Annotated in this window: 58 protein-coding genes and 1 pseudogene (2 of these 59 cut by a window edge); 34 read left to right on the top strand and 25 right to left on the bottom strand. The window is 65.2% G+C overall.

The window, feature by feature from the left end:
• On the top strand, positions 1-743 hold the 3' portion of the coding sequence (locus U1738_RS10760; RefSeq protein ID WP_332789055.1) for a flagellin N-terminal helical domain-containing protein. 82 nt of this gene lie to the left of the window's left edge; the window shows 743 of its 825 coding nt (coding positions 83-825); the start codon falls outside the window, past its left edge; the stop codon is at positions 741-743.
• Between the two features lie 217 nt (positions 744-960).
• On the top strand, positions 961-3,465 hold the full coding sequence (locus U1738_RS10755; protein ID WP_332789054.1) for a TonB-dependent receptor: 2,505 nt from the start codon (positions 961-963) through the stop codon (positions 3,463-3,465).
• Between the two features lie 46 nt (positions 3,466-3,511).
• Here U1738_RS10755 and U1738_RS10750 read toward each other — a convergent pair whose 3' ends face one another.
• From U1738_RS10750 to U1738_RS10710, 9 genes are all read right to left on the bottom strand, one after another.
• Positions 3,512-4,816: a GGDEF domain-containing protein gene (locus tag U1738_RS10750; RefSeq protein WP_332789053.1), complete on the bottom strand. Its 1,305-nt coding sequence runs from the start codon at positions 4,814-4,816 to the stop codon at positions 3,512-3,514.
• A 107-nt stretch (positions 4,817-4,923) separates the two neighbouring features.
• Entirely contained in the window at positions 4,924-5,673 is a 750-nt protein-coding gene (locus U1738_RS10745; RefSeq protein ID WP_332789052.1) for a sigma-70 family RNA polymerase sigma factor, read from the bottom strand.
• Positions 5,670-7,766 carry a flagellar biosynthesis protein FlhA gene (gene flhA / locus U1738_RS10740; protein ID WP_332789051.1) on the bottom strand — a complete coding sequence of 699 codons (2,097 nt, stop codon included), beginning with the start codon at positions 7,764-7,766 and terminating at the stop codon, positions 5,670-5,672. The genes U1738_RS10745 and flhA overlap by 4 nt, the downstream gene beginning before the upstream one ends.
• A gap of 3 nt (positions 7,767-7,769) precedes the next feature.
• Complete coding sequence (locus tag U1738_RS10735; protein ID WP_332789050.1) at positions 7,770-8,681, bottom strand: lytic transglycosylase domain-containing protein; 912 nt, start codon at positions 8,679-8,681, stop codon at positions 7,770-7,772.
• A gap of 209 nt (positions 8,682-8,890) precedes the next feature.
• Positions 8,891-9,220 (bottom strand): flagellar protein FlgN, encoded by a 330-nt coding sequence (locus U1738_RS10730; RefSeq protein ID WP_332789049.1) that lies wholly within the window; start codon positions 9,218-9,220, stop codon positions 8,891-8,893.
• Positions 9,207-9,509, bottom strand: coding sequence for a flagellar biosynthesis anti-sigma factor FlgM (flgM, locus tag U1738_RS10725; RefSeq protein WP_332789048.1), 303 nt, complete (start codon positions 9,507-9,509; stop codon positions 9,207-9,209). Before flgM ends, U1738_RS10730 begins: the two co-directional genes overlap by 14 nt.
• 66 nt (positions 9,510-9,575) lie before the next feature.
• A complete protein-coding gene (locus U1738_RS10720) occupies positions 9,576-10,106 on the bottom strand; it encodes a flagella basal body P-ring formation protein FlgA (protein WP_332789047.1) in 531 nt (176 codons plus the stop codon).
• A 44-nt stretch (positions 10,107-10,150) separates the two neighbouring features.
• Positions 10,151-10,669: a flagellar motor protein MotB gene (locus U1738_RS10715; protein WP_332789046.1), complete on the bottom strand. Its 519-nt coding sequence runs from the start codon at positions 10,667-10,669 to the stop codon at positions 10,151-10,153.
• A complete protein-coding gene (locus U1738_RS10710) occupies positions 10,666-11,334 on the bottom strand; it encodes a motility protein A (protein WP_332789045.1) in 669 nt (222 codons plus the stop codon). The genes U1738_RS10715 and U1738_RS10710 overlap by 4 nt, the downstream gene beginning before the upstream one ends.
• Positions 11,335-11,750: 416 nt before the next feature.
• Here U1738_RS10710 and flgB point away from each other — a divergent pair, with 416 nt between their 5' ends.
• The 14 genes from flgB to U1738_RS10640 all read left to right on the top strand — a co-directional run bounded on the left by flgB (position 11,751) and on the right by U1738_RS10640 (position 22,881).
• On the top strand, positions 11,751-12,044 hold the full coding sequence (gene flgB, locus U1738_RS10705) for a flagellar basal body rod protein FlgB (RefSeq protein ID WP_443027006.1): 294 nt from the start codon (positions 11,751-11,753) through the stop codon (positions 12,042-12,044).
• Positions 12,045-12,047: 3 nt separating this feature from the next.
• The gene (gene flgC / locus U1738_RS10700) at positions 12,048-12,455 is read left to right on the top strand and encodes a flagellar basal body rod protein FlgC (protein WP_055775010.1); all 408 of its coding nucleotides are present in this window, start codon (positions 12,048-12,050) and stop codon (positions 12,453-12,455) included.
• 2 nt (positions 12,456-12,457) lie between these two features.
• Positions 12,458-13,138 (top strand): flagellar hook assembly protein FlgD, encoded by a 681-nt coding sequence (locus tag U1738_RS10695; RefSeq protein ID WP_332789043.1) that lies wholly within the window; start codon positions 12,458-12,460, stop codon positions 13,136-13,138.
• 27 nt (positions 13,139-13,165) lie between these two features.
• Positions 13,166-14,413 (top strand): flagellar hook protein FlgE, encoded by a 1,248-nt coding sequence (locus U1738_RS10690; RefSeq protein ID WP_332789042.1) that lies wholly within the window; start codon positions 13,166-13,168, stop codon positions 14,411-14,413.
• Between the two features lie 25 nt (positions 14,414-14,438).
• Entirely contained in the window at positions 14,439-15,182 is a 744-nt protein-coding gene (gene flgF / locus U1738_RS10685) for a flagellar basal-body rod protein FlgF (protein WP_332789041.1), read from the top strand.
• Positions 15,183-15,201: 19 nt separating this feature from the next.
• A complete protein-coding gene (gene flgG / locus U1738_RS10680) occupies positions 15,202-15,990 on the top strand; it encodes a flagellar basal-body rod protein FlgG (RefSeq protein WP_332789040.1) in 789 nt (262 codons plus the stop codon).
• A 14-nt stretch (positions 15,991-16,004) separates the two neighbouring features.
• Positions 16,005-16,694, top strand: coding sequence for a flagellar basal body L-ring protein FlgH (locus U1738_RS10675; RefSeq protein WP_332789039.1), 690 nt, complete (start codon positions 16,005-16,007; stop codon positions 16,692-16,694).
• Complete coding sequence (locus tag U1738_RS10670) at positions 16,694-17,902, top strand: flagellar basal body P-ring protein FlgI (RefSeq protein ID WP_332789038.1); 1,209 nt, start codon at positions 16,694-16,696, stop codon at positions 17,900-17,902. Before U1738_RS10675 ends, U1738_RS10670 begins: the two co-directional genes overlap by 1 nt.
• Complete coding sequence (locus U1738_RS10665) at positions 17,899-18,243, top strand: rod-binding protein (protein WP_332789037.1); 345 nt, start codon at positions 17,899-17,901, stop codon at positions 18,241-18,243. Before U1738_RS10670 ends, U1738_RS10665 begins: the two co-directional genes overlap by 4 nt.
• Entirely contained in the window at positions 18,240-19,586 is a 1,347-nt protein-coding gene (gene flgK / locus U1738_RS10660) for a flagellar hook-associated protein FlgK (RefSeq protein WP_332789036.1), read from the top strand. Before U1738_RS10665 ends, flgK begins: the two co-directional genes overlap by 4 nt.
• A gap of 11 nt (positions 19,587-19,597) precedes the next feature.
• Entirely contained in the window at positions 19,598-20,509 is a 912-nt protein-coding gene (flgL, locus tag U1738_RS10655; protein ID WP_332789035.1) for a flagellar hook-associated protein FlgL, read from the top strand.
• A gap of 97 nt (positions 20,510-20,606) precedes the next feature.
• Entirely contained in the window at positions 20,607-21,470 is an 864-nt protein-coding gene (motA, locus tag U1738_RS10650) for a flagellar motor stator protein MotA (protein ID WP_055774986.1), read from the top strand.
• Positions 21,471-21,473: 3 nt separating this feature from the next.
• Complete coding sequence (locus tag U1738_RS10645) at positions 21,474-22,379, top strand: flagellar motor protein MotB (RefSeq protein ID WP_332789034.1); 906 nt, start codon at positions 21,474-21,476, stop codon at positions 22,377-22,379.
• Between the two features lie 58 nt (positions 22,380-22,437).
• Positions 22,438-22,881 (top strand): DUF3429 domain-containing protein, encoded by a 444-nt coding sequence (locus U1738_RS10640; RefSeq protein ID WP_332789033.1) that lies wholly within the window; start codon positions 22,438-22,440, stop codon positions 22,879-22,881.
• Here the strand turns inward: U1738_RS10640 and U1738_RS10635 are convergent, their stop codons facing one another.
• From U1738_RS10635 to murI, 3 genes are all read right to left on the bottom strand, one after another.
• A complete protein-coding gene (locus tag U1738_RS10635; RefSeq protein ID WP_332789032.1) occupies positions 22,882-23,325 on the bottom strand; it encodes a DUF695 domain-containing protein in 444 nt (147 codons plus the stop codon). It lies immediately after the preceding gene.
• On the bottom strand, positions 23,325-24,569 hold the full coding sequence (gene hemA, locus U1738_RS10630) for a 5-aminolevulinate synthase (RefSeq protein ID WP_332789031.1): 1,245 nt from the start codon (positions 24,567-24,569) through the stop codon (positions 23,325-23,327). The genes U1738_RS10635 and hemA overlap by 1 nt, the downstream gene beginning before the upstream one ends.
• Positions 24,570-24,655: 86 nt before the next feature.
• Positions 24,656-25,453, bottom strand: a complete 798-nt coding sequence (gene murI, locus U1738_RS10625) for a glutamate racemase (protein ID WP_332789030.1) — start codon at positions 25,451-25,453, stop codon at positions 24,656-24,658.
• Positions 25,454-25,724: 271 nt separating this feature from the next.
• Here murI and plsY point away from each other — a divergent pair, with 271 nt between their 5' ends.
• Together plsY and dprA are read left to right on the top strand one after the other, a co-directional pair.
• Positions 25,725-26,330, top strand: coding sequence for a glycerol-3-phosphate 1-O-acyltransferase PlsY (gene plsY, locus U1738_RS10620; RefSeq protein WP_332789029.1), 606 nt, complete (start codon positions 25,725-25,727; stop codon positions 26,328-26,330).
• Complete coding sequence (dprA, locus tag U1738_RS10615; protein WP_332789028.1) at positions 26,323-27,420, top strand: DNA-processing protein DprA; 1,098 nt, start codon at positions 26,323-26,325, stop codon at positions 27,418-27,420. The genes plsY and dprA overlap by 8 nt, the downstream gene beginning before the upstream one ends.
• A 35-nt stretch (positions 27,421-27,455) precedes the next feature.
• On the opposite strand, the gene U1738_RS10610 is transcribed toward dprA, so the two are convergent.
• Together U1738_RS10610 and U1738_RS10605 are read right to left on the bottom strand one after the other, a co-directional pair.
• The gene (locus U1738_RS10610) at positions 27,456-27,860 is read right to left on the bottom strand and encodes a lysozyme inhibitor LprI family protein (protein WP_332789027.1); all 405 of its coding nucleotides are present in this window, start codon (positions 27,858-27,860) and stop codon (positions 27,456-27,458) included.
• A gap of 346 nt (positions 27,861-28,206) precedes the next feature.
• On the bottom strand, positions 28,207-28,794 hold the full coding sequence (locus U1738_RS10605; protein WP_332789026.1) for a TMEM175 family protein: 588 nt from the start codon (positions 28,792-28,794) through the stop codon (positions 28,207-28,209).
• Between the two features lie 133 nt (positions 28,795-28,927).
• Here U1738_RS10605 and topA point away from each other — a divergent pair, with 133 nt between their 5' ends.
• The gene (topA, locus tag U1738_RS10600) at positions 28,928-31,534 is read left to right on the top strand and encodes a type I DNA topoisomerase (RefSeq protein ID WP_332789025.1); all 2,607 of its coding nucleotides are present in this window, start codon (positions 28,928-28,930) and stop codon (positions 31,532-31,534) included.
• A gap of 133 nt (positions 31,535-31,667) precedes the next feature.
• Here topA and U1738_RS10595 read toward each other — a convergent pair whose 3' ends face one another.
• Positions 31,668-31,964, bottom strand: coding sequence for an SEL1-like repeat protein (locus U1738_RS10595; protein ID WP_332789024.1), 297 nt, complete (start codon positions 31,962-31,964; stop codon positions 31,668-31,670).
• A 161-nt stretch (positions 31,965-32,125) separates the two neighbouring features.
• Positions 32,126-32,980, bottom strand: coding sequence for a pantoate--beta-alanine ligase (gene panC, locus U1738_RS10590; protein WP_332789023.1), 855 nt, complete (start codon positions 32,978-32,980; stop codon positions 32,126-32,128).
• 105 nt (positions 32,981-33,085) lie between these two features.
• Here panC and U1738_RS10585 point away from each other — a divergent pair, with 105 nt between their 5' ends.
• The 3 genes from U1738_RS10585 to pgmG all read left to right on the top strand — a co-directional run bounded on the left by U1738_RS10585 (position 33,086) and on the right by pgmG (position 35,624).
• Positions 33,086-33,892 (top strand): division plane positioning ATPase MipZ, encoded by an 807-nt coding sequence (locus tag U1738_RS10585; protein ID WP_332789022.1) that lies wholly within the window; start codon positions 33,086-33,088, stop codon positions 33,890-33,892.
• Entirely contained in the window at positions 33,892-34,161 is a 270-nt protein-coding gene (locus tag U1738_RS10580) for a J domain-containing protein (protein WP_332789021.1), read from the top strand. The genes U1738_RS10585 and U1738_RS10580 overlap by 1 nt, the downstream gene beginning before the upstream one ends.
• Positions 34,162-34,241: 80 nt before the next feature.
• Positions 34,242-35,624, top strand: a complete 1,383-nt coding sequence (pgmG, locus tag U1738_RS10575) for a phosphoglucomutase/phosphomannomutase PgmG (RefSeq protein WP_332789020.1) — start codon at positions 34,242-34,244, stop codon at positions 35,622-35,624.
• A 144-nt stretch (positions 35,625-35,768) separates the two neighbouring features.
• Here pgmG and U1738_RS10570 read toward each other — a convergent pair whose 3' ends face one another.
• Genes U1738_RS10570 through U1738_RS10560 form a run of 3 tightly spaced genes read right to left on the bottom strand, consistent with a single transcriptional unit; the run spans position 35,769 to position 38,540 of the window.
• Positions 35,769-36,995: a class I SAM-dependent methyltransferase gene (locus U1738_RS10570; RefSeq protein WP_332789019.1), complete on the bottom strand. Its 1,227-nt coding sequence runs from the start codon at positions 36,993-36,995 to the stop codon at positions 35,769-35,771.
• Positions 36,996-37,035: 40 nt separating this feature from the next.
• The gene (locus tag U1738_RS10565) at positions 37,036-37,794 is read right to left on the bottom strand and encodes a molybdopterin-dependent oxidoreductase (RefSeq protein ID WP_332789018.1); all 759 of its coding nucleotides are present in this window, start codon (positions 37,792-37,794) and stop codon (positions 37,036-37,038) included.
• Entirely contained in the window at positions 37,791-38,540 is a 750-nt protein-coding gene (locus U1738_RS10560; protein WP_332789017.1) for a cytochrome b/b6 domain-containing protein, read from the bottom strand. Before U1738_RS10560 ends, U1738_RS10565 begins: the two co-directional genes overlap by 4 nt.
• A gap of 88 nt (positions 38,541-38,628) precedes the next feature.
• Between U1738_RS10560 and U1738_RS10555 the strand changes: the two genes are divergently transcribed.
• Positions 38,629-39,240, top strand: a complete 612-nt coding sequence (locus tag U1738_RS10555) for a flavin reductase family protein (RefSeq protein WP_332789016.1) — start codon at positions 38,629-38,631, stop codon at positions 39,238-39,240.
• 3 nt (positions 39,241-39,243) lie between these two features.
• Here U1738_RS10555 and U1738_RS10550 read toward each other — a convergent pair whose 3' ends face one another.
• The gene (locus U1738_RS10550; protein ID WP_332789205.1) at positions 39,244-39,960 is read right to left on the bottom strand and encodes a sulfite exporter TauE/SafE family protein; all 717 of its coding nucleotides are present in this window, start codon (positions 39,958-39,960) and stop codon (positions 39,244-39,246) included.
• Between the two features lie 243 nt (positions 39,961-40,203).
• Between U1738_RS10550 and U1738_RS10545 the strand changes: the two genes are divergently transcribed.
• Complete coding sequence (locus U1738_RS10545; RefSeq protein ID WP_332789015.1) at positions 40,204-41,388, top strand: pyridoxal phosphate-dependent aminotransferase; 1,185 nt, start codon at positions 40,204-40,206, stop codon at positions 41,386-41,388.
• 324 nt (positions 41,389-41,712) lie between these two features.
• On the opposite strand, the pseudogene U1738_RS20295 reads toward U1738_RS10545, so the two are convergent.
• The 4 genes and pseudogenes from U1738_RS20295 to U1738_RS10525 form a co-directional block, all read right to left on the bottom strand.
• Positions 41,713-41,826 (bottom strand): annotated as a pseudogene (locus U1738_RS20295) (PEPxxWA-CTERM sorting domain-containing protein); the annotation flags it as partial.
• Positions 41,827-42,610: 784 nt separating this feature from the next.
• Entirely contained in the window at positions 42,611-43,819 is a 1,209-nt protein-coding gene (gene rlmN, locus U1738_RS10535) for a dual-specificity RNA methyltransferase RlmN (RefSeq protein WP_332789013.1), read from the bottom strand.
• 36 nt (positions 43,820-43,855) lie between these two features.
• Complete coding sequence (locus U1738_RS10530) at positions 43,856-44,359, bottom strand: hypothetical protein (protein WP_332789012.1); 504 nt, start codon at positions 44,357-44,359, stop codon at positions 43,856-43,858.
• Positions 44,356-45,021, bottom strand: coding sequence for a histidine phosphatase family protein (locus U1738_RS10525; RefSeq protein WP_332789011.1), 666 nt, complete (start codon positions 45,019-45,021; stop codon positions 44,356-44,358). The genes U1738_RS10530 and U1738_RS10525 overlap by 4 nt, the downstream gene beginning before the upstream one ends.
• Before the next feature lie 139 nt (positions 45,022-45,160).
• Here U1738_RS10525 and U1738_RS10520 point away from each other — a divergent pair, with 139 nt between their 5' ends.
• The 10 genes from U1738_RS10520 (at position 45,161) to U1738_RS10475 (ending at position 56,283) form a co-directional block, all read left to right on the top strand.
• Positions 45,161-45,778 carry an outer membrane protein gene (locus U1738_RS10520; protein ID WP_332789010.1) on the top strand — a complete coding sequence of 206 codons (618 nt, stop codon included), beginning with the start codon at positions 45,161-45,163 and terminating at the stop codon, positions 45,776-45,778.
• Between the two features lie 154 nt (positions 45,779-45,932).
• On the top strand, positions 45,933-47,045 hold the full coding sequence (gene dnaN, locus U1738_RS10515; RefSeq protein WP_332789009.1) for a DNA polymerase III subunit beta: 1,113 nt from the start codon (positions 45,933-45,935) through the stop codon (positions 47,043-47,045).
• A 48-nt stretch (positions 47,046-47,093) separates the two neighbouring features.
• Positions 47,094-48,656, top strand: coding sequence for an ArnT family glycosyltransferase (locus U1738_RS10510; protein ID WP_332789008.1), 1,563 nt, complete (start codon positions 47,094-47,096; stop codon positions 48,654-48,656).
• A 52-nt stretch (positions 48,657-48,708) separates the two neighbouring features.
• Complete coding sequence (locus U1738_RS10505) at positions 48,709-49,500, top strand: Coq4 family protein (RefSeq protein WP_332789007.1); 792 nt, start codon at positions 48,709-48,711, stop codon at positions 49,498-49,500.
• A 41-nt stretch (positions 49,501-49,541) separates the two neighbouring features.
• Positions 49,542-50,771: a DNA replication/repair protein RecF gene (locus tag U1738_RS10500; RefSeq protein ID WP_332789006.1), complete on the top strand. Its 1,230-nt coding sequence runs from the start codon at positions 49,542-49,544 to the stop codon at positions 50,769-50,771.
• Between the two features lie 83 nt (positions 50,772-50,854).
• The gene (locus U1738_RS10495) at positions 50,855-51,616 is read left to right on the top strand and encodes an OmpA family protein (protein ID WP_332789005.1); all 762 of its coding nucleotides are present in this window, start codon (positions 50,855-50,857) and stop codon (positions 51,614-51,616) included.
• A 101-nt stretch (positions 51,617-51,717) separates the two neighbouring features.
• Positions 51,718-52,389, top strand: coding sequence for a hypothetical protein (locus U1738_RS10490; RefSeq protein WP_332789004.1), 672 nt, complete (start codon positions 51,718-51,720; stop codon positions 52,387-52,389).
• A gap of 88 nt (positions 52,390-52,477) precedes the next feature.
• Positions 52,478-54,976: a DNA topoisomerase (ATP-hydrolyzing) subunit B gene (gene gyrB, locus U1738_RS10485; protein ID WP_332789003.1), complete on the top strand. Its 2,499-nt coding sequence runs from the start codon at positions 52,478-52,480 to the stop codon at positions 54,974-54,976.
• Between the two features lie 34 nt (positions 54,977-55,010).
• A complete protein-coding gene (locus U1738_RS10480; protein ID WP_332789002.1) occupies positions 55,011-55,760 on the top strand; it encodes a class I SAM-dependent methyltransferase in 750 nt (249 codons plus the stop codon).
• 52 nt (positions 55,761-55,812) lie between these two features.
• On the top strand, positions 55,813-56,283 hold the full coding sequence (locus tag U1738_RS10475) for a DUF1440 domain-containing protein (RefSeq protein ID WP_332789001.1): 471 nt from the start codon (positions 55,813-55,815) through the stop codon (positions 56,281-56,283).
• A 144-nt stretch (positions 56,284-56,427) separates the two neighbouring features.
• On the opposite strand, the gene U1738_RS10470 is transcribed toward U1738_RS10475, so the two are convergent.
• Positions 56,428-56,512, bottom strand: partial view of a sensor histidine kinase gene (locus U1738_RS10470; RefSeq protein ID WP_332789000.1) — the 3' end only. Its footprint extends 944 nt past the window's final position; 85 of the gene's 1,029 nt are visible here — the last part of the coding sequence; its start codon lies off the right edge, out of view; it ends in the stop codon at positions 56,428-56,430.

Here is a 56,512-nt window from a genome sequence, read left to right as displayed (position 1 = left end):
TCGAACGCCTGTCGACCGGCAAGCGCATCAATTCGGCCAAGGACGACGCAGCCGGCCTCGCCATCGCATCGTCGATGACCTCGCAGATCAAGGGCATGAACCAGGCGGTCCGCAACGCCAACGACGGCATGTCGATGGCGCAGACGGCTGAAGGCGGCCTGGGCGAAGTGACCAACATGCTGCAGCGTATCCGCGAACTGGCCGTGCAGTCGGCATCGGGCACCTATTCGAACGACGACCGCACCAACCTGCAGGCCGAAGTCACCGAATTGACGGGTCAGATCACCGACATCGTCGCCAATTCGAAGTTCAACAACGTCAACCTGTTCGACGGTTCGGCCGGCGCCGCTGCCGACGGCAACGTCAAGATCCAGGTCGGCGCGAATGCGGCGGACACGGTTACCCTGAAGCTGACCGCGCTCGATCTCACGGCCGCGACCGGTGTCAGCATTGCCGATGCCGGCGACGCTTCGACCGCTCTCGCCACGCTCGACACGGCACTGACCACGGTCAACACCGCTCGTGCTTCGCTCGGTGCGTCGCAGAACCGCCTGCAGTCGGTGGTCAACAACCTGACCTCGAACGTCACGAACCTGACCGACGCGCGCAGCCGGATCGAGGACGCCGATTTCTCGGCCGAAACGACCAACCTCGCCAAGTCGCAGATCCTGAGCCAGGCATCGACCGCGATGCTCGCTCAGGCGAACCAGTCGCAGCAGAGCGTGCTCTCGCTCCTGCGTTAAGGATCGGAAGCGGCCCCGGCACCGCCCCCCTATGGGTGCTGGTGGCCGACCGGGCCCTTCCTTCCCACCCGATGCGAAGGGCAAGCGAGAACCCCGGTGGCCGACAGGCTGCCGGGGTTTTTGCTTTTCGCCGGTTCGAAAAGATATTGCGCGGCTTCGGCACATTCTTGCGACAATTGCCCGCTACCGGCTGCGCGACGGATGTTCGGAGACTGTGATGCGCGTATCGAATCTGGGTTTGCTGGCTGTGCTCGGCGGCGTGCCGATGGCGGCACAGGCACAACAGGCCCCCGCACCCACGGCTCCCACCGCTCCCGTGGCGGCCCCCGTTCAGGAGCAGGGCGAAGGCGACGATACCGAGATCGTCGTGACCGGGCAGCGTCAGCAGGGCGCGGTGATCGGCGATATTCCGCCCGAACAGCAATTGAGCCCGGCCGACATCCGCTCCTACGGCGTCGGATCGGTCGCCGAACTGCTCACCGAACTCGCGCCCCAGACGACCAGCGGTCGCGGCGGGCAGCCGGTGGTGCTGCTCAACGGCCGCCGCATCTCCAGCTTCGCCGAAATCCGCGATCTGCCGACCGAGGCGATCCAGCGCGTCGACATCCTGCCCGAGGAGGTCGCGCTGAAATACGGCTATCGTGCCGACCAGAAAGTGGTGAACTTCGTGCTGCGCCGCCGCTTTCGCGCCGCGACGGTCGAACTGAGCGATCGCCAGGCGACCGAGGGCGGGCGCAACACGCCCAATGGCGAACTCGATCTGCTCAAGATCGCGCAGGACAAGCGCACCAACGCGCATCTCGAATATACGCGCAGCAGCGCGCTGACCGAGGCGGAACGCGATATCCTGCCGGTCGCCACCGACGTCGTCGACCAGCGCCCCTATCGCACCCTGCTCGGATCCTCGCGCAGCTTCAGCGCCAATGCCAGCCACGCCCGCAACATCTTCGGCAATGTCGGTGCGACGGTGAACGCCCGGGTCGAAACCAGCGACGGCACCGGCCTGAATGGCCTGACCGACCCGACGGGTACGCTCGGTCGCGATCCGCTGGCGCAGCGCAATACGTCGCTCACCACGCATCTCGGCACGACGTTCAACGGCGATATCAGCACGTGGCGCTGGTCGCTGACCGGCAATTACGATCGCGTGCGTTCCAAGACCTATACCGATGTCGCGGTCGATCCGGCGACCTTGCAGACGCGGGCCGGCAACCGCGCGACGTCCACGTCGAACGTGGCGGGCGCGGATGCCTTGTTCACCGGCAATCTGTTCTCGTTGCCCGCCGGCAAGGTGACGAGCAGCATCCGCGTGGGAGCCTCGACCAGCGATTTCACCAGCGAATCGACCCGGCTGGGCGTGGCGCAGCAGCCCGGCGACGTGCCGCGCGATATCGTCAACGGCCAGATCAACGTCGATCTGCCGATCTCCAGCCGGGGCAAGGACGTGCTGCCGTTCCTCGGCCAGCTCTCGGCCAATTTCAATCTCGCAGCCGATCACCTGTCGGATTTCGGCACGCTGACCACGATCGGCTATGGCGCGAACTGGGCACCGGTCGATGCGGTGCGCTTCATCGCCTCGTTCACCGATCAGGACGAGGCCCCGAGCGCCAACCAGCTCGGCGATCCGCAGATCAGCACCGCAAACGTCCGCGTGTTCGATTATGTGAAGGGCACCACCGCAACGATCACGCGGCTGAGCGGCGGCAATCGCAACCTGATCGCCGACAACAAGCATGTGATGCGTCTGGGCCTGACGGTGAAGCCGTGGAGCAAGAAGGATTTCAGCCTCAACGCGAGCTATGTGACGACGCGCACCGAAAACCCGATCGCTTCCTTTCCCACGCCGACCGCCGCGATCGAGGCGGCCTTCCCGCAACGCTTCGTGCGCGATGCCGGCGGCAATCTGTTGTCGATCGACGCGCGGCCGATCAATTATGCCGAAAGCAACAGTTCCGAATTGCGCTGGGGCTTCAATTTCTCCGCGCCGCTGAAATCGAAGATCCAGAAGGAACTGGAGGCGTTCCGCGCCGGCACCGGGCCGAATCCGTTCGCGGGCATGACCTTTCCCGGTCGCCGTCCGGGTGGCGAAGGCGGTGCACCTGGCGGGCCTGGTGGTCCGGGCGGCGGCCCGGGCGGCGCACCGGGTGGGCCGGGTGCCGGTGGTGCAGGGCGCGGCGGCGGGTTCGGCGGACCGGGCGGTGGCGGTTTCGGTGGCGGGCGCGGCGGTCAGGGCGGCGGCCGGCTGAACTTCGCGGTCTATCACACCTGGCACTTCACCGATCGGGTAACGGTGGCCAATGGCGGCCCGCGTCTCGATCTGCTCAACGGCGACGCGATCGGCGGCAGCGGCGGGCAGCCGCGGCATGAGGTCGAGGTGCAGGCGGGCTATTCGAACAACGGATTGGGCGCGCGTCTGTCGGGCAATTGGGCCAGCGGCACCAGCGTCAACGGCGGCACCGTCGCCGCGCCCGAACTGCTCAATTTCAGCGGTCTCGCCACGGCGAACCTCCGCCTGTTCGCCGATCTCGGCCAGCGGCTCGATCTGGTCAAGAAGCACCCGTGGCTGCGCGGCGCGCGGATCAGCATCGGCGTGGACAACGTCTTCAACAGTCGACAGCGTGTGACCGACGCGACCGGCGCGACGCCGGTGGGCTTCCAGCCGGATTACCTCGATCCGTTGGGGCGGACGGTGAAGCTGACGGTGCGGAAACTGTTCTTTTAACGCGACCTGAGCCCCTCCCTTCAGGGGAGGGGCTTCGAAGGATAAGTCAGGCCGCCACCGCATCCTGCTCCTGCGGCGTTTCCGCCGGTGCCAGTCCGGAGGCCCATTCGATCCGGTTCCTGCCATTGGCCTTGGCGCGGTACAGGGCCTGATCCGCCGCCTTGATGAACGCCGCCGGCTGGACATCGGCGGCGGATGTCGCGCTGGCCAGGCCGATGCTGACCGTCACCTTGGTCGGCAATTGATGCAGCGACACCCCGTCGGCGATCCGGGCGATGGCGATCCGCAACACTTCGGCGCAGGACCGGGCGTGGGCGATGCCGCTGGCCGGCAGCAGCACGATGAATTCCTCGCCGCCATAGCGTGCGACGGTCGCGTCGGACGGCGCATGGCGCACCAGGCAGTCGGCGACCAGTTTCAGCGCCCGATCGCCCGCATCGTGGCCGAACGTATCGTTGAGCGCCTTGAACCGGTCGATATCGATCATCAGCACGCTGAGCGCGTCCACATCCGGCTCCGTCGTACAGCGCTGCATGAACGCGGCATCGAAATGACGACGATTGGCCAGCCCGGTCAGAACATCGGTGTTGGACAGGGTTTCGAGCAGCCGGTTGCTTTCGGCCAGCGTTTCCGCGCGCAGCCCCTCGCGCTGGTTGAACAGAAAGGCCCGGCGCTCGCTCGCCTCCATGCGATAGGTGCCGATCAGCATATACGCCGCACAATTGGCGTTCACGATCAGGGCGAACGGGCTGAGCAACGCATCCCAATCGGGGCGCGAGATCATCACGAGCGAGGTGGAGGCGATGCAGAACACGGTGAACGCCAGCGACATGCGAAACGGCAGCGGCAGGACGACATTGCCGAACGCGAGGCATACCGGGACGGTATAGATCAACAGATACGAATAGGGCGCATGGGACATGTAGAGAAACAATGCGACACTGGCGATGATCGCCAGCAGTGCGGCCGTCACGCAGATTTCCGGCGCCAGGATGCGTTTCGTCATCGCCCATAACATCGCGCTGATGAACGGCGAAACGATGAACAGCTGGATCTCGAAGATCGCGCGCATGATGTCCGGCATCAGGACGGCATCAGGGATCAGGAACGAGTTGTAGGCGAGAATGCCGAGGAGACCGACAGTCAGGAAACGCCTGATCCGCGCCGAGGCCAGCTCGGCCTGAAATACCATTTCCAGCGCCGGCAGGAAACGCCGCACACCCGTCGCCTTATCGAGCAGGGCATCGATATCGGCGAGGGCAACTGCCCGGTCGAAGGGGGCGGCATCCGGCGTCTGGGCGGGACGGTGAGTGAAGGATTCGTCCATATCGGTCATCGGTCCGGCAGCCATGGCGGCCGCCAAACAGCCGCCTCGACCCTGACTTAGGACGTCAGCGGTAAAGGAATATGCATAGGATATGATATTCGATAGGTTAACGCGGCGCTAGTTGTCTTCGATCAGACCCCGTTGCCCAAGGCCTTCTTCAACCGCTGATGCGCGCTGGCCTTGATCTGGCACACGCGCGCCGCGCCGACGCCCAGAACGAGGCCGATCTCCTCCAGATTCAGCTCCTCGACGTAATAAAGCTGCACCACCTGCGCCTCGCGTTCGGGCAGGGCGCCGATCGCTGCGATCAATGCGCCCCGCAACTCGCTCTCCGAAAGCTGTTCGAACGCATCGGCATCGTCGCTGGCGAACCACGGTTGATCGTCGGCATAGACTTCGTCGATCGATTCGAAGCGCAGGGGTTCGGCCGCCGAATAATCCAGCCGCAATTTCTCGAGGGTCACGCCGAGCCTTTCCGCAATGATGTGGTCGTTCGGCTTGATGCCGGTTTCCGTGGTCAGCGCCTTGACGGCGTCGTTATAGGCGCGTCGCCGCTGCATCGCGCCGCGCGTCAGCGTCGCCTGCCGGCGCAGCGCGTCGATCATCGATCCGCGCACCCGCGTCAGCAGATATTGTTCGAACGTCACCTGTCCGCGATCCTCGAAGCCGGACGCGGCCTCGACCAGGGCGACCAGCCCGATCTGGATCAGATCCTCGACCTCGACCGCGCTGCTCATGCTGCCATGCACGTGCCAGGCGACGCGCCGGATCAGCGGCAGATGCTTGCGGGCGAGCGCGTTCAGATCCGCCGCCGGACCGCTTCGCCCGTAGGTCAGCGGGGCCGCGCCGGCAAAGGCGCCCGGAGTGGGAAGCGCGGTCATGCGGCCAGCGCCTGCGGAGCGCCGATCACGGCGACGACCTCGACGGCCTTTTCCTCCGGCACCTCGAAGAAACTCATCACCGGCGTATCGGGTAGGATCGTCTTGACCAATTTGCGGATCGCGACGCGGATCGCCGGTTGCACGACCAAGACGAACGGCTTGGCCTCGGCGATCAGCGGGTTGGCCGCCTGTTGCAACGCATCGACGATGCGACGGCCGAGATCGGGTTCGATCGTGTGGCGGCGCGACGGATCGCTCCTGACCGCCTGTCCCAGCAGACCTTCCAATTGTCCCTCCAGCGTCATCACGCGCAACGGCTCGCGCACGCCGCACACCTTGCCGATGATCAGCCCGCCGAGTTCGGGGCGGATCAGTTCGATGATCTCGTCGGCATCCAGCGTCTTCTGCGCCGCGACCGCGATCGCCTGCGCGATGCGGCGGAATTCCTTCAGCGGCACGTTCTCGGCGAGCAGCCCCTTCAGCACCTGCGTTAGCGTCGTCAGCGGCAGCGGGTTGGGCGACAGGGCCGCGACCAGACTGGCGGCGCGATCCTTCAGACCATCGAGCAGGCTCTGCACCTCGTCCTGCCCGAGCAGGTCGGACGCATGGCTGCCGAGCATGTGGTTCAGATGCGTGGCGACCACCGTGCCGGGATCGACCACGAGATAGCCTGCGCCCGTCGCGGCATCGGCGTCGCCCGGCGCGATCCATACCGCGTCCAGCCCGAAGGTCGGATCCTTGGCCGTCTTGCCGATCAGTGTGCCGATCGCTTGGCCGGTATCGAGTGCGAGCATCTCCTCGGGCGAAACACTGTCTTCGCCCAGCACCACGCCACCGACGACGATGCGATAGGCGAACGGCGCCATGTTGATGTCGTCGCGCACGCGCACCTGCGGCACGACGAAGCCGAGTTCCTTCGACAGCTGGCGGCGGACGCCGGTGATCCGGCCCATCAGCGGCGCACCCCGTCGTTCGTCGACCAGCGGCACCAGGCCGTAACCGATATCGAGATTGACCTGCATCGTATCGGTCACTTCCTCCCAGCCGATCTTCGACTGGTCGACCGGCTCGGCGGTGACGATCTCCACGGGGGCGGGGCGCTTGGCCTTCTGGTTCAGCTTGTACGCGGCGAACCCGGCAATGGCGGCGGCGGGCAGGATGATCAGATGCGGCATGCCCGGCATCAAACCGAGCAGGCCGAGGATGATCGCGACCGGGGTCCAGGTCCGTGCCGAGGCGAACTGGCCGCCGATCTGACCGGCGAGATCCTGCGACGAGGTGACCCGGGTGACGATCGCAGCGGCGGCGATCGACAGCAACAGCGACGGGATCTGCGCGACGAGCGCGTCGCCGATCGCCAGCAGCACATAGGTGTGTGCCGCAGCGCCGATCGACATGCCGTGGCTCACCGGCCCCAGGATCAGGCCACCGGCGATATTGGCGAACAGGATCAGCAGACCGGCGACCGCATCGCCCTTCACGAACTTGGACGAACCGTCCATCGAACCGTAGAAATCCGCCTCGGTCGAGACTTCGACGCGGCGCGCCTTGGCTTCGTCTGGCGTGATCAGGCCGGCGTTTAGATCGGCGTCGATCGCCATCTGCTTGCCGGGCAAAGCATCGAGCGTGAAGCGCGCGCTGACTTCCGACACGCGGCCCGCGCCCTTGGTGACGACGATCATGTTGATGATGACGAGGATCGCGAACACGAACAGGCCGACGATGTAATCGCCACCGATCACGAACGTGCCGAACGCCTCGATCACATGGCCCGCCGCCGCTTCGCCCTCATGCCCGTGCCCCAGCACGACGCGCGTCGATGCGACGTTCAGGCCGAGGCGGAACAGGGTGGCGAACAGCAGCACCGTTGGGAAGGCGGAGAAATCGAGCGGCTTTTGCGCATTCAACGCGACCATCAGCACCGCGAGGCTGATCGCGATGTTCATGATGAAGAATATGTCGAGGATCGCGGTCGGGATCGGGACGACCATCAGGACGACGAGCAGCAACGTCGCCAGCGGCAGCGCCGACGAGCGCAGCAGCGGCAATATGCGGCCCCCGCGAGAATTGGGTTTGAGTGCGGCAGCGGCCATCGGTTACGCGCCCATCGTCGAGAGCATCATATACGCCAGCCGCGCACTGGCCGGCGTCGGGCGGATCAGACTGGCCATCTGGCTTTTGTCGCTGCCCGCGCCTTGGCCCCCGGCCCGGCCTGCGAACTGGTCGAGCGTTGCTTTGGCCCAGGCGCTGGCGCTCTGCGTGCCGCTATCCTCGCCATTGCCGGGGATGACGGTGGAGCCGTCGATCTCCAGCGCGGCCGACGCCATCACCGTCGGGTTGTTGTCGAACAGTCCGCTGGCGGTACCGGCGGCGACGCCCGCGCCCTTGTCGAGTTTGGCGGCGAAGCGATCATAGACGTCGCTCAGCGACCGCGCCTGACCGTTGGAATTATAGAAGACGTTGTGATTGGCCCGTGCGGCAGCTGGAAACAGGCTCGCGGCGGAACGATCCGGACTGCTCGCCATGTTTCTCAGAAACGATTTCGCGCCGCCCAGGCCGAGGAAGTGCGCCATGTACAGATCGGTGCCCGTCGCATCGCGGCCGAGCGTGCTTTCGAGCGCGTCCTTGTTGTCGGAGGCGTGTTCGGCGGCCATCAGCGATGCGGTCTGCGGATCGTTGCGCAGGTTCAGGATCGCGCGGCGCGTTTCGGGATCGCTGACCGTCATCTTGCCGCTGCTGGTCGTGGAGATCGCGTCGGACGCCCAGGACATGCCGTGTTCGGCGCCATGCTGCTTCATCACGCGCAGCCAGCTCTGGTCGATGAACTGGTACAGGCCGGAGGCGCTGGAGGTGCCGGCCCTGGCATCGGTGCGCATGCCGCTTTCCAGCTGCGCCTGGCCCATCAGATAGGAGAAATCGACGCCGGTCTTCTGGCTCGCCAGCGCGATCGCCGATTGGGCGGAAACGCTTTTCGTGGCGGCAGTGACGGCGAAAGGGTTGAAGCTCATCGATCCTCGGCTGGTTGACCTTGTTCAAGGGTCGCATCAGCAAGGAGCGTGCCAGTTGCAGAGGGTGCGTTGCGTCGATCCAACGGTAGAACCGCGTCATCCTGAACTTGTTTCAGGATCTAGGCGCGATCAGCGGCCTATTAGACAGTATCAGTGAGGGTAAGGACCGCGCCTGGATGCTGAAACGAGTTCAGCATGACGGTTGAAAATCAGGCGTAGGCGCGCATCACCGGGCTCGGCCGGTAGGCGGCACCGGCATCGCCGGTCAGGGTTTGCAGGCGGCGGCGAACATTTGCCGCCATCAGATTGACGTAGATGCGGCAGGTTTCGTTCAGCCGATTGGCCTCATCCGCCAGCACGCGCAGGTCTGGGCCGGCCGGGCCGGTACCCAAGGCGGCAACCGCTTCGATGCCCTGCAGTTTCTCGTGCGTCGCGCGTTCCAGCGCGACGATATCGTTGCTCTTGAGCGCCGCGATCTCTTGATGGAGCGACTCGATCACGCCGATCAGCGCGTCGCGCCGCAAATCATTGTGCGTCATTGCGCAGCCAATCGTATTTCGATGCGATCAACCGATCCGCGATCGTGGAGGGGTAGATCGGGAAGTTGCCGTCCGCGATCGCCTTGCGGATTCGCGCGACGCGATCCAGATCGACCGGCGCGCTGGCGGCGGATTCCTTCGCATTGCTCACCACGGCCGACTGGCTGACAGCCCCGGCCTGCGTCTCGTTCGTTGCTGTCGGCGCGACCGCTGCCGTCGGCACGACACGTGCGACGGGCGCGATACGCTCGCTCGTTTGTACCGGCCTTACGCCGAGAGGATCCACCATGTTCGCCCCTTTCCGGGTCATGCCACACAGGGATAAACGACGGGGCGCGGAAAAGCTTTAACACGATTATTCGTTCCAGCCGGGAAGGGTGGCGCGGCCGCTCTGCACGGCGACGGCCTGGACCGGGTTCTTGGCATTCTCGACCTTGACCAGGAAGCGCGCGCCGGGTGCGGCATCGGCCAGCGCAATGCCCTCGCGCGTGATCGAAAAACCGCTCGATCCGGCGGCGATCGTGACCGGGTCGCCACGCTTGATGACGGGCTCGACCTTGACCGGCGGGGCGAAGGCGGCGGCCTGTCCGATCGGCCGTTTCGTCTCGGTCGGCGCGAACAGCACGGGCACGAAGATGCGCCATTCCGGCCCGGTGCAGCTGACCACCACCGCATCATGCGCATCGGATCGCCAGGACATGGCGAGGGTGGGGCATTGCGCCAGCTTCAGCCGCGCATCGACCACGCTGCGCGCGCCGCCCTGGCTGCCGATGCCGTGGCCGGTGAACGCGGCGACCGCGCGATCGAGCGAAACGGTGTCCTGAAATGCCGGTGCGGCCAAAGCGGGCGTCGCGCAGAGCAAGGCTGGAAGCAGCAGGCGGTACATCGTGGTTCCTTCGAAACGGCAGGTTGGGGTTGCCGGGCGGCCGATCATTGCCGTTCGCCTGCAAAGCCTAAGGTGACGGTGACCGAGCGGCTCTTGCCGCCGGTGGCGTTGACGATCGTCATGCGGCCCGGCGGCACGGCATGCGCGCGGGCCAGTTCGGCGGCGATCGCGCGGGCACGATCGGCGGCGAGCACGGCGCTGTTGCCGGTCGCCGCATCCACGTCGGACGGCGATCCGTCGCTCGCGCCGCTGATCTTCAGCACGACGCGCGGATCGCGCGTCGCCTCGCGTGCCCAGGCGATCAGCCCGGCGGGGGAGGATGGCAGCGCGGCCGAACCGGGGGCGAAGTTGAGCATCGCGGCGGCGGCGACCGGCATCGGCTCCGGCACGACGGTATCGGTCCCGAACCCCTCGCGAATGCCCTTGGCCAGGGCCTTCTGATCGAGATGCTGCGACGCCTGGATGAAAACGAAGAAGCCGACCAGCAGCAGGGCGAGATCGGCCAGCGTCATCAGCCAGGCCGGGCGGCCCGGCGCTTCGTCGGGGAAGTCCTCCAGCGTCATGCCGCGTGGACCAGTTCGGCGGAGCGCGGCCGCTCGCGCGAGGCCAGGGCGACCAGCGGGGCTTCGAGCCGGGCGCGCTCGACCGCCTCGACGCGCGCGTGGCGTTTCAGCCGCGCGGCGATCGGCGCGGCGAACAGATTGGCGATGATCGCGCCGTACAAGGTGGCGAGCAGGGCGACGGCCATCGCCGCGCCGATCGCGCTGGGATCGGTCATCCGCGTGAACATTGCGACCAGGCCGATCAGCGTACCGATCATCCCCATCGCCGGCGCGACGTCGGCGGCCCCGGTCCACATCTCGACGGCGGACAACTGGCGTTCGATCCGCTGGCGGCGGTGATGCTGAAGCAAAGCGGCGACGTCGTCCGGTCCCTGACCGTCGACGATGGCGGCAACAGCGGCGGCGACGTCCTTGTCGGCGATCACCGACCGGTCGAGCGCCATCACGCCATGCCGGCGCGCGATCCGGCCGAGCGCGGCGATCTGATCGAGCAACGGCGCGGCATCGAAGCGGCGGCGCGGCAGGCCGCCAAGCGCCGCCAGCCCGCCGATCAGGTCGCCGAGCGGCGTGCGCAGGATCACCGCGATCATCGTGCCGCCGGCGACGATGATCGCGGCAACGGGATCGAGGAACGGGGCGAGGGTCGAGGCGAGATCGGGTGTCATCGCGAGCGACGTAGCAAGAGGCGGGCCAGTTTTCTGATGGCTGGCGTCCAAATATCCGTCATCCCAGCCCGCCCGACCGTCATCCCAGCGAAGGCTGGGATCTCCATGAGGCGCGCGGGTCGCCAGCCCCACAGAGATCCCAGCCTTCGCTGGGATGACGATACTCGCAAGGTAATGACGGTGGAGGCGGAGGATGGGGACCAACCCAAACCCACCAACCCTTGCCGCCGCCCGGCAACCCTTTGCCGCCGCCCTTGCCGTACTCCGGCAAAAACTCCCGCTCCCGCCCCGTCACCGCCAACTGGCACGCCCATTGCTTATCCCTTCCCGCACACTGACGTGCGGAGACCGACACGGTGGACGAGAACAGTCTTTTCGGAGTTCATGGAGCAGCCCTCGAAGTGCGTTCGCAGCGCATGGGCCTGCTCGCCTCGAACATCGCGAACGCCTCCACGCCGGGTTTCAAGGCGAAGGATCTGGATTTCCAGGTCGCGCTTCAGGCGGCGGAGGGTCCGGGGGGGCTCTCCGCCGCCGGCATGAACAATGCTGTGAAGTATCGCAATCCGATGTCGCCCTCGATGGACGGCAACACGGTGGAGCTCTCCACCGAACAGACCGCCTTCGCCGAGAACGCCGTGCAATATCAGACGACCCTGTCGTTCCTGAACGGCCGCATCAACACGCTCACCCGCGCGCTGAGAGGGGAATAAGACATGGCCGATCCGCTGACGATCTTCCAGGTGGCCGGCAAGGCGATGTCCGCGCAGCTGCTGCGCATGAACACGACCGCCTCCAACCTCGCCAATGCCGGCGGCGTCGCCTCCAGCGAGGCCGCCGCCTACCGCACGATGAAGCCGGTGTTCCGCACCGAATACGACAAGGCGACCGGCCTCGCGACGGTCAATGTCGAAAGCGTCGTCACGGCCGGCAACAGCCCGACCAAGCGCTACGATCCGTCGCATCCGATGGCCGACAAGGACGGCAACGTCTGGGAAAGCGCGGTCGATGAAACCCGCGAGCTGGTCGACATGATGGAGACCGCGCGCAGCTACCAGAACAATGTCGAAGTGATGCAGACCGCCAAGTCGCTGATCCTCGATACCCTCAAGATGGGCCGATAATCATGAGCAGTTTCGATACCACGCTGAGCAGCCTCGGCATCAGCACCACCGCCTCGACCACCGCGAATGCCGCGACGGCGAAGTCCTCGACATTGGGCCAGGCCGATTTCCTGAAGCTGATGACCGCGCAGCTGAAGAACCAGGATCCGTTCGCGCCCGTCGACAATACGCAGATGGTCGCGCAGATGGCGCAATTCTCCTCGGTCGCCGGCATCGGCGAGATGAATACGACGCTGAAAGCGATTTCGGACAAGCTCGCCGGCACCAGCCAGAGCGATGCGATGGCCTATGTCGGTCGCAACGTGCTGACCGCGGGCACTACCGCGTACGGCCGCACCTCGGGCGGCATCGCCGGCGCGGTAGAGCTGGATAGCGACGCGAGCCAGGTCAACGTCTCGATCCAGTCGGCCGACGGGCAGATCCTCAAGACGTTGCAGCTCGGGGCCCAATCCAAGGGCACGGCGACCTACGACTGGGACGGCAAGACCGAAGCGGGCGAGGCTGCCGGCAACGGCCCGTTCAAGGTCGTCGTCACCGCTGCCAAGGACGGGGCCGAGATCGCCAGCCGCTCGCTCGTCTGGGCGCCGGTCGCGTCCGTCTCGATGCCGGCCTCCGGCTCGCCCGTCCTCACGCTGCCCGGCATCGGGCAGATCCCCATCACCGACGTCCGCCAGATCGGCTGAACCGCCTAAACCAGGAGCACCACCCCCATGTCCTTCTACACATCGCTCAGCGGCCTGCAGGCAGCCCAGACCGAGATGTCGACCATCTCGCACAACCTCGCCAATGTCGGCACGGACGGCTTCAAGAAGAGCCGCACCGATTTCGCCGACGTCATCGCCTCCAACCTCCAGACCGATCCGCGCAAGCTGGTCGGCTCGGGCACGGTGGTGAAGGGCAATACGCAGCAATTCTCGGAAGGCAGCCTGAAGACCACCGGCTCCTCGCTCGATCTCGCGATCAGCGGCGACGGCTTCTTCGCGGTCAAGACCAACGGGCTCAGCTCGGCGATCAACTATACCCGCAACGGCAGCTTCCATGTCGATCCGACCAGCCACAACGTGGTCGACGATCAGGGCAGCGCGCTGCAGGTCTATCCGGTCGATGGCGACGGCAACGTCACCGCGACCGGTGCCGACGGGCTGACCAATCTGCGCCTGCCGGAAACCAGCGGCGTGCCCAAGGCGACGACCGCGATCTCGCTGGGCGTCAATCTGCAATCGACGGCATCGGTGCCGACCGGCACGTTCGATCCGCTCAACGCCTCGACCTACAACAACGCCACCACCACGACGATCTACGATTCGTCGGGCAAGGCGATGACGATGACGAACTATTACACGCACGTCTCGGACAACACTTGGTCGGTGCGCTCCTATGTCGGCAATCAGGCGCTGACCGTCGGCGGATCGGCCAATCCGACCAATGTCACGTTCGACACCAACGGCAATCTCACCGCCCCGGCGGCACCGATCGCCTATGACAGCTTCCTGCCGACCACCGGCGGCGCGGCGCAGAGCGTCAAGCTCGATCTCGCCGGATCGACGCAGAAGGCCAGCGCCTTCGCGGTCGCCGGACGCAGCCAGGACGGCAAGGCGGTGGGCGAGCTTTCGGGCGTCACGGTCGACAAATCCGGCATCGTCACGGCCAGCTTCTCGAACGGCGACACGATCCCGCTCGGCAAGGTCGCGCTGGCCAATTTCACAAATCCCGCCGGTCTGCGCCAGAACGGCAACAGCTATTGGTCGGCCAGCGGCATCTCCGGCCAGGCCTTGCTCGGCGGCGCCAATGACAATGGCTATGGCTCGCTGAACTCCGGCACGATCGAGGGATCGAACGTCGATGTCACCGAGGAACTGGTCAATTTGATCGCGGCGCAGCGCAACTTCCAGGCGAATGCCAAGGCGCTCGATACCGCGAACCAGATTTCGCAGACCATCTTCAACATCCGCAGCTGATCGAACGGACGGACGGGGCGCCTGAATGGACAAGCTGATCTACACCGCGGCATCGGGCCTGAAGGCGCATATGGCGTCCCAGGCGGCGATCGCGAACAATATGGCCAACGCCTCGACGATCGGCTTTCGTGCCGACCGCGTCGTGTTCGACCGGATCGAGATCAAGGGCGCGGGCTTCGAGGCCCGCACCCCGTCGTCCGAAGAGGTGATCGACGCCGATCGCAAGCAGGGCGCGATCCAGCAGACCGGCCGTCCGCTCGACGTGGCGATGACCGGCGATAGCTGGCTCACCGTACAGGCGACCGACGGCACCGAAGCCTATACCCGGCGCGGCGACCTGTCGGTGACCGAAACCGGCGTATTGCAGACGGGCGACGGCTTTCCGGTGATGGGATCGGGCGGTCCGATCACCATCCCGCCCTATCAGTCGATGACGATCTCCGGCGACGGCACGATCAGCATCATTCCGATCGGCGGCGATGCCAAGAACCCGCAGGTGATCGACAAGCTGAAGCTGGTCAGCACGCAAGGGTCGCAGACCGTGAAGGGCCTCGACAACCTCCTCCATGTGAAGGGCGGCGGTGTGCTGCCCGACGATCTGGAGGCCAAGGTCACCGGCGGCGCGCTGGAGGGATCGAACGTCAACATGACTCAGGCGCTGGTCGACATGATCGAGAATCAGCGCGCGTACGAGGTTCAGGCCAACCTCATGAAAGAGGCCAAGACCATGGACGAGAGCGGCGCATCCCTGATGCGCATGCCGTCCTAAGCGAACAGGGGAAGAGACCATGAGCAGCGCAGCAATGCACATCGCCCGCACCGGCCTGGACGCCCAGGATATGCGGATGCGCGTGATTTCGAACAACCTCGCGAACGTCAATACGACGGGCTACAAGCGCGATCGCGCCGCGTTCGAGACCTTGGCCTATCAGACGGTGACGGCGCCCGGCGCGCCGAGCACCGCGGAAACCAAATACGCCACCGGCCTCAACCTCGGCACCGGCGTGCGTATCCAGGGCACGGCGCGGATCGACACGCAGGGCTCGATGCAGACGACGGGCAATTCGCTCGATCTCGCGCTCGATGGCGACGGCTATTTTCAGGTGCAGATGCCCGGCGGCACTTTGGGCTATACCCGCGCAGGCAATTTCTCGCGCTCGCCCGAAGGGCTGCTGGTCACGTCCGAAGGGTATCAGGTGATGCCCGGCATCACCGTGCCGCAGGGCGCCACCGCGATCACGATCGGCACCGACGGCACCGTGTCGGCGACCATCCCGGGCCAGTCCACGCCGAGCGAACTCGGCCAGATCCAGGTCGCCAGCTTTCCCAATTCCGAAGGGTTGCTGCAGGGTGGCGACAATTACCTGACCGAAACCGCCGGCAGCGGTGCGGCGAATCTCGGTATCGCCGGGGTCGATGGCCGCGGCGGCATCCGCCAGGGCATGCTCGAGGCATCGAACGTCAACGTGGTCGAAGAGCTGGTCGACATGATCGAAACCCAGCGCGCGTACGAGGTGAATTCGAAAATGATCTCCGCGACCGACGACATGTTGAAATATGTTAACCAAAATATCTGATGATGGTTAACGCCATGAAAGCCATCATTCTCTCCTCAGCCGCGATTCTCGTCGCCACCGCGCTCCTGCCCGCAACCGCAGACGCGCGCCTGTTCGGCAAGAAGGCCGCGCCGGTCGATTTCTCCGCCTCGCTGCCGGGGCCGGTCGCGCCGCCGCCGGTCGTGGCGACGGGGTCGATCTTCCAGGTCAATGACGGATATGCGGCGCTGTACGAAGGATCGCGCGCCCGGCGCGTCGGCGATCCGCTGACGATCGTGCTCGTCGAACGCACCGCCGCATCGAAATCCGCCGGTAGCAAGCTGGATTCGAGCGGCGGGTTCGGCATCACCCCGCCGACCACCGGTCTCGCCTCGAAACTGTTCAAGCCGAGCGACGTCGCGGCTACCGGCAAGCGCAACTTCACCGGTGCCGGTTCGGCCGATCAGTCGAACACGCTGTCGGGTGAAGTCAGCGTCACGGTGGCGAAGGTGTTCCCCAACGGCACGATGCTGGTCCAGGGCCAGAAACGCGTCACGCTCAATCGCGGCGACGAATTCGTCCAGATCAAGGGCCTGATCCGCACCGCCGACATCGACGCCGAGAACCGCGTGCTCTCCACCCGCGTCGCCGATGCGCAGATTGCTTACACCGGCAAGGGCGACGTCGCCCGCGCCAGCCGCCAGGGCTGGCTCAGCCGGTTCTTCGCCGTGGTGAGTCCGTTCTGATGGGTGCGCTGATGTCTCCAAAAACCCCGTCCGTCCTGAGCCTGTCGAAGGACTGCCTTTCTTTCTTCCGCCGGATGAAGAAGGGCAGTGCTTCGGCGGGCTCAGCACGGACGGTGTGGGGGGCGATCGCGTTCGCCATCGCCACCCTGCTCATCGCCACCCCCGCATCCGCCGACCGGATCAAGGATCTCGGCGGCTTTCAGGGCATCCGTTCCAACCAGCTCACCGGCTACGGCGTGGTCGTGGGCCTGCCCGGCACCGGTGACGACAATCTCGAATATACCGTCCAGTCGCTGAAGGCCGTCGCCTCGCGCTTCGGCCTGCAGCTGCCCGCCTCCGCCAATCCGGGGATGAAGAACGCCGCGGTGGTGCTCGTCACCGCCGATCTGCCGGCCTTCGCCAAGCCCGGCCAGCGGCTCGACATCACCGTCGCCTCGATGGGCAAGGCCAAGTCGCTGCGCGGCGGCAGCCTGATCCTGATGCCTTTGCTCGGTGCCGATGGTCAGATCTATGCCATGGCGCAGGGCAATCTCGCGGTCGGCGGTCTGGGCGCAGAGGGCAAGGATGGCTCCAGCATCGTCGTCAACGTGCCGTCCACCGGGCGCATCCCGGAAGGGGCCACGGTCGAACGCGCGGTGCAGACCGGGTTCGAGAGCAGCCCGACGTTGACCTTCAACCTCGCCCGCGCCGATTTCACCACCGCGCAGAATGTCGCCGCGTCGATCAACGCGCGCTTCGGGGCCGGCATCGCCGAGGCGACCGACGCCGTTTCGGTGTCGGTGCGCGCGCCGCAGGGCGGCGACGTCCGCGCGACGTTGATGAGCCAGATCGAGAATCTCGACGCCACCTCCGCCGAACCCTCGGCCAAGGTGATCGTCAACGCGCGCACCGGCACCGTCGTGATCAACAGCGCAGTGCGCGTCAGCGCCGCCGCCGTCACGCACGGCAAGCTCACCGTGCGCATCGACGAGAAGGAAACCGTCGTTCAACCCGCGCCGTTCAGCCAGGGCCAGACCGCCCGGGAACAGAAAAGCGGCGTCGCCGTGGATGAGGAAAAGCATCCGATGTTCCTGATCGAAGGCGGCCCGAAATTGGCGGATGTGGTCAAGGCGGTCAACGCAATCGGGGCCTCACCGGCCGATCTTGTCGCTATATTAGAAGCACTTAAGGAAGCCGGTGCCCTCAAGGCGGAGTTGATCGTGCTATGACCGATATGACCCTTTCCGCGCCACCTTCGCCAACTTCCGGAATCGGCACCGACACCAGCCGCCTCGGCAGCCGCGCCAATCTCGAAAAGGCGGGCAAGCAGTTTGAGGCGGTGTTCGTCGGCATGATGATGAAATCGATGCGATCGGCCCACCTCTCGAGCGAATTGTTCGAGAGCAAGGGCCTCGACACGTTCCGCGAGATGCAGGATCAGAAGGTCGCGCAGTCGATGGCCGACAGCGCACCTCTCGGCATCGGCAAGGCGATGGTCGATTTCCTCGCCAAGGCCCAAGCCGCTCAAGCGCCCGCTCAAGCCCCGGCTGCTGAAAGCACCACGCCATGAGCGATCTGCTCGGCATCGGCGCCAGCGGGATCCGCGCGTATCAAAGCGCGCTGACCACCGTCTCCGAAAATATCGCCAACGCCTCGACCGCCGGCTACACGCGCCGCACGTCGACGATCAACGAAGTCTCGTCCACCGGCGGCTCGATCACGTCGCGGTCGGTGAACGATGTCAACGGCTCGGTGATCACCGGCATCAAGCGGATCGGCGATATGTTCCGCAGCGCCGACGTAAGGTCGGCCGGTTCCGATCTTGCGCGCTCCGATACCTCGATCGGCTGGATGGACAAGATCGAGACGACGCTGAGCGGTAACCAACTGGGCGATCGCCTCACCAGCTTCTTCAACGCTGCCAAAGCGATCGCCGCCGATCCGACGGCCACCACGCCACGTCAGGCGATGCTCGAATCCGCGACGTCGGTGGCGAGTTCATTCGCCGCGACCGGCAAGGGGCTGAATGCGATCGATCAGGATATCGACGCCACGGCGGACGATTCGGTCGCGACGCTGAACGGCTTGGGTGCCTCGCTCGCCAGGGTCAACGATGCGATCGCGCGCGTCCAGCCGGGCACGGCGGGCGCGGCGCAATTGGGCGACCAGCGCGATCAGTTGCTTGAACAGATGAGCGCGATCAGCGACGTCGGCGTCACCACCGACGATCTCGGCCGCGCGACGGTGCGGCTCGGCGGCGCGGGCGGGCCGGTGTTCGTCGCCGGGAACGATGCGGGTTACGTCACCTATGCGCGCGGCGATGCGGGCGCAGTCTCTTTCGCCCTGCACCGCGATGGCGCATCCTCCACGCTGACGCCTGGCGGCGGCGTGCTTGCCGGCGTCGCCGAAAGCGCGCAGCGCGTGGAGGCCGCGCGCGATTCGCTCAACACGATCGCCACCGGCTTCGTTGATGCGGTCAACACCGCGCAAGGCATGGGCCGCGATCTCGACGGCAATCCGGGTTCGGCGATGTTCGCGGTGCGCGGCTCGCCGACCGATATCGGACTGGTCCTGACCGATCCACGCGGCATCGCCGCCGCAGCGGTGGGCGGCGGCACGCGCGACAACGGTAATCTCGCCAATTTCGAAGTGATGCGCTCATCGGGCAAGTTCGAGGCGAGCACGACGGCTTTGGTCTCCGGCAATGCCTCGGCGCTCGCCGCGCGCAAATCGGTCGCCGAGGCGCAGGGCGCGATCCGCGACAATGCCGTGGCCGCGCGCGATTCGGTGACCGGCGTCAATCTCGACAATGAAGCGGTCGATCTGATGCGCTTCCAGCAGGCGTATCAGGCGTCGGCGCGCGTCGTTCAGGTAGCGCGCGAAACCTTCCAGTCGATCCTCACGATCCAATAGGCGCAGTTTCCATGCAGATCAGCACCAGCCAGCTCTACGATCGCTCGACGAGTCTGATGCAGCAACTGACGGCCAGGGCCGACAAGCTGCAGACGCAGATTTCGACCGACAAGAAGATCGCGACCGCGTCGGACGATCCCGTCGCCTATCAAAAGCTCGCGCTGATCAAGCGTTCCAACGCCAACGACACCGCGTATGGCGCGAACATCAAGGTCGCGCAGTCGCTGCTCGCGCAATCGGATTCGACGCTGGCCTCGGTCGAGAGCCAGTTGCAGAAGGCGGCCGAACTGGCGACTCAGGCAAACAACGACACGCTGAACGCGGCGGATCGCAAGGTGATCGGCGATCAGTTGACCGCGATCGTGCAGGATCTGGTCGGCCTGGCCAACACCAAGGATGTGCGCGGCCAGCCTTTGTTCGGTGCATCGTCGGGCGATACCGCAGTGGCGCAGGCGAACGACGGCAGCGTCACCTTCACCGGCACCGGTGAGCCCTCGGCGATCCCGGTCGGCGACGGCGTGGACGTGCACGCGACCGACAGCGCGCAGCGCGTGTTCGGCGGCATCTCCACCTCCACGGGCACCAGCGACGTGTTCGCGATCATCTCGAAACTCGCTGCCGCATTGACCAGCAACACCAATGCTTCCGCCGCGGCAGCGGATGCGGGCAACAGCCTGAAGACGGCGCTGACGCAGATCGGTGCGACGCGCGGTTCGGTCGGTGCGCGGGGCGCGCGGCTCGATCTGGAGACCACGCGACTGACCGACGTCGCCACCACGCGCGAAGCGGATCGCTCCAGCCTGGAGGATACCGACACGGCGGCGGCGATCACCGAATTGCAGAAGACGATGACGATCCTGTCCGCGACGCAGGCGAGCTTCACGAAGCTCAGCTCGTTGTCGCTATTCAATTACCTCAATTAACCATTTTTCCGGCGATGGTTAACCGCTTGGCTACGAAGTCCGGTTAACCATCGCTGTCGAGGGCCGCATCGGTCCAACGGGGGAATACGCACTTACCATGTTCGTCGTCATCGGCCTCGTCGTTCTTCTCGTCATGATCTTCGGCGGGTTCGCGATCACCGGCGGCGCGCTCGGCCCGGTGATGGAAGCGATTCCGCACGAGATGCTGATCATCGGCGGCGCCGCGGTCGGTGCGCTCATCATCGGTAATTCGATGAAGGAGATCAAGGCGCTGGGCGGCGGGCTCGCCAAGGTGTTCAAGGGCCCGAAATACAAGAAACAGGATTATCTCGACGTCATCTTCCTCGTCAGCAAGCTGATGAAGATGCTGCGTACCGAAGGGCCGATCGCGCTCGAACCGCATGTCGAGGATCCCAAATCCTCCGCCCTCTTCTCCGAATATCCACGCCTGCTCAGCGATCACGCGCTGACCAACCTGATCGCCGATACGCTGCGCCTGGTCGTGGTGTCGTCGGGCACGCTCGACGTGCATGCGGTCGAGGACGTGATGGACAATATGATCAAGACCCACCACCACGAGGCGGAAGGGCCGCACGGAACGATCGCGTCGCTGGCCGATGCCCTGCCCGCGCTCGGCATCGTCGCCGCCGTGTTGGGCGTCGTGAAAACGATGGGTTCGATCGACAAGCCGCCGGCGATCCTGGGTGCGATGATCGGCTCGGCGCTGGTCGGCACGTTCATGGGCGTGCTGCTCGCCTACGGGATCGTCGCACCGCTCGCCAACCGGCTGAAGCAGGTGCTGGATGCCGATGGCGCGATCTATCACGTCGTCAAACAGATCATTATCGCCTCGCTCCACGGCCATCCGCAGCCGCTCGTCATCGAAGCGGCCCGCTCGGGCATCGCGCACAGCAACCAGCCCGGTTTCGCCGAGGTGTTCGACGGTCTGCGGGGCCGCTAAGCCATGGCGGCGCGCGCTCCCCACGGCAATAACCAGCCCCCGAAGATCATCTACAAGAAGATCTATATCGAAGGGCATGGCGGCCATCATGGTGGCGCCTGGAAGGTCGCATACGCCGATTTCGTCACCGCGATGATGGCGTTCTTCCTGCTGATGTGGCTGCTGGGTGCGACCAACGAGAAGCAGCGCAAGGCGCTGGCGGATTATTTCGCGCCGACGTTGATCGAACTGAAACAGAACAGTGCCGGTTCGAACGGCCTGTTCGGTGGCGCATCGATCATCGACAAAGACAATTATCCGCACAAGGCGGCGCAGACCGGCACGCGTTCGATGACCATTCCGGCGGATTCCACCGGAGGCGTCAGCGTCGGCACCGGGCAGAAGGGCAGCCTGAAGAACAAATCCGGGATGGGGGCCGAGGACCAGAAGAATTTCGAGCGGACCAAGCGCCGCGTCGAAAACGCGATGAAGGTCAATCCGAGCCTCGCCAAGCTCAGCAAACACGTCCGTTTCATGCGCACGCCGGAAGGCATGCGAATCGATCTGCTCGACGATGCCGATTATTCGATGTTCGCGCTCGGCACGACTCAGCTCGATTCCGAAGCATCGGCGCTGATCGGCCTGATCGCCCAGTCGATCCGCGATACCGACAATCCGATCATGATCCGCGGCCATACCGACAGCGTGCCGTTCGGCGACCCGATGGCGATGAACAACTGGATCCTGTCGTCCAGCCGGTCCGAGGCGACGCGCCGCCGGCTGCTAGCGGGCGGCATTCCAGAAAAGCGTTTCGAACGGATCGAAGGCGTGGCGGATCGCGAACCGATCATCACCGCCAACCCGTCAGACCCGCGCAATCGCCGCGTCGCGATCACCCTGCTGTACCGCGCGGGCAAGTTCGGCGACTGATTTTCAGATGGTCGGTCGGATCGGCGCAACTTGTCGACGCAACCGGGGTTGAGGCGACATGACATCTTCCCCGACTTGGCCCCGCTGGCTCGGCCTGGTCGGCCTGCTGCCCCAATTGCTCGCCATGTTCGCCCTGATCGGAGGCAATCCCGAGGCGCGGTTCGTCGCTTTGGCGTGCGCATTCGCCTATGCCGCCTTGATCCTCAGCTTCCTCGGCGGGTTGTGGTGGGGCTTGGCTGCGGCACACGGCCGGGCGCCTGTCTGGGTGTGGATCGCGGCCGTAGCGCCGTCCCTGATCGCATTCTCCAGCGCGTATCCGTGGATGGTCGGCGAGCCATGGCCGGGGCCGTCGCTGAAAGTGTTGGGAATAGTGCTGATCGGGTCGCTCGGCGTGGACTGGAAGTTACAGGCGATGGGCATAGCGCCGCGCTGGTGGTTGGGTTTGCGCACGCCGTTGTCGCTGGGGCTGGGTGGCATCACACTGGCGATCGCCTGGTTGTGATCACCCCTTGGGCTGTACGTCCCTCAGGCCCTGCCATTCGGGATCGTCCACCGCTTCCAGTTCGATCGGATACACCGTCTCACCGGCCAACGCCGTGGTGAAGCGGGCGATGAAATCCTCCGCATCGGCGGTGTAGAAGCGCCACTGCCGCGCGCCGTTGCCGGTGATCGCCGCCGCCTCCGTCGCCCAGTCGCTTCCGGTGGCGGTATCGGCGTCCAGCGCGGCGAACAGCACCTCCTCGAAGCCCTCGATCCGGTCGTACACGGCACGCGATGGCATGCCGCCGGTCGCTTCGCCGTCATAGGCCCAGGTGATCGACACCAGCACCGGACGGCTTTTGCGCTGTTCGATCAGCGGAACGCGGGCCAGTGCGCGGACGATCGTGGCATGGCCGCCCGCTTTGCCCTGCGCGAGCGTCCAATCCTCGGCATTGCGCTTGGGCATCAGGCGGCCTTGCGCAGTTCCAGCCGGCTCCAGATCTCGACCAGCGCGCCCGTCAGCTCGCGCATCATCGCCTCGTCATGCGCCGGGCCGGGCGTGAAGCGCAGCCGTTCGGTGCCGCGCGGCACGGTGGGGTAATTGATCGGTTGCACGTACACGCCATATTCGGCGAGCAGGATATCGCTGATCTTCTTGGCCTTGACCGGATCGCCGACCATCAGCGGCACGATGTGCGTGGTCGAATCCATCACCGGCAGGCCGGCATCCGCGAACAGCCCCTTGAGCATCGCGGCGGCGGCCTGCTGCCCGTCGCGCTCGACGCTGGAGGCCTTCAGGTGCCGCACGCTGGCCAGCGCGCCGGATACCAATACCGGCGACAGCGACGTGGTGAAGATGAAGCCCGGTGCGTAGCTGCGGATCACGTCGATGATCGTCTGGTCGGCGGTGATGTAGCCGCCCATCACGCCGAACGCCTTGCCCAGCGTGCCCTCGATGATCGTCAGCCGATTGGCCACGTCGTCGCGCTCCGAGATGCCGCCGCCGCGCGCGCCGTACATGCCGACGGCGTGAACCTCGTCGAGATAGGTCAGCGCGCTGTATTTGTCGGCCAGATCGCAGATCGCCGCGATCGGCGCGACGTCGCCGTCCATCGAATAGACGCTCTCGAACGCGATCAGCTTGGGCGCGGCCGGATCGACGCTGCTGAGCAATTCCTCGAGATGTTCGACATCGTTGTGGCGGAAGACGTGGCGTTCGCAACCCGAATTGCGGATGCCCGCGATCATCGAGGCGTGGTTGAGTTCGTCCGAGAAGATGATGCAGCCGGGCAGGATCTTGGCCAAAGTTGCCAAAGTTGCCTCGTTCGAGACGTATCCCGACGTGAACAGCAAGGCACCTTCCTTACCGTGCAGATCGGCAAGTTCTGCTTCCAGATCAACATGATAGTGGGTGTTCCCACCGATGTTTCGCGTGCCCCCGGAGCCCGCGCCGACATCGTGCAACGCCTCTTCCATCGCCGCGATGACTGCCGGATGCTGCCCCATCGCGAGATAGTCGTTCGAACACCAGACGGTGATCGGCTTCGGCCCGTTATGCCCGGCGAAGCAACGCGCGTTGGGGAAGGCACCCTTGTTGCGCAGGATATCGATGAAGACACGATACCGCCCCTCCACATGCAGGCGATCGATCGCCTGGGTGAAGATGCGCGAGTAATCGACTCCGCGCCCGGCCTTGAGGTCCGCGTCCATGGCAGCGCCCTAGCGCCGTTTTTCGCGGATTTCCAGCAACATTCCACGATGAGTGTGATCGGAAAGCATGGCCTTTGGTCCGATGTTCAAAGCGCTTCGAGCGTATGGAGCCCGAAATGCGCCAGTGCGGGGGTGAGCGCTTCCGCCTCCGGATCGAGGCGCGTGAACACGGCCACGCCTGCGCCGGAATGCTCCGGCCAGTCCTGCCCCTGCGTCAAATGGGCAACGCGCCGTGCGATCCCTGCGCTGCCATCGATGAAGCGGACGCCGGGCGGCGCGGCGGCGGTGAGTTCTTCGGCGACCAGGGGGAAATGCGTGCAGGCATTGACGATCGTATCGATGTTCGCGCCGCCGGGTTGTCCGAACAGGCCGTGCAGGATCGCCGCATACCGCGCCGGATCGGTTGCGCGGCCATGCAATTTGGCTTCGGCAAGCTGGACCAGTTCGGCCGAGCCGTATCGCAGCACGATGCAGTCGGCGGCGAAGCGCGCGGCGAGATCGTCGACATAAGGCTGGCGCACCGTCGCCTCGGTGCCGAGCACGCCGATCGTGCGCGTGACGCTGATCTCCGCCGCCGGCTTGATCGCGGGCACGGTGCCGACAATCGGCAGGTCGAGCGCGGCGCGCACGTCGGCCAGCGCGATCGTCGATGCGGTGTTGCAGGCGATGACGATCAGGCGCGGGCGATACCGTTCGGCGAGGCGGCCAAGCAAAGCGGGCACGCGCACCGCGATCTCGCGCTCGCTCTTGGTGCCATAAGGGAAGCCCGCCGAGTCGGCGACATAGACGAACGGCGCGTTCGGCAGCAGCGCGCGAGTGGGGCCGAGGACGGACAGGCCGCCGACGCCGGAATCGAAGAACAGGATTGGGCGGGTGTCGGCCATGACCTGCGTTTAGGCGAACGGGGGGCACTGTCGAGGGGGGCGCACTAAACCGCTGCACCCGTCGTCATCCCCACACAACCGCCGTCATCCTGACGAAGGTCAGGATCCATGGTTCCGCACACTCACCGGGTGATTGGTTTGCGGCCCGATGGATCCTGACCTTCGTCAGGATGACGGCGTGTATTGATACGGGTAGCGCGCATCCCCCACGGAAATGTTGGCACAGGCCTCCTCCCCCGCTATAAGCGAACATAAGGGGGCCGCGCGCATCTTGCAGACCGAAATTCTCTGGATCGCGCCGACCTGTGCGCTGCTGCTGGGCTATCTGCTCGGATCGATTCCGTTCGGGGTGATCCTGACGCGACTGGGCGGCGCAGGCGATTTGCGGACGATCGGATCGGGCAATATCGGCGCGACCAACGTGCTGCGCACCGGGCGCAAGGGGCTGGCGGCGGCGACGTTGCTGCTCGATGCGGCCAAGGGCTGGGCGGCGGTGATGCTGTGCGAGCAGCTTTGGCCGGGCACCGGCGTGCTGGCGGCGGCCGCGGCCTTCCTCGGGCATCTGTTCCCGGTGTGGCTGAAGTTCCGTGGCGGCAAGGGCGTGGCGACGTTGATGGGCATCGTGCTGGCGCTGCACCCGGCGAGCGCTTTGGTCTATGCCCTGGTCTGGCTCGGGCTGCTCGCCGCCCTGCGTATCTCCTCGCTGGCGGGCATGGCCGCGGCGGTGAGTGCGCCGGTGAGCGCGGCCTTGTTCGGGCGCTTCGATATCGTCTTCCTGCTGGTCGCGCTCGCGCTGCTCGTGCTGTGGAAGCATCGCGAGAATATCGATCGGCTGCTCAGCGGCACCGAACCCCGGATCGGGCGCAAGGGTGGCTGATTCGGATGCGGTTTCGCGTATCCGCCTGATCCGTACCGCGCAGATCGGCCCCGTCACCTACCGTCAATTGATCGCGCGCTTCGGCGATGCGGGTGCCGCTATCGAGGCGCTGCCCGGTCTGGCGCGGCGCGGCGGCGGGCGGGCACCGGTGGTCGCGCCGGCCGCACTGGCCGAGTGCGAGCTGGTCGCGGTGGCAAAGCTCGGTGCGCGGCATCTGTTCATCGAGGATGCGGACTATCCGGCGTTGCTCGCCGAACTGGACGATGCGCCGCCGGTGCTGACCGTGCGTGGCGATCCGGCGCTGCTCCGACGAACGGCGGTGGCGATGGTCGGCGCGCGCAACGCCTCGGCGGCGGCATGCCGGTTCGCACGGCAATTGGCTTTTCAGTTGGCCGATCAAAGTGTGGCAGTGGTTTCGGGGCTGGCGCGCGGCGTGGATACGGCGGCGCATGTCGGCGCGATCGACCAGCGGGAGTCGGGCGGCGGCACGATCGGCGTGATCGCCGGCGGGATCGAAATCGTCTACCCACCGGAGAACGCCGCGCTGCAGGAACGGATCGCCACCGAAGGCCTGCTGATCGCCGAACAGCCACCCGGCACCGAGCCGCGCGCGCGCCACTTCCCGTATCGTAACCGCATCATCGCCGGGCTGTCGGTGGGGACGGTCGTGGTCGAGGCCGCGCCGAAATCGGGCTCGCTGATCACCGCGCGGCTGGCGGGCGAGGCGGGGCGCGAGGTGATGGCCGTGCCCGGCTCCCCGCTCGATCCGCGCGCGCAGGGTTGCAACGGCCTGATCCGCGACGGCGCGATCCTGGTCCAGTCGGCGGCGGACGTGCTGGAAACGATCCGCCCGATCGACGCGCGCATGGTGCGCTCGCCAGGCAGCCGCTTCGAAGGCCCGCCGCCCGACGATGCGAGCGACCACGAACGGCGCGACCTGCTATCCCTGCTCGGCCCCGTGCCCGTCGCGGTGGACGAACTGATCCGCCAATCCGGCCTTGCCCCGGCGATCGTGCAGACGGTGTTGCTGGAACTGGAACTGGCCGGCCGGCTGGAGCGCCATGCGGCGGGGCGGGTGAGTTTGGGGTGAGCGAGGGGCGATCGTTATCGCCCACAGGCGGACGCTCAGCGGTCAGTGTTGATAAGGGAATCGCGTAATTCAAGCGCGCGTTCTTGAGCCTTTGTAGCGCGGCACGTGCCATCAACAACGTGGCGCATCGGTGCGTCATCCGGGTAAAGCGCCGATTCGAACTCGCACTCTGCGTCGACATAGGCGGCCCAAGCCTTCTGGCTGGATTCCGGCGTCGCGTAAGCAACACGCTTCCGGAGCAGCCGGAGGTAATGCGCGATGTATAATTGCCATGCCTGTTCGGCGGCGTAGGAGCATTGCGACGCGTCGGTCTCACAGAGTTGCTCGCTAGACCCAGCATCCAAGCACATTTGGATGGTGTCTTCCGATTGCCGCAAGCACGTTCTGATCGTCGAAATCGTGCTATCGAAGGGAAGACGCTGGACGTCGTGGTTCGCCAAATATGTTGCCAATTCGCCAGGAGCTAATTCGCTTAACGCCGACCGATTGTTTGTCGATCGCTCGGACATCGGTGGCGTGGCTTGAAGCTCAACGCCGGGAGAACGGACATTTGAATACCGGGAATTAAGTGTTCCCGGGGTTTCCTTCGAAACAGCGGTGCCACATGCGACGGTTCCAATGAGCACAATCCTCGCGCCGAATTTCAGCGCCCTCGCCAAAGGCCTCCGTCGCTGCCGACGCGCTTCAAAACGGTAAGCTACCAACCGGACGTTCCCCCCTTCTCAGACGCCGTTCCAAAGAATTTTGAACGGCTGATGCCCAGCCACATCTCATCTATCCGGCCGATCAAGCTCCCACCTTCCGCCACTCCCGCCGCACCAGCCAGCCGATCACCGGCGATCCGAACGTCAGCACGATCAGCGCCCACAGCGGGCGGACCATGCCGACGGCGAAGGCGAGCGATCCGATGATCAGCGGGATCCAGCTCGATCGGCGCATCATCCGCACGTCCGCCGGATCGGCATCGTCGCGCAGCACCGCCGGATTACGGAGCGCGCCGGCGATGAGCCAGTGGTTCATGATGCCCAGCACCATCAGCCAGCCGGCATACAGGCCCACGCCGACGCGCAGTTCGACATAGTCGCTGAACACCGCGGTCGGGAACGGCATGAACGCCACCGCCATCAGGAACAGCAGGTTGATCCATACCAGCCGTGGGTTGAGTCCCTTGAGCAGACCCATCGTACGGTGATGCCCCACCCAGAAGCGCCCGACGACCATGAAGCTGACGACGAAGCCGATATATTTCGGCAATTGATCGACCAGGGCCTGGGCCAGCGCCGCGTCGGTGCGCAGATGCACTTCCGGCACGCGCACCTCGATCACCAGCAGCGTCATTGCAATCGCGAACACCGCGTCGGAAAAGAACGTCATCCGTTCGAGTTGTTTATGCCCGTGATCCACATTGCCCCCGTATTGATGTCGGCCCTATTGCCCCAGCCCTATTGACGGCCCCTGCGCCGGCTTGCCACCCTCGCGCGTACACGTAAGGACATCGCACACCCCCATGCAGCTCGTCATCGTCGAATCGCCCGCCAAGGCGAAAACCATCGAAAAGTATCTGGGGAGCGATTACCGCGTTCTCGCAAGCTACGGCCATGTCCGCGATCTGCCGCCGAAGGACGGATCGGTTAATCCCGACGACGGATTCGCGATGGAGTGGGAAAACTACGCCGACAAGTCGAAGCAGCTGAAAGCGATCACCGATCTCGCCAAGACCGCCGACCGCCTGATCCTGGCGACCGATCCGGATCGCGAGGGCGAGGCGATTTCTTGGCACGTGCGTGAGGTGCTGCGGGCGCGGAAGGCACTGCCGAAGGAGGTCGAGCGCGTCACCTTCAACGCGATCACCAAGGCGACGGTGACGGCGGCGATGAAGGCCCCGCGCGAGCTGGACGACGATCTGATCGACGCGTACCGCGCACGCCGGGCGCTCGACTATCTGGTCGGCTTCACGCTGTCGCCGGTGTTGTGGCGCAAGCTGCCGGGGGCGAAATCGGCCGGGCGCGTGCAATCGGTCGCGCTGCGGCTGATCGTCTCGCGGGAGCGCGAGATCGAGGCATTCCGGGCGCAGGAATATTGGTCGGTGATCGCCGATCTTGAGCAGGACGGCACGCCATTCCAGGCGCGACTGGTGACCTTCGAGGGCAAGAAGCTCGATCGCTTGTCGATCGGCGAGGAGGGCACGGCGCTGAAGGCCAAGGCTGCGGTCGAGGAAGGGCGCTTCTCGGTCCAGTCGGTCGAGACCAAGCCGGCGACGCGAAACCCGCCGCCGCCGTTCACGACCTCGACGCTGCAGCAGGAGGCGGCGCGCAAGCTCGGCTTCTCGGCCGATCATACGATGCGGATCGCGCAGGGACTCTACGAGGACGGCTCGATCACGTACATGCGTACTGATGGCGTGCAGATGGATTCGAGCGCGATCTCGGCCGCGCGTCTCGCCGTCGCGAATCGGTACGACGCGAGCTACGTGCCGGACAAGCCACGGCAATATACGTCCAAGGCGAAGAACGCGCAGGAAGCGCATGAGGCGATCCGCCCGACCGATTTCGGCAAGGACAAGGTTGGCTCGGGCGATTTCGCGCGGCTCTACGATCTGATCTGGAAGCGCGCGCTGGCGAGCCAAATGGCAAGCGCGCGGATGGAGCGGACGACGGTCGAACTGCTCGACGGTTCGGGCCAGACCGGCCTGCGTGCGACCGGGCAGGTGGTGCTGTTTCCCGGCTATCTCGCGCTGTACGAGGAAGGTTCGGACGATACCGAAGGCGAGGATGCCAAGCGCCTGCCGCGTCTGCGCGAGGGCGATGCGCCGGCCAAAAAGGCGGTGCATGCCGAACAGCATTTCACCCAGCCGCCGCCGCGCTTCTCCGAAGCGAGCCTGGTCAAGCGGATGGAAGAACTCGGCATCGGGCGCCCCTCCACCTATGCCTCGATCATCAAGACCTTAAAGGATCGCGCCTATGTGCGCGTCGAGAAGAACCGGTTCTTCGCCGAGGAATCGGGACGGCTGGTGACGGCGTTCCTGGAGCGTTTCTTCGAACAATATGTCGGGTACGATTTCACCGCCGGGCTGGAGGATCAGCTGGACGAAGTGTCGGGCGGTCGCGCGGAATGGCAGGCGGTGCTGGCGGCGTTCTGGCAGGATTTCAAGCCGCGCACGACCGAGGTGATGGAGCAGAAGCCGTCGGAAGTGACTGCCGCGCTCGACATCTTCCTAGAGCCGTATCTGTTCCCGGCGCAGGCCGATGGCGGCGATGCGCGGCTGTGCCCGAATTGCGGCGAGGGGCGGCTCGCGCTGCGCGGCGGCAAGTTCGGCGCGTTCGTGGCGTGTTCGAATTATCCCGAGTGCAAATATACAAGGCGCTTCGGCCAGGGTGGGGCGGAAGAGGGTGGCGATGCCGGGCCGGAGACGCTCGGCAATGACCCGGAGACGGGCCTGCCGGTCGAGCGCAAGTCCGGGCGGTTCGGGCCGTATATCCAGTTGGGCGAAGGCAAGGAGGCGAAGCGCGCATCGATCCCGAAGGATCTGCCGGGCGAACTCGATCTGGAATGGGCGCTTAAGCTGCTCGGTCTGCCGCGCACGGTGGGCACGCATCCCGAAAGCGGCGAGCCGATCACTGCATCGATCGGGCGCTATGGTCCGTATCTGGCGCATGCGGGCAAATATGCGCGGCTGACTTCGACGCTGGACGTGTTCGAGACCGGTATGAACGCGGCGGTGGTCAAGCTGGCCGAGGCGGCGGCGGGCGGCGGGCGGCCGCAGCGGGGCGCGCAGGCACCGCTGAAGGTGCTGGGCCTGCATCCGCGCACCGAGGCGGAGATCAAGCTGATGGAGGGGCGCTACGGCGCGTACGTCACCGACGGCGAGACCAATGCGACCCTGCCGAAGAGCATCGAGAAGGATGCGCTGACGCTTGAGGAAGCCGCGCAGTTGATCGACGCGCGCGCGGCGGCGGCACCGGCCAAGAAGGGGAAGAAGAAGGCTGCGCCGAAAAAGGCGGCGGCGAAGAAGCCGGCTGGAGACAAGGCACCGGCCAAGAAGGCAGCGGTGAAGAAGGCTCCGGCGAAGAAAGCGCCAGCGAAAAAGGCAGCCGTGAAGGCGGACGCCGCCTGACCACGGGCCGCTCGCCGTGAGGCTGTCGAAGGGTGCCGTCCCGCATGTGGGCGGTTACCCGGAGGCGCGTGGACTTCGACAGGCTTAGCCCGAACGGATGTCGGGAGGCGGGTCGAAGCTGGTAAGGGTTGGTTTACGCCGCGTGGCGTTGCGTCATCTGGAGCCAGGCGCGGGCCGCCGTCTGGGCGGTGGCGATTTCGCGCGCGGTCATGTCCTCGGCGATTTCGGCGCGGCAGGCCTTGGCGTCCTCGCTACCGCCGACGGCGGCCAGGTTGAACCATTTGTGCGCTTCGATCAGGTCGATATCCACACCGCCGCTGCCGCTCGAATAGGCCATGCCGAGATCGTAATAGGCGTCCACATCGCCACGCGCCGCGCAAGCCAACCGACTGTCTATGAGGAACTGCGCACTCTTCAGGCTGCTGCCCATGCCTTTAACCCCCGTTAACCAAAATCCATGCGACGACCATGCAGGGCCGACGTCAAGAAATGGTTAACGACGATTGGGAAGGGTCGAAAAAATGCAAAACCGATTCGGTTCTTTGGGGTAAAAGAACAAACAGAATATGAACGAACCGGCGGAAATCGGCGCTATTCGATCGGGGAAATCGCCAGATTGTCAATCAACCGCGTCGTGCCGATCTTCGCGGCGGCGAGCAGGCGGCGTTCGCGCGTGGCTTCCGGCGTGCCCAGAGTCTCGGCATCGACCAGCTCGACATAATCGATCGTGAAGCCCGCCGCGATCAGCGCCTCGCGCGCCGCGTTCAGCGCGTCTTCGGTATCGTCGCCCTTGGCGATCGCCTTTGCCGCCACACCCAATGCGCGCGGCAGAGCGACGGCGCGGGCGCGTTCACTTTCGTCGAGATAGATGTTGCGGGAGGACAGCGCCAGGCCGTCATCCTCGCGCTGCGTTGGCACGCCGACGATCTCGATTCCCATGTCGAGATCAGCGACCATGCGGCGGATGACGGCGAGTTGCTGGAAATCCTTCTCGCCGAACAGAGCGACGTCCGGGCGGACCTGGTTGAACAATTTGCTCACCACCGTCGCCACGCCATCGAAATGCCCCGGCCGCGCCGCACCGTCCAGACCTTCGCTGACCCCGGCGACCGAGACGTTGGTGGCGAACCCGGCCGGGTACATCAGCTCGACCGGCGGCATCCAGAGCAGGTCGCAGCCCGCCTCGGTCAGCATGCGCGTGTCGGCCTTCTCCTTGCGGGGATAGCGTGACAGATCTTCGTTCGCGCCGAATTGCTTGGGGTTCACGAAGATCGACGCCACCACGCGCGTGCCGGGGCGCTTGGCCGCCTCGATCAGCGCGATGTGCCCGGCGTGCAACGCGCCCATCGTCGGCACCAGGGCGATCCGGTTGCCGCTCCCACCCCCAACCTCGCGCAGCGCGGCGATCCCGTCACGGAGCAGTTCGAGGGTACGGATGGTTTGCACGTGCGCGGGGCCTTCGATAAGGGTTCGGGGACAAGGGTGGCCGGGCCTTCTATGGGGGGCCTATCGACCTAGCAACCAAGCAGGCACCGGGGGCAAGTTTTCGAAGTGACGACGGTTGCGCAAAAGCCACACATCATCGTCTTCGCCAACGAAAAGGGCGGGACGGGCAAATCGACCACGGCGGTGCATGTCGCGATCGCGCTGCAGACGCGCGGCGCGCGGGTGGCGGCATTCGATCTCGATCATCGCCAGCGCACCACGGGGCGTTATCTCGACCTGCGCGCGGAGACGCAGCGGCGATCGGGCAAGGATCTCGCAATCCCGCGTCACGCGACGCATGACGGCGAGAGTCTGGCGCGCTTCACCGAGACGTTCGATGCGCTGTCCGAGGGCAGCGATTTCCTGGTGATCGACACGCCGGGCCGCGACGACCGCTTCGCCCGGATGGCGGCGCAGCGTGCTGACACGTTGGTGACGCCGATGAACGACAGTTTCGTCGATTTCGATCTGATCGGTCAGGTCGATCCCGATACGTACAAGGTGACGCGGCCGAGCTTCTATGCCGAACTGATCTGGGATGCGCGCAAGGCCCGCGCCAAGGCGGACGGATCGACGATCGACTGGGTCGTGCTGCGCAACCGCGTCCAGCATATCGAGGCGCGCAACATGCGGCGCGTGTCGGAGGCGTTGGACCAGCTGGCCAAGCGCGTGGGGTTCCGGATCATTCCGGGTCTGGGCGAGCGCGTGATCTATCGCGAACTGTTTCCCAAGGGGCTGACGATGCTCGACGCGCGCGATTTCGGCGAGATGGGCCTCAGCCATGTCGCCGCGCGGCAGGAATTGCGCGAGATGATGGCCGCGCTGGCGCTGCCGGAGATCACGAACACCGCGAACATGCCGCTCTTCGCCTGATGTCGAAGCTGCTTCTCGTCGGGTTGATTCTGTTTGCTGGCTGGCTGCTGCTGCGCAAGCCCGTGCGCCGGCCGCCCCCGAAAGTCATCCGCCCGACCTATGCCGAGGCCGAGGCGCGATCGCTTCTGGGCGTGGGCGAAGCGGCCGATGCGGAGGCGATCCGCAGTGCGCACCGCCGGCTGATGAGCGCGGTGCATCCCGATCGCGGCGGATCGGCCGATCTCGCCAGCCGGCTCAACGCCGCGCGCGACCTGTTGTTGAAGCGTTAGAATGTTGCCGCATAAGAGTTGAACTTATTCACGCCGCGCGCTTTTCAGCGTGTCGAGCCTGTCTTTCCCGAGGAGCCCCGATGACGCACCGTTTCGACCCCACGTCCCTGCGCGAATACGATATCCGCGGTATCGTCGGCAAAACCCTGGGCACGGCGGACGCCAATGCGATCGGTCGCGGTTTCGCCACGCGCGTGCGCCGCGTCGGCGGCACGCGCGTCGCGGTCGGCTATGACGGGCGGATCTCCTCGCCGGAGCTGGAAGCGGCGCTGATCGCCGGGCTGACGGCGGGCGGCGTGGACGTGGTGCGCACCGGCATGGGGCCGACGCCGCAGCTATATTATGCCGAGGCGATCCTTGAGGTCGATGGCGGCATTCAGATAACCGGCAGCCATAATCCCGGCAATTACAATGGCTTCAAGATGGTGCTGCAGCACAAGCCGTTCTTCGGTGCCGACATTCAGGATCTGGCCAAGCTGGCCGAGGCGGGCGATTGGGAAGAGGGCGAAGGCACCGTCAGCGAGGTCGATATCGTCGACGATTATGTCGGGCGGCTGATGGCCGGTTATGCCGGTGGCGCGTACCGGATCGGCTGGGATGCCGGCAACGGAGCCAGCGGCCCGGTGATCGAGAAGCTCACCAAGCTGCTGCCGGGTGAGCATCATCTGCTGTTCACCGATGTGGACGGCAATTTTCCGAACCATCACCCCGATCCCACCGAAGAGAAGAATCTCACCGATCTGAAGGCGCTTGTCGCCGAGAAGAAGCTCGATTTCGGACTGGCTTTCGACGGCGACGGCGACCGGATCGGCGCGATCGACGGCGAGGGCCGCGTGATCTGGGGCGATCAGCTGCTGTCCATTCTGGCCGTGCCGGTGTTGAAGGAACTGCCTGGCGCCACGATCATCGCCGACGTGAAGGCGAGCCAGATGCTCTACGACCGGATCGCCGAACTGGGCGGCACGCCGCTAATGTGGAAGACCGGCCACAGCCTGATCAAGACCAAGATGAAGGAAACCGATTCGCCGCTCGCCGGCGAGATGAGCGGCCACATCTTCTTCGCGCACGAATATTACGGCTTCGACGATGCGCAATATGCCGCCGTCCGCCTGATCCGCGCGGTCCACATGATCGGCAAGTCGATGACCGAAATCCGTGGCGAGATGCCGGCTTTGGTCAACACGCCAGAAATGCGTTTCCAGGTCGATGAAAGCCGCAAGTTCGCGGTGGTGGACGAAGTGCTCGACCGGCTCGAGGCCGAGGGTGCCGATGTCGATCGCACCGATGGCGCGCGCGTGAACACGCCGGACGGCTGGTGGCTGCTGCGCGCGTCGAACACGCAGGACGTGCTGGTCGCGCGGGCCGAGGCCAAGGATCAGGCCGCGCTCGACCGGCTGTTGGCGATGATCGACGCGCAACTGGCGGCAAGCGGGCTGGAGCGCGGGCCGCAAGCGGGGCACTGAGTCCGGGATGCGTTTGAATAAACCCCGTCCGTCCTGAGCCTGTCGAAGGACTGTACTTCTTCGTGCCTCAATATGTGACGCACCAAGAAAAGGCAGTGCTTCGACAGGCTCAGCACGGACGGGGCTGGGGTGGATGCCGGCGATCTATCCCCTCAGCCGGCGCTCTTCCTCGAACATGTAATCGCGCGTGATCGGCACGGCGAGCCGGCTGCGCGTCAACTGCACCTGATAGTTGCATAGCCCGCCATAGCGGAAGGCCTGGCTCGCGCCCGCCAGATAGAAGGTCCACATGCGGTAGAAGCGTTCGTCGTACAAAGCGACGATCTGGTCCTTCGCGGCCACCGCGCGATCGTACCAGGCGTCGGTGGTGTAGGCGTAATGCAGCCGCAGCACCTCGATATCGGTCGGGAACATGCGCATCCCCTCATAACCGCGGACGATTTCCGACAGCGCCGGGCTGTAGCCGCCGGGAAAGATGTATTTCGCGGTGAAATCGTCCGTGACGCCCGGCGCGCCCATCCGGCCGATCGTGTGAAGCAGCATCACGCCATCTTCGGTGAGCAGTTCGCGGCATTTGCGAAAGAAGGCGCGGTAATGCGCCGGGCCGACATGTTCGAACATGCCGACAGAAACGATACGATCGAACTGTCCCGTCACGTGGCGGTAGTCGATCAATTCGAATTTGACCTTATCGGCCACGCCCGCTTCCTCCGCACGACGCCTGGCGACCTTCAGCTGTTCCTCGGACAGGGTGATGCCCAGCACCTCGACGCCGGTCTTGACATACAGATACAGCGCCATCCCGCCCCAGCCGCAGCCGATGTCGAGCACCTTCATGCCCGGTTTCAATGCCAGCTTGGCCGCGATGTGCGCCTTCTTGTCGGCCTGCGCCTGTTCGAGGCTGTTGGCGGGATCGGTATAATAAGCGCAGCTATATTGCCGGTCTGCATCCAGGAAGAGATCGTAGAGCCGATCGCTGAGATCGTAGTGATGCGCCACGTTGCGCTTCGATTTGCGCGCCATGTTGATGCGGTTGAGCCGGTGCGTGACGGCGGCGACCGCGCGGCGGGCGGGAGAAGGCTTCAGGCCACGCCCGCCCGCTTCCCACGGACCATTGCCGGCCAGCAGGTTGACGAGATCGCGGATATCGCCGTGTTCGATCACGAGCCGGCCGTCCATGAAGGCCTCGGCCGCGCCCAGCCCCGGATTGCGCACGATGAAATTCGCCGCGCCCGTATCGGTGAAGCGCATCGTAACGTCGTTGAAGGCGGCGTCCGGCGTGCCGAAGTGCGAAGTCTTGCCGTCGGCGTGGTGGACGGTGAGTTGCCCGCGCTTCACGCGGCGCGAGAGGAACAGATCGATCAGGGCCATGACCTGCTTTCGTAACGACCCCGGCCCTCAAACGGAACGATCAAATGCCCGCATACCAATCGTAATCGATGCGATCTTCCCAATATCCGCCTTTGCCTTGGCCGATGCCGGCCAGCGACGCTACGGCATCCACGGCCATGACATATTTGGCCTGTTTGTAGCCGAGCTGGCGCTCGACGCGCAGGCGGATCGGCGCACCGTGGCCGACGCTGAGCACCGCGTCGTTCATCGCCCAGGCGAGGATGGTCTGCGGGTGGAAGGCGTCGATCAGATCGATCGATTCGTAATAGTTCGCGCCACTGTAGAGATCGGCGCAGGTGAACACAATGTAGCGCGCGTCTGCCCGGATGCCGGCGGTCTGCAGCAGCGATTTCAGCGTCGGCCCATGCCATTTGCCGATCGCGCTCCAGCCCTCGACGCAATCGTGGCGCGTGATCTGGGTGCGCGACGGCATCGATCGCAGCTGCGCGAGCGAGAGATCGAGCGGGCGCGTCACCAGCCCGCCGACCTTCAACTTCCAGCCAGCGAAATTCTCCGCGACCATCGCGTTATACGCTGGCGTGCCGGGATTGGCGGTGCCGTTGGTGCGGAAGCGCGGCGACATCTGGTCCGGGCGGAATTCGGGTGCGAGCGCATCGCGGTCGGTCAGCGCGCGTTGCAGATGCTGGTTGATCTTCTCGCCCGAGAACAGGATCTGGCGGAACTGCTCGTTCTGCGCGAACCTGTCGCACCCGCCGAGCAGCAGCCCGGCCGAGGCCGCGGCACCGCCGATCAGCGTGCGTCTCGTCAGAATGGTCATGCCTCGTCCTCCGGCGGCACGGTCCAGCGCCCGGTGATCATCGATCGCACCTCGTTGATCGGCCCGGCGAGGATCACGAGCGTCAGATGCACGATGATGAAGGCGACCAGCCCGAACGCGGCGATGAAATGGATCGAGCGCGCCGATTGCCGCCCGCCGAAGACATCCAGCAGCCACGGCCAGGCCGCATTCATACCCGGCGACATGGTCAGACCGGTAAGGATCATCAGCGGGATCAGGATGAAGATGACGAGCACGTAAGACAGCTTCTGGAAGATATTGTACGCGGACGGGTGCTTCGGATCGTGGAAGCGGAAGGCGAGATGTTCCTTCAGATCGTGAAGCAGGGCGGCGGGGCGCAACTCGGCCAGACGCACGCGCAGGTCGCGCTGGAAATGCCGGTTGATCAGACTCGACACCATCAGGAACAGCAGACCGAACGCGAAGACCAAGGCGAAGGTCAGGTGCCAGCGCCGCGCGATCGCGAGATTGTAGCCGGCCGGAATGGTCAGATAGCTCGGCCAATGCGGCGTGTGCAGCCAGGCGGAATCGAAATTCGCGCCGTACGCGCCCCAATACAGATGCGGATGCGCGTTCAGGATGGTCAGCCCGCTGCCGATCATGATGAAGATCGTGACGACGTTCAGCCAATGCCAGATCCGCGTCGTCAGGCGGTGGCGATAGATCGACCGCGCCGGAGCAGTCAGGGGATCGGGTAGCGGATCGGGGGACGTCGAATTTTCCATCTTTGCCCTCATTCGTGCCGGTCGCGCGTTCGGTTACATAGCGGGTAAGCCCATCCGTTGAACAGCGTTACCGAAGGACCCGTCGCGCATGCCAGATCCGTATTTCTACCAGCCGGCCGATGGCCACGGCCTTGCGCACGATCCCCTCAACGCGATCGTCGCGCCGCGCCCGATCGGCTGGATCAGCACGGTCAGCGCGGCGGGCGTGCGCAACGTGGCGCCCTATTCCTTCTTCAATCTGTTCAATTACGCGCCGCCGCTGATCGGTTTTTCATCGATGGGCTGGAAGGACAGCGTCGCCAATATCGCCGAGACAAAGGAGTTCGTCTGGAATCTCGTCACCCGTCCGCTGGCCGAGGCAATGAACGAGACCTCGACCGGCGCCAAGGAGGACGAGTTCGTCCGCGCCGGTCTGGAGGCCGCGCCCTCCCGCCTCGTCGCGCCGCCGCGCGTCGCGGCCAGCCCGGTGGCATTCGAATGCCGGCTGACGCAATTGATCCGGCTGGAGACGAAGGAAGGGCGCGAACTCGGCCAATGGCTGGTGCTGGGCGAGGCGATCGGCATCCATATCGATCCCGCATTGATCGAGAACGGCGTGTACCAGACGGCCAAGGCGCACCCGATCCTGCGCGGCGGCGGCTGGGGCGACTATTTCGAGATCGGCGAGGCGCAATTGTTCCGGTTGCGCCGGCCGGAATGAGCTTCAACCATATGCCCGCCAGAAGAACACCGCCGTCGTCACGCCGGTGACGAGCAAGGTCCACACTCGCACCGCAGCCGGCGGCAGCCGGCGCCCGACCTTCGCGCCGAGCCAGCCGCCGACGATCGATCCGGCCAGCATCGGCAGGCACGCCGCCCAATAGACCAGGCCGGCGGCGACGAACACGATCGCCGCCGCGGCATTGGCCACCGCCAGCATCAAGGTGCGCGGCGCGAACAAGGCGCGGGGCGTGACGCCCGCGAGCAGGCCGTAGATCGCGGTGGTCATCAGCCCGACGCCGCCGCCGAAATAGCCGCCATAGATGCCGAGCAGCGCCTGCGCGGCGACCAGGCTGCGCGGGCCGATCGTGACGCGGGCATGCAGCCAGCGCGCGGCGCTCTGCCCAAACGCCAAGACGACGAAGGCGAACAGCAACAGCCAGGGGATGATCACGTCGAACGCATGGCTCGGCGTCACGACCAGCAACAGGCTGCCCGCCAGCCCGCCGACGAAGGTGATCCCGGCGAGCAACTTGTACCCTACCCCGCCGACTGGCCCCAATTCGTCGCGAAACCCGAACGCGCTGGTCGCCGCACCGGGCAGCAAGGCGACGTTGGAGGTGGCGTTGGCGATGTTGGCGGGCAGGCCAATCGCGATCAGCGCCGGCAGGGTCGCGAAAGTACCGCCGCCGGCCAGCGCATTCATCATGCCGCCGACCAGCCCGGCGCCGAGCGCGAGCGCGATAGTGATGGGATCCAGAATGTCCGCGCTCCGCCAGTGTCGATCCGCGCCGTAGCCCGATAGGGCGCGTCAAGGCTAGGCTGCGGACGGCCCATATCCGAAGCGCAACTTTGTGACGAATCGATTGCAGAATTCATTTTGCCGGGCGGGATTTTCGTGCCTACACTGTAACAAAATACAGCATGGAGAGACCTGGAGCGAAATCGACGAGGGGAACGGACGATGACGCACGACCTGTTGAATCAAGATGACCTGCTGGTACGGGAAAATCAGGACGATCTGCTGAGCCGGGGGTATGGCCGGCGCGACTTCGGGCGCATCGCCGCCCTGCTCGGTGCCGGGATCGTCGCCACCAATTACACCCGGCCTGCTTTCGCATCGGGCGGCGTGCCGGATCCGGCACCGACTTCGAAATATCGCATCGGTGCGAACGAATGCTGGACCGGGCCGCTGCCCTCCGGCCACGCGGCGGCGTCGCGGATCATCGGCATGGGCAATCGCTATTCGCCGCATGACGAGCGCGGCGACTTCATCAAGGCGGTGATGCAGGTGGAAGGCGTGCCGTACGATCACGTTGCGCCGTGGCCGGGATCGAGCGACCCGCTGTCGCGATCCGTGGTCAGCTTCTGTTCGCCCGAACGCGGGCTGGTGACGGCGGACCCGACGTTCGAACTCGCCGGGCGCACCGCCGAATGGTTGAAGGTGCCGGTCAAGCGCGTGCCGCTCAAGGCCGATTACACGCACGACGTGAAGGCGATGCTCGCGGCCGATCCCAATGCCGGGCTGTATTACATCTGCACGCCCAACAACCCGACCGGCACGGTCACGCCGCTCGCCGATATCGAATGGCTGCTCGCCAACAAGCCGGCCGGATCGATGGTGCTGGTCGACGAGGCGTATACGCATTTCGCGAACGTACCGACCGCGTCGTACATGGCGGCGGCGGGCAAGGACGTGATCGTGATGCGCACCTTCTCGAAGATCTTCGGGATGGCGGGCATGCGCATGGGCTATACGATGTCGCGGCCCGACGTGATCGGCAAGATGATGCGGTACGACGGCGGCATGCAGTCCGGCGCTTTGCCGTTGCCCAGCTTGGCCTGCGCCACCGCCAGCCTGCTCGATGCGAATGGCATCGCGCTCCGGCGCAAGGAGATGGAGTTCGCCCGCGCCTACGCAATCGATCACGTCAAGAAGAAGGGGCTCACGGTCATCCCGACCCAGGCCAATATGTTCATGATCGACTGGAAGACCAAAGTTCCCAAGGACATGCAGATCGCGTTCCGCAAGAACGATGTCGAGATCGGTCGATCCTGGCCGGTATGGCCGACCGTGTCGCGCGTGACGGTCGGGTCGATGGAAGACATGAAGGCATTCACGTCCGCGCTCGACAAGATCTGGGTGTAAGGCAGAGACTAATGGTTTTGAGAAGGCCGGGGCGCAATTCCCGGCCTTTTCTCTTTGGGGTTCAGGTTTGGCGCTCACCGCTGGCATCATGACTTGAGTCAGAACAAAATCCCTGCCCCGTCCGTGCGGCGCTTTTCGAAGAATCGTATTTCGTGCCTGAACTGTTCGCTTGTCGATCGAAGGATAGTGCTTCGACGCGCGCAGGACGAACGGATCGGGGACGGGGCATCCCGTCCAACCTCTCGGGACTCCCCCGCCCAAAGCACAGCAAAAGGCCGCCGGTCTTTCGACCGACGGCCCAGCGTTCACAAGGGAGTGAACCGGTTAAGCGAAGGCCACCTTGGCGGTGCGGCGGCGATAGCGCGCCGATGCGCCGACCATGCCGAAACCGAGGATCATCATGCCCCAGGTGGCAGGTTCCGGAACGGCCGCGACATTGCCGAGCACGGTGAAGGCAAGACTGTTGATGCTCGGCGTCGAAACGATCGTGTCGCCGTTCAACTGACGCTGGTTCGTCGGGGACGCCGGGCCGCCATTGTTATAGCTCGCCCAAACCTGGGTGTTGCCCGCGCCGGAAACGCCGAACCAGTAGGTGCCGGCGGCCAGCGTGATCGGCGCGAAGTTGGTCGTCACTTTCAGGATGCCGCTTTGATAGGTCGAGATGGCATCGATCTGGTCCACGAAGCTGAACGCATTCGCAAGCGCCGGGCTGCCGGCGACATCGTTGCGAATCTTGATGCGCAGCGCGTCGCCGATCGTCGAGAAACCGGTGCCTTCGAGAATTTCGAAGCCGGTGATGTCCGACGCCGACGCCAGCGTGAAGCTGACGAGGAAGTTCTGGCTGGAGGATTCATTCGTCCAATAGCCCTGGTTCAGAGTGCCGGTCGGCAGGCCATTGACCAAGGTTGCGGCGGATGCCGGCATCGCTGCGAAGATAGCGCTGGCAAAAACGGCTTTCATGATGGCGTGCATTGTATTTCCCCAATGGTAAAGCGTTTGATGTTCGACGGTAAGCGTTTTTACAACGTCTTCTTCCCCCGAAGAATTAATGGGGCTTTAACCGGCGCGGGAGGCTCCGTCGCTGTATATTTCGTACAATTTTTACCCTGTATCAAAACAGTACGAACTATGGTTACCGTAACTATAAGTCGCCAGCTACGATTTCGCCGCTGTTGCTATGGGTATAGCCGATACTGTGATCGACATTGGCAGCCGCAAGTGTTTATCCGAGGAGCGCAAGCTTTTCTGCTGCCTGCCGATCGAGATCGCCCCGGCTCTGCTTCTCGCTGGCAGTCTTCAACTGACCGCAGGCCGCGTCGATATCGCGCCCGCGCGGCGTGCGCACCGGCGCGGAGATGCCGGCGTCGAAGATGATGTTCGAGAAGGACTTGATCCGCTCGGGCGTCGAGCATTCGTACGGAGCGCCGGGCCAGGGGTTGAACGGGATCAAATTCACCTTGGCCGGCAGGTCGTAATGTTTCAGCAGGCGCACCAGCTCGTGCGCCTCGGCATCGCTATCGTTCTTGTCGCGCAGCATCACATATTCGAACGTGATCCGCCGGGCATTGTTGGCGCCGGGATAATCGGCGCAGGCCTGCAGCAATTCCTCGATGCCGTATTTCTTGTTGATCGGCACGATCTCGTCTCGGACCTCCTTGGTCACGGCGTGCAACGACACCGCGAGGTTCACCGCAATCTCGCTGCCGGCGCGCGCCATCATCGGCACCACGCCGGATGTGCTGAGCGTGATGCGGCGGCGCGACAGGCCGATGCCGTCGCCGTCCATCACGATCTTCAGCGCATCACGGACATTGTCGAAATTATACAGCGGCTCGCCCATGCCCATCATCACGATGTTGGTCAGCATGCGTCCCTCGGGCTGGCTCGGCCATTCGCCCAGCGCATCGCGCGCCAGCATCACCTGTCCGACGATCTCGCCCGGCGTCAGGTTACGCACCAGGCGCATCGTGCCGGTATGGCAGAACCGGCAGTTGAGCGTGCAGCCGACCTGGCTCGACACGCACAACGTACCGCGATCCGCATCGGGGATGAACACCATCTCGTAATCCTGCGCGTCATCGCTCCGCAGGAGCCATTTGCGCGTGCCGTCGGTCGAGACCTGCGCCTCCACCACTTCAGGTCGGCTGATCACGAAACGCTGTTCGAGCCATGGCTGCATCGTCTTGCTGATGTCGGTCATCAGCGAAAATTCGGTGACGCCGCGATTGTAGATCCAGTGCCATATCTGCTTGGCGCGCAACTTCGCCTGTTTCGGCTCGAGCTGCGACGTCTCCAGCGCCATGCGCAGATCCATCTTGGTCAGGCCGAGCAGGTCGATCCGGCCATCGGCGCGCGGCTTCAATTCGCGCGGAACGGGCACGGGGTCGATGTGCCCCGGGATGGGCATCAGGTTAGTCGCAGTGTTGGGCATCGCCGCCACATAGGCGAAAATGCGGGGAAATTCCAGCTACCGCCCCGCGCACCCCAGCGACGCCGCGTCGATCGCCGTCGCCGCGCCGCGCAGGGCGTAGACATCGGCGAAGGGCTGGCCGCTTTTGCCGAGCGACTCCACGCTCATGCTGCGACCGGATCGGATCGCGGCGACGATCGCGGCGTCGGTGCGCTTGTCCGGCGACCAGGCGTCGGCGGAGCCGGCGAGGAGGGCGAAGCGCCGCTCGCCGACCGACAAGGTCACGCGCGCGCGGGCGTCGCGTTCGCGACTCAGGCGGATGTGCAACTGATTGCGTGCGCCGCGTGCCGGCCAGGTGGCGATGCTGGCGAACGGGCGCCAGCGCGATGCGCCGCCGGCCTGAACCGGCTGGGCGATGGCGTAACAGCGTTGCGGCGAGGCATCGCTGAACGCGCCCCAGCGATCGAACACGCCCAACGATATCTTGGACGACGTCTTTGGCGCTTCGCCCGCGAACACCGGCGCGGCGACCAACGCGAGAAGTAAAAACGTCTGCCTCACGCCCCCCCGCCACCGGTGCCGAGATGGACTATCCGCTCCACGTCGTCGGTGATCTCCACCACCGATCCCTGTGGCAATCCGGGCAAGGCGGGCGCGTCGAACCCGGCGATGTCGGGCGCGAACGTCAGCACGCCGCGCAGCACGCGGCTGGAAATTCCGTGCATGATGACGAGCCGGTCGCCTTCGTCCTCCGCCGTATCGTGCGCCCAGCCGCCGACGCGGGCGGCGATCTCGGGGTAACGCTCGCCATCCGGTGCGCTGAGCAACAGGCCGTTTGTGGGATCGAACACCGGCCCTACTTCGGCGATGACATCGGCATAATAACGCCCGCCCCAGCCGCCCATGCCGATTTCCACCAGCCGCGCGTCGGTCTTCGCATCGTGCCAGTCGAGTTCGAGATGTTCGGCGATCACCGCCAGCGTCTGCAAGGCCCGGCCGGTGGGCGAAGACCACAGGGTCAGCGCCGGTTTTGCGCCCAGTTCGGCGCGCAATGCCCTGCCCATCTCGTCCGCCTGGGCGAATCCGGCGCGAGTAAGCGGCGTATGCGCTGCCTCGCCTTGCAATCTTTTCGCCGCATTGAAGACCGTTTCGCCATGCCGCGCGATGAAGTCGCGGCCCTGCCTTGGGCGCTGGTGCGGCGGCATTGTGGCATTGGTATCCATGGCCCGTCCTTCAACCCCGTGTGGCGCAAAAGCAACGGATTTCCGCGTTTATCTGAGGTTCATGCAACCTCGAACGGGCCCGCCTATTTAGCCAATCCCAGCCGCGAAGACGGCGGGTCGCACAATTGGAGTCATCACAATGCGTAAGATCGTTATCACCGCCGCCAGTGCCGCTTTGGCCCTCGGCATCGCCGCCCCCGCCTTCGCACAGGACGTGCCGGTCGAGCAGGCTCCGTTCACCGGTGCGCGTGCCGAAGCCATTCTCGGCTATGACCGCGTCGCCGACGGCAAGGACAATTCGAACGGCAAGAACGGCCTGCTGTACGGCGGCGCGATCGGTTACGACGCGCAGGTCGGCGGCGTCGTGCTGGGTGTCGAGGGTGAGATCACCGGTTCGACGATCAAGACCCGCAACAGCAACCTGCTGACCGCAGGCGACAATATCCGCGTCAAGGCCGGCCGCGACCTCTATGCCGGTGCACGATTGGGCTATGTCCTGTCGCCGGATACGTTGCTGTACGCCAAGGGCGGCTACACCAACGCGCGCTTCAACACCGATTACAGCATCGGTACCGCGCGGATCCAGCAGGGCGACAATCTCGGCGGTTTCCGCGTCGGTGCGGGGATCGAGCGCAAGTTGAGCGGCAACACCTATGTGAAGGGCGAATATCGCTACTCGCATTACGGCAAGCTCGATGGCTACGACATCGATCTGGATCGCCACCAGGTTCTGGCTGGCGTGGGCGTGCGCTTCTAAGCGCATCCGACATTTCCGGATTTCCGGACAGCGGAAGAAGGGCTGGAGCGCTTGCTCCGGCCCTTTTTTTCGTTAAGGTTAGGAGACCGGCAATACCCCCGACTCCATACGCTCGGCGGGCACGAAATTTGGGCGGCGGCCCGGGGGAAATACGATGAAGGCGACGATCGAACGCGCAACCCTGCTGAAGGGGCTGAGCCACGTCCAGTCGGTGGTCGAACGCCGCAACACGATTCCGATCCTCAGCAACGTGCTGATCGAGGCGACCCCCGAGGGCGGGCTGAAGCTGATGGCGACCGATCTCGATCTGCAGATCAACGAGACGATCGCCGCCGCCGTGGACACGCCGGGCGCGACCACCGTCTCGGCGCACACCCTGTTCGATATCGCGCGCAAGCTGCCCGAGGGCAGCCAGGTGTCGCTGGCAGCGGCCGAGGGCAAGATGACGATCATGGCCGGGCGCGCCAAGTTCCAGCTCGGCACGTTGCCGCGCGACGATTTCCCGGTGATCGCAGAGGGCGAATTGCCGGTGTCTTTCGAACTGCCGGCCGAGACGCTCAAGCAGATCATCGACAAGACGCGCTTCGCGATCTCGACTGAGGAGACGCGTTACTATCTCAACGGCATCTTCTGGCACGTGTCGGACGATCCGCTGCCGGTGCTGAAGGCGGCGGCGACCGACGGCCATCGTCTGGCGCGCATCACCCTGCCGCGGCCCGATGGCGCGGAATCGATGCCCGACGTGATCATCCCGCGCAAATGCATCGCCGAACTGCGCAAGCTGCTGGAAGAGATCGACGGTTCGGTCGGCGTGTCGCTGTCGCCGACCAAGATCCGCTTCGATCTGGGCCAGGCGCTGCTGACGTCGAAGCTGATCGACGGCACCTTCCCCGATTACAGCCGCGTCATCCCGACCGGCAACGACAAAATCCTGAAGATCGATCCGCGCAGCTTCGAGGAAGGCGTCGATCGCGTCTCCACGATCGCGACGGAAAAGACCCGCGCGGTGAAGATGGCGCTGGATCGTGACAAGATCACGCTTTCCGTCACGTCGCCTGAAAACGGCACGGCGGCGGAAGAGGTGCCGGGTGAATACACGTCTCTTGGGTTCGAGATCGGCTTCAACAGCCGCTATCTGCTCGATATCCTGGGGCAGCTCGACGGCGATACGATCGAAGTCCACCTCGCTGACGCCGCCGCCCCGACCTTGATCCGCGAGAACGACAAGAGTCCGGCGCTGTACGTCTTGATGCCGATGCGGGTTTGATGCAGGGGGCGTGCCCTTCGGTACGTCCTCTGGAAATCAGTTGATTTGATGGCATGTGATGAACCCGCCGCTGGCGGCGGGCTGGGACAGCCGGTTCGATTGATCGATCGCCTCGGCAACAACCCGACGTCGCGAGCCTTGGCGTTTCTCGCGTTCGCGTTGCTCGTGCGGTGCATCCAGTTCGGCAATCCGGTGATCCAGCCGGACGACCAATTCTATCTGTTGACCGGCGACCGGCTGCTGCACGGTTATCTGCCCTATATCGACATCTGGGATCGCAAGCCGGTCGGGCTGTTCATCCTCTATGCCGGCATCCGTTTGCTCGGCGGCGTGGGGATCATCCAGTATCAGATCGTCGCGACGATCTTCGCCGCGCTGACGGCGTGCGTGATCGGGCAGATCGCATTGCGCTTCACCACGCGGCGCGGCGCGTTGCTCGGTGGCTTCACCTATCTGCTGTATCTGTGCGTGTTCGGGGGCGAGGGCGGGCAATCGCCGGTATTCTACAATCTGTTCACGGCGCTGGCGGCGATGTGCATCGTGTGGATCCTCGATCGCGATCGCTTCGGCGCGCGCGAGTTCGGCCTGGGCTGTGCGGCGATGGCGCTGATGGGCTTGGCGATGCAGATCAAATATCCGGCTTTGTTCGAGGGCGCGTTCTTCGGCCTCGCCTTGTTGTGGATCGCGCATCTGCGTGGCGTGCGGATCGCTGGGTTGTTCGGGCTGGCCTTGATCTCGATGGTCATCGCGCTGGCGCCGACCGCCGCCGCCTGGGGCTTCTATGCCGCGCGCGGCTATAACGACGCCTTCGTCTTCGCCAATTTCACCTCGATCTTCCAGCGCGGGCATCCGGCGTACGGCACCGTGTTCATGCGCTGGTTCGTGATGGTGGCGCAGATCTCGCCGCTGCTGCTGGTCGCCTATCTGTCCTGCCGCCCGAAGGATGACGCAGGCCGGATCGCGCCACTGGCCGCGCACGGCGTGCAGAAATTCGTGCGCAACTGGGCGCTCGCCGCGGTCGGCGCGGTGATGGTGTTCGGCAGTTACTACGATCATTATGCGCTGCCGATGCTGCTGCCGCTCGCCATCGCCGGTGCGCCGCTGCTGGGCGATCTGGCGGCGGGGGTCGATTTCCATACGCGCCACCGCCGCTTGCACGTGCCGGCGGTGCTGTTCGTCGGGTTCATCGCCACGGTGCTGGCGACGGTCGCGATCCTGACGCATCAGGAGGGGCGCGGGCGGGGCAAGGCGGTCTATGCCATCGCCGATTATCTGAAGCCCCGATTGCACGATTGCCTGTACGTCTTCGCGGCCGAGCCGATCCTCTATCATCTCACCGGATCCTGCCTGCCGACGCGCTGGGCCTTCCCCGATCATCTGATCAATTCGGTGGAGGACGGCGCGATCGGCGTCGATCCGCTGGTCGAGGTGCAGCGGATCATGAGTCATAAGCCGGAATATGTCGTGGCGATGGAAAGCACGTTCAGCACGATCAATCTGCGCACCTGGAATTACATGCAAGGCGTGCTGGCGCGCGATTACGCGCCCGCGTTCGTGGCACCCGTGGGGATGCATTCGCGGATCGTCTATCGCCGTTTGCCGGGGCATTGACGTAACGGAAACGATCCATTACTTACAGCATTGTTAGTAAGGAGCGACTCACATGGCCAAGCTTCCCCCATTCCCCGGCACGACCGGTCGGCGCGATTGGCGTACCGCGATGGACGCGATCAAGAAGCTGATGGCGAATGGCGACGATACGACTCAGGTGTTCCGCATCATGCGCGCGCTGAACGTCGGCAATGCGCCGATGAATTATGCGCGCTTTATCGCCACCGAACGTGGCGGGCGGCTCGCCTATGAGCGCACCGAGCTCGCGCAGGTCTTCGCGCAGCCCGGTTATGCGAAGCAATTCGCTCCCGGCACGGTCGGCGCGGCGTACAATCATTTCCTCGAAAGTACCGGCTATTCCGCCGACGGCCTGGCCGATGTCAGCCGGATCAACGCCGAAGAGGATCTGCTCCATCCCTATGCCTGGTTCGGCCGCCGGGTGCGCGACACGCACGACATCTGGCACGTGCTGACCGGGTATAAGGCCGACGAGAGCATGGGCGAGGCGGCTTTGGTCGCCTTTTCCTACGCGCAGGTCGGTGGGCTCGGCTGGGCGCTGATCGGCACCGCCGCCGCGCTGAAGAGCATGCGCGTCACCGGCAGCCGCCTGTTCGCCAAGGCGGTGTGGGAAGGCTACCGACATGGCCGCAAGGCGAAGTGGATTTCGGGCGAGGATTACCAGCAGTTGCTCCACGAACCGCTCGACGCGGCGCGGGCGCGGCTGAACATCCTGACGCCGGTCGCGTACCGCAAGGCGCAGGTCGGGCTGGGCGAGGAAATGGCCTCCTATCTCAGCACGCAGCGCGAGAAAGCCGCGCAACCGGCGGATCGCCTCGCCGCGTAAAGCGCGCGACGGATCGCCATTCTGCGCTAAGAGGCGGGCCAATGCTCGCCCGCCTCGTCCTCACCGATTTCCGCAACCATGCCGATACCGTGATCGCGCCGGGGCCGGGTTTCGTCGTGCTGACCGGCGAGAACGGCGCGGGCAAGACCAACGTGCTGGAGGCGGTGTCGCTGCTCGCGCCGGGGCGCGGTTTGCGCCGGGCTGCGCTGGGCGAGATGGCGCGGCAGGGTGGGCCGGGTGGTTTCGGTGTGGCTGCCTCTCTAAAGCCCCTCCCCTTCAGGGGAGGGGTTGGGGGTGGGGAAGTCGAGAGCGCAGCGCAATTTGGTGAGACCGGGATTGCCGCCCTGCCCCACCCCAACCCAGCATCAGGTCAGTCAGGCCCCCGGCCTGACTTGAACCGCGCGGGGCGCGGTTCACCTGATGCTCCTGAAGGGGAGGGGCTTTTAGATATCGCCACCGGCACCCAACCTTCCGCCCCCGAACGCCGCATCGTCCGCATCCAGGGCGCACCCGTCGCCGCGACCGCGCTTGCCGAATGGCTGACCGTGTTGTGGCTAACCCCCGCGATGGACCGGCTGTTCACCGAGCCGGCCGGCGAGCGCCGCCGTTTCCTCGATCGCCTGACGCTTGCGCTCAGCCCCGGCCATGCCGTGCACAGCAACCGCTACGAAGCGGCGATGCGCGCGCGCAACCGGTTGCTGGGCGAGGACCTGCCGCCCGATCCCGACTGGCTGTCGGCGCTCGAAGCGCAGATGGCCGAACATGGCGCGGCAATCGACGATGCGAGGCGCGAGACGGTGGCAGCACTGGCCGAAGCGCTCGAAACGCAGATGGAGGGGCCGTTCGCCCGCGCCGGTCTCGCGCTCGAAGGATGGAGCGGCGGCGGCCCGACGCTCGCCGTCGATCTGGCGCAGAGCCGCCGGCGCGATGCCGCCGCCGGGCGCACTCTGGTCGGCCCGCACCGCACCGATCTGTCGGTAACGCATCTCGGCAAAGGACAGGCGGCCGCGCTCTGCTCGACCGGCGAACAGAAGGCGTTGCTGCTCGGCATCGTGCTGGCGCATGCCGATCTGGTTGCCGCGCGCACCGGCCATCCGCCGATCCTGTTGCTCGACGAGGTCGCCGCGCATCTCGATCCGGTGCGGCGCACGGCCTTGTTCGATCGCCTGTCGGGGCAGGGGCAGGTGTGGATGACCGGCACCGAGGATGCCCTGTTCGACGGGCTCGGTAGCGACGCCTTCCGGCTCACGCTCGGGCCGCCGGCCCGCTGAACCTTGCCTGTCGATCGAACTCATTCGCGGTTCAAGCGTCTCGTCCCATTGCCGACGTTCGGCGGGGGCCGAGGAGATTTGCGATGACGAGATTTACCAAGCCGATGCTCGCCTTGCTGGCGATTGCCGGAGCCGCGACACCTGCACTTGCGCAGGGCCGCTGGGATTATGGCGGCGGCCGCCCGGGTGACCGCGACTATCGCCTGATGGGTGCCGGCGTAAGCCTGCTCTACCCCGAACTGCGCAATACGAACCGTGGGCGCGCGTTCGTGATGCGCAATTTCGACGATAATCGCGACGGCCGCGTCCAGCCGCGCGAGGCGCAGGCGGCCAACCGGGCGTTCGCGCAGATCGCGGGCCCACGTCGCGACCGTTTCGACTGGCGCACGCGCGACACGGTCGTCGTGGTCGAGGATCGCGGACGTCCTGGTGGTTGGGATCGCGGCGCGATGCGCGGCTACGGCTTCCGCCAGACGGCGCGGGGCGCGACTTTGCGGTTGCAGGAGGACGTTCTGTTCAAGACCGACAGCGCGGAACTGCGCCCCGGCGCGATCGACAAACTGCGCCCGCTCGCCGATTATCTGCGTGCCGAATCCGGCGTGCGCGTGTCGATCGACGGCTATACCGATTCACGCGGCACCGATGCGCACAACCAGGATCTGTCGGAACGGCGCGCCGCCAGCGTGCGTGGCGCGTTCGACGATATGGGCGTGGTCCGGGCGCGATTTTCGGTCGTCGGGCATGGCGAGGCCGATCCGGTCGCGACCAATGCGACGCCCGCCGGCATGCGCCAGAATCGGCGCGTCGAAGTGACGTTGCTCGGCCAGCGCGCCGACCGCTTCTGACCGGTTCATGGGCCGGTCGGCCTCGGCTGCTCGGCCCCGTAACGGAACTCCCGCCCGACATTGGTCGTTGGGCGGCCGACATAATGACGAGAGGAAAAATCATGACTCGCTACAAGACGATGCTCAACGCCGCCGTCGCGTCTGCCCTGTTGTTCGGTGCTACCGGCCCGGTCATGGCACGCGGCAAGATGGACCGTGCGCGCGAAGCGGTCGCCGCCGCCCGCGCCAAGGTCGAGGTCGCTGCCAAGCTCGGCGCGAGCGGTGAAGTGCCGCGCCTGCAAGCCGAAGCCGCCGCTGCTTTGCGCACAGCCGAGGAGGATGTCGCCAGCAGCCGCAAGGACGAGGCGATCGCCCAGGCCAATCGCGCCTCGCAACTGGCCGATACCGCGATCGGCGTTTCGGAACGTAACCGCAACGCCAACGCCAATGTGAACGCCGCCGTCGCAGTCGATGCGCAGCAGCAGGCGGCATCCGCCAATGTCCAGGCCCAGGCCGCGACCGCACAGGCGGAGGATGCCAATGCCCGCGCCGCCGCCGCCGAACAGGCCGCGCGCGCCGCACAGGCCGATGCCGCCGCCGCCCGCGCCGCTCCGGCCCCTGCGCCGACCACCGTCGTTACGACCGAAACGACCAAGACCGCCGCCGTGCCGGCGACACGCGTGGTCGCCAAGGCCAAGCCGCGCGTGGTGAAGAAGACCGTGCGCCGTACGACGCCGGTGCGCGCCACGACGACCGAGAAGACCACCACGACGGTAACGACCGCGCCGAACTGATCGCGCGTACCGTAACGGGCCGCGCGTCCCCGGGGGCGTGCGGCCCATTTTGCTTCCGTTTCCGGCCCCGCGACCCTATATGCTGGGCATGGCTGAAGACCCCAACACCAACGACTATGGCGCAGATTCGATCAAGGTCCTGAAGGGCCTGGATGCGGTGCGCAAACGCCCCGGCATGTATATCGGCGATACCGACGATGGTTCGGGCCTGCACCACATGGTGTTCGAAGTGTCCGACAACGCGATCGACGAGGCCTTGGCTGGGCATTGCGACCGGATCGACATCACGCTGAACGCCGACGGATCAGTTTCCGTCACCGATAACGGACGCGGTATCCCGACCGGCATCCACACCGAGGAAGGTGTTTCGGCAGCCGAAGTCATCATGACGCAGCTGCATGCCGGCGGTAAGTTCGAGAACACGTCCGACGACAATGCCTACAAGGTGTCGGGCGGTCTGCATGGCGTGGGCGTGTCGGTGGTCAACGCGCTGTCCGAATGGCTCGATCTGACGATCTGGCGCGAGGGCCAGGAACATTACATGCGCTTCGCATTCGGCGATGCGGTCGCGCCGCTCAAGATCGTCGGCCCCGCCGCTACGGGGCAGAAGGGCACGCGCGTCACGTTCTTCCCGTCGCCCGCCACGTTCAAGATCACCGAATTCGATTTCGACAAGCTCGAGCATCGCTACCGCGAACTCGCCTTCCTCAATTCCGGCGTGCGCCTGTTCCTGAACGATGCGCGGCACGAGGAATTGCGGACGACCGAACTCTATTACGAGGGCGGGATCGCCGCGTTCGTGAAGTATCTGGATCGCAACAAGGTGCCGCTGATGCCGGAACCGGTGGCGATTTCGGGCACGCGCGACGACGTGACGATCGATGTCGCGCTGGAATGGAACGACAGCTATTACGAGAACGTCCTCGCCTTCACCAACAACATCCCGCAGCGCGACGGCGGCACGCACATGGCCGCGTTCCGCGCGGCGATGACGCGCACGCTGAACAATTACGCCGAGAAATCCGGTCTCCTGAAGAAGGAGAAGGTGACGCTCACCGGCGACGATATGCGTGAGGGGCTGACCGCAATCGTCTCGGTCAAGCTGCCCGATCCGAAATTCTCGTCGCAGACCAAGGACAAGCTCGTCTCCTCCGAGGTGCGCCAGCCGCTCGAAAGCCTGATGGCCGACAAATTGGCGGAGTGGCTGGAAGAGAATCCGGCGCACGGCAAGGCGATCGTCGCCAAGATTATCGATGCCGCCGCCGCGCGCGAGGCCGCCAAGAAGGCGCGCGAGCTGACGCGGCGCAAGGGCGTGATGGATATCGCGTCGCTGCCCGGCAAGCTTGCCGATTGCCAGGAGCGCGATCCGGCCAAGTCCGAACTGTTCCTGGTCGAGGGTGATTCCGCAGGCGGGTCCGCCAAGCAGGGCCGCGACCGGCATTTCCAGGCGATTCTGCCCCTGCGCGGCAAGATCCTGAACGTGGAGCGCGCGCGCTTCGATCGCATGTTGTCGTCACGCGAAATCGGCACGCTCATCCAGGCGATGGGCACCGGCATCGGCCGCGACGACTTCAAGATCGAGAAACTGCGCTACCACAAGATCGTCATCATGACCGACGCAGACGTGGATGGCGCGCACATCCGCACGTTGCTGCTGACCTTCTTCTATCGCCAGATGCCGGAGATCATCACCGGCGGCTATCTCTACATCGCCCAGCCGCCGCTCTACAAAGCGACGCGCGGCCGTAGCGAGGTCTACCTGAAGGACGACAACGCGCTCGACGATTATCTGATCGAGAACGGCGTCGCCGCGACCGTGCTGGAAGGCGCGGGCGGCCCGCGATCGGGTGCCGATCTGCGCTCGCTGGTCGATCATGCCCGGCGCATGCGGACGCTGATGCGCTACGTGCCGCGTCGCTACGACCCGACGATGGTCGAGGCACTGGCGATGGGCGGGGCGCTCGATCCGAACGCCGCGCGCGCCGACCGGCTGGCGCATGTCACCGAAGTCACGCAAGGCCTGATGGCCGCCGATCCCGAGGCGCGCTGGACCGCCAGTCTGACCGAGGACGGCTCGATCCACTTCGAACGCGCCTGGCGCGGCGTGACCGATCACCACATCATCGAGGCGGCGTTCCTCGTCTCGGCCGAGGCGCGCAAGCTGCATGCGCTGGCGATGGAACAGGCGGACAGCTTCGCGCAGACCGCCAAGCTCGTCTCGACCAAGGCCGCCGCCGCGCAGGCCGAAGCCGAGGAAGCGGTGGCCGATGCGGACGACGATGCGCCGCCCGCGCCCGTCGGCAAGGGCCAGACGATGGTCGCGCGGCCGAGCCAGTTGTTCGATGCGATCCTGCTCGCCGGCCGCAAGGGGCTGGCCATTTCGCGCTACAAGGGGCTGGGCGAGATGAACGCGGAGCAATTGTGGGAAACCACGCTCGATCCGCAGAACCGCTCGCTGCTGCGCGTCGAGGTCGAACAGGCCGATGTCGCGGACGAGATCTTTACCCGCCTGATGGGCGACGTGGTCGAGCCGCGCCGCGAATTCATTCAGGAAAACGCACTGAGCGTCGCCAATCTGGACGTCTGATACGCAATAACAATAATTGAACAGGAGAGAGACGATGCAAGCTTGGGCCAAGGTAACGATCGTTTCTCTCGTCGCGGTCGCGACGGTAGCGGGTGCGAAGACGCATTCGGCGTCCGAAAGCCAGAAGGCGATCGCCGCCGGTCTCGCCAGCCCCGCGCGCGCCGATCAGGCGGGAGACGATGCGCGGCGCAAGGCGGCCGAGGTGCTGGCCTTTGCCGGCGTCGGGCCGGGCGACACGGTGGTCGATTTCTTCCCCGGTGCCGGATATTGGACGCGGATCTTCTCGGGCGTGGTTGGGCCGAAGGGGCAGGTGATCTCGCTCTGGCCATCGGGTACGAAGAAATATGCCGACAAGGCCGCCCCGGCGATGACGGCGCGTGGCCTCGCCAACGTCAAGGTCGATGTGCAGGAAGGGCCGATCGCCGTGTCCACGCCGGTCGATCTGGTGTGGACCGTCCAGAACTATCACGACGTCAACAATGTCGGCGGCGAGGCGGCGATCGCGGCGGTCGATGCCGGCATCTTCAAGATGCTAAAGCCCGGTGGCACGTATATTGTGATCGATCATGCCGGCGCGCCCGGAACGGGCCTGACCGGCACGTCGACCACGCATCGCATCGAGCCTTCGGTGGTCAAGGCGCAGGTGATCAAGGCCGGCTTCAAGTTCGTCGGCGAGAGCGCCGCGCTGCGCAATCCAGCGGACGACCACAAGCTGAACGTGTTCGACCCCGCGATCCGCGGCCATACCGACCAGTTCGTCTACAAGTTCCGCAAGCCCGGTTGAACGAATCCGGGCGCTAAGGCGTTGACGATCCTGATGAACTCGGGAGACGTGCATGCCTGATCTGCCGGTGTTGGTCTTGCTCGGGGCGGCCTGTGGATTGATCGCATCCGCGATCATGGAGGCGTATCAATTGCTCGCCGCCAGGCCGTTCGGCCAGACTGGCGGGGGCGAGGCCTCGACCGAAAAGACGGCAGACAAGATCGACGCATCGTTCACCGGTCACCGCGTGCCGAAATCCCGTCGCGCCGCCGCCGGGCGGCTGGTCCATTATGCGACGGGTCTGGCGCTGGGCGTCGTCTATGTGGTGGTCGCAGCGTGGAAACCGGACGTCGCGATCCTGTTCGGTGCGGCGTTCGGCATCGTGGTGGCGATCGTTTTGGATTATCTCGTGGTGCCGACGCTGCGGCTCGGGCCGCCGGCGTGGAAGACACCGTTTGCAACGCATCTGTACGGGCTGAGCGCGCATATCGTGTTCGGCGTGAGCCTGGAGGCCGCGCGACGGATCGGGTTTCTGGTATTTTGAGGGCAACCTCTTAAACCAACCCGTCACCCCGGACTTGATCCGGGGTCCAACTCGCGGCTTTCGAAGCGCTCGATCTTGAAAGGCGTCGCGTGCGGCACGTTGAACCCGGATCAAGTCCGGGGTGACGGTTGCAAGGGAAGCGCCCTAAACCGCTGCCCGCAACACCGCCCGCACGCCGGTGCGGTCGGTGTCATATTCCACGATCGACTGCAGACTCATCGCCATCGCG

Origin of the sequence: Parasphingomonas caseinilytica (assembly GCF_036663755.1) — a bacterium.
GTDB lineage: Bacteria > Pseudomonadota > Alphaproteobacteria > Sphingomonadales > Sphingomonadaceae > Sphingomonas.
The sequence above is the reverse complement of the archived record's forward strand: the minus strand, read 5'-3'. Positions and strand labels throughout refer to the sequence as shown.

Coding starts and splice junctions, on each gene's coding strand:
- U1738_RS10755 (WP_332789054.1), top strand. CDS start 961: ATGCGCGTATCGAATCTGGGTTTGCTGGCTGTGCTCGGCGGCGTGCCG.
- U1738_RS10750 (WP_332789053.1), bottom strand. CDS start 4,816: ATGGCTGCCGGACCGATGACCGATATGGACGAATCCTTCACTCACCGT.
- U1738_RS10745 (WP_332789052.1), bottom strand. CDS start 5,673: ATGACCGCGCTTCCCACTCCGGGCGCCTTTGCCGGCGCGGCCCCGCTG.
- flhA (WP_332789051.1), bottom strand. CDS start 7,766: ATGGCCGCTGCCGCACTCAAACCCAATTCTCGCGGGGGCCGCATATTG.
- U1738_RS10735 (WP_332789050.1), bottom strand. CDS start 8,681: ATGAGCTTCAACCCTTTCGCCGTCACTGCCGCCACGAAAAGCGTTTCC.
- U1738_RS10730 (WP_332789049.1), bottom strand. CDS start 9,220: ATGACGCACAATGATTTGCGGCGCGACGCGCTGATCGGCGTGATCGAG.
- flgM (WP_332789048.1), bottom strand. CDS start 9,509: ATGGTGGATCCTCTCGGCGTAAGGCCGGTACAAACGAGCGAGCGTATC.
- U1738_RS10720 (WP_332789047.1), bottom strand. CDS start 10,106: ATGTACCGCCTGCTGCTTCCAGCCTTGCTCTGCGCGACGCCCGCTTTG.
- U1738_RS10715 (WP_332789046.1), bottom strand. CDS start 10,669: ATGACGCTGGAGGACTTCCCCGACGAAGCGCCGGGCCGCCCGGCCTGG.
- U1738_RS10710 (WP_332789045.1), bottom strand. CDS start 11,334: ATGACACCCGATCTCGCCTCGACCCTCGCCCCGTTCCTCGATCCCGTT.
- flgB (WP_443027006.1), top strand. CDS start 11,751: ATGGGCCTGCTCGCCTCGAACATCGCGAACGCCTCCACGCCGGGTTTC.
- flgC (WP_055775010.1), top strand. CDS start 12,048: ATGGCCGATCCGCTGACGATCTTCCAGGTGGCCGGCAAGGCGATGTCC.
- U1738_RS10695 (WP_332789043.1), top strand. CDS start 12,458: ATGAGCAGTTTCGATACCACGCTGAGCAGCCTCGGCATCAGCACCACC.
- U1738_RS10690 (WP_332789042.1), top strand. CDS start 13,166: ATGTCCTTCTACACATCGCTCAGCGGCCTGCAGGCAGCCCAGACCGAG.
- flgF (WP_332789041.1), top strand. CDS start 14,439: ATGGACAAGCTGATCTACACCGCGGCATCGGGCCTGAAGGCGCATATG.
- flgG (WP_332789040.1), top strand. CDS start 15,202: ATGAGCAGCGCAGCAATGCACATCGCCCGCACCGGCCTGGACGCCCAG.
- U1738_RS10675 (WP_332789039.1), top strand. CDS start 16,005: ATGAAAGCCATCATTCTCTCCTCAGCCGCGATTCTCGTCGCCACCGCG.
- U1738_RS10670 (WP_332789038.1), top strand. CDS start 16,694: ATGGGTGCGCTGATGTCTCCAAAAACCCCGTCCGTCCTGAGCCTGTCG.
- U1738_RS10665 (WP_332789037.1), top strand. CDS start 17,899: ATGACCGATATGACCCTTTCCGCGCCACCTTCGCCAACTTCCGGAATC.
- flgK (WP_332789036.1), top strand. CDS start 18,240: ATGAGCGATCTGCTCGGCATCGGCGCCAGCGGGATCCGCGCGTATCAA.
- flgL (WP_332789035.1), top strand. CDS start 19,598: ATGCAGATCAGCACCAGCCAGCTCTACGATCGCTCGACGAGTCTGATG.
- motA (WP_055774986.1), top strand. CDS start 20,607: ATGTTCGTCGTCATCGGCCTCGTCGTTCTTCTCGTCATGATCTTCGGC.
- U1738_RS10645 (WP_332789034.1), top strand. CDS start 21,474: ATGGCGGCGCGCGCTCCCCACGGCAATAACCAGCCCCCGAAGATCATC.
- U1738_RS10640 (WP_332789033.1), top strand. CDS start 22,438: ATGACATCTTCCCCGACTTGGCCCCGCTGGCTCGGCCTGGTCGGCCTG.
- U1738_RS10635 (WP_332789032.1), bottom strand. CDS start 23,325: ATGCCCAAGCGCAATGCCGAGGATTGGACGCTCGCGCAGGGCAAAGCG.
- hemA (WP_332789031.1), bottom strand. CDS start 24,569: ATGGACGCGGACCTCAAGGCCGGGCGCGGAGTCGATTACTCGCGCATC.
- murI (WP_332789030.1), bottom strand. CDS start 25,453: ATGGCCGACACCCGCCCAATCCTGTTCTTCGATTCCGGCGTCGGCGGC.
- U1738_RS10605 (WP_332789026.1), bottom strand. CDS start 28,794: ATGACGTTCTTTTCCGACGCGGTGTTCGCGATTGCAATGACGCTGCTG.
- topA (WP_332789025.1), top strand. CDS start 28,928: ATGCAGCTCGTCATCGTCGAATCGCCCGCCAAGGCGAAAACCATCGAA.
- U1738_RS10595 (WP_332789024.1), bottom strand. CDS start 31,964: ATGGGCAGCAGCCTGAAGAGTGCGCAGTTCCTCATAGACAGTCGGTTG.
- U1738_RS10580 (WP_332789021.1), top strand. CDS start 33,892: ATGTCGAAGCTGCTTCTCGTCGGGTTGATTCTGTTTGCTGGCTGGCTG.
- pgmG (WP_332789020.1), top strand. CDS start 34,242: ATGACGCACCGTTTCGACCCCACGTCCCTGCGCGAATACGATATCCGC.
- U1738_RS10570 (WP_332789019.1), bottom strand. CDS start 36,995: ATGGCCCTGATCGATCTGTTCCTCTCGCGCCGCGTGAAGCGCGGGCAA.
- U1738_RS10565 (WP_332789018.1), bottom strand. CDS start 37,794: ATGACCATTCTGACGAGACGCACGCTGATCGGCGGTGCCGCGGCCTCG.
- U1738_RS10560 (WP_332789017.1), bottom strand. CDS start 38,540: ATGGAAAATTCGACGTCCCCCGATCCGCTACCCGATCCCCTGACTGCT.
- U1738_RS10555 (WP_332789016.1), top strand. CDS start 38,629: ATGCCAGATCCGTATTTCTACCAGCCGGCCGATGGCCACGGCCTTGCG.
- U1738_RS10545 (WP_332789015.1), top strand. CDS start 40,204: ATGACGCACGACCTGTTGAATCAAGATGACCTGCTGGTACGGGAAAAT.
- rlmN (WP_332789013.1), bottom strand. CDS start 43,819: ATGCCCAACACTGCGACTAACCTGATGCCCATCCCGGGGCACATCGAC.
- U1738_RS10525 (WP_332789011.1), bottom strand. CDS start 45,021: ATGGATACCAATGCCACAATGCCGCCGCACCAGCGCCCAAGGCAGGGC.
- U1738_RS10520 (WP_332789010.1), top strand. CDS start 45,161: ATGCGTAAGATCGTTATCACCGCCGCCAGTGCCGCTTTGGCCCTCGGC.
- dnaN (WP_332789009.1), top strand. CDS start 45,933: ATGAAGGCGACGATCGAACGCGCAACCCTGCTGAAGGGGCTGAGCCAC.
- U1738_RS10510 (WP_332789008.1), top strand. CDS start 47,094: ATGGCATGTGATGAACCCGCCGCTGGCGGCGGGCTGGGACAGCCGGTT.
- U1738_RS10505 (WP_332789007.1), top strand. CDS start 48,709: ATGGCCAAGCTTCCCCCATTCCCCGGCACGACCGGTCGGCGCGATTGG.
- U1738_RS10500 (WP_332789006.1), top strand. CDS start 49,542: ATGCTCGCCCGCCTCGTCCTCACCGATTTCCGCAACCATGCCGATACC.
- U1738_RS10495 (WP_332789005.1), top strand. CDS start 50,855: ATGACGAGATTTACCAAGCCGATGCTCGCCTTGCTGGCGATTGCCGGA.
- U1738_RS10490 (WP_332789004.1), top strand. CDS start 51,718: ATGACTCGCTACAAGACGATGCTCAACGCCGCCGTCGCGTCTGCCCTG.
- gyrB (WP_332789003.1), top strand. CDS start 52,478: ATGGCTGAAGACCCCAACACCAACGACTATGGCGCAGATTCGATCAAG.
- U1738_RS10480 (WP_332789002.1), top strand. CDS start 55,011: ATGCAAGCTTGGGCCAAGGTAACGATCGTTTCTCTCGTCGCGGTCGCG.
- U1738_RS10475 (WP_332789001.1), top strand. CDS start 55,813: ATGCCTGATCTGCCGGTGTTGGTCTTGCTCGGGGCGGCCTGTGGATTG.